The 57671-nt window shown below is 44.0% G+C and carries 45 protein-coding genes and 3 pseudogenes (1 of these 48 running past the window's edge); 24 read left to right on the forward strand and 24 right to left on the reverse strand.

The features are described from left to right. Positions 1-251: pseudogene (locus F6K53_RS00005) on the reverse strand (hypothetical protein); the annotation flags it as partial. Positions 252-640: 389 nt separating this feature from the next. Here F6K53_RS00005 and F6K53_RS00010 point away from each other — a divergent pair. The 3 genes from F6K53_RS00010 (at position 641) to F6K53_RS00020 (ending at position 4174) form a co-directional block, all read left to right on the forward strand. Then, entirely contained in the window at positions 641-1987 is a 1347-nt protein-coding gene (locus F6K53_RS00010; RefSeq protein WP_293071622.1) for an ABC transporter substrate-binding protein, read from the forward strand. Positions 1988-2867: 880 nt separating this feature from the next. Continuing rightward, positions 2868-3113, forward strand: coding sequence for a hypothetical protein (locus tag F6K53_RS00015; protein ID WP_293071621.1), 246 nt, complete (start codon positions 2868-2870; stop codon positions 3111-3113). Between the two features lie 38 nt (positions 3114-3151). Then, positions 3152-4174 carry a sugar ABC transporter permease gene (locus tag F6K53_RS00020; protein WP_293071620.1) on the forward strand — a complete coding sequence of 341 codons (1023 nt, stop codon included), beginning with the start codon at positions 3152-3154 and terminating at the stop codon, positions 4172-4174. Positions 4175-4472: 298 nt separating this feature from the next. Here F6K53_RS00020 and F6K53_RS00025 read toward each other — a convergent pair whose 3' ends face one another. Then, the gene (locus F6K53_RS00025; protein WP_293024322.1) at positions 4473-4622 is read right to left on the reverse strand and encodes a hypothetical protein; all 150 of its coding nucleotides are present in this window, start codon (positions 4620-4622) and stop codon (positions 4473-4475) included. A 56-nt stretch (positions 4623-4678) separates the two neighbouring features. Between F6K53_RS00025 and F6K53_RS00030 the strand changes: the two genes are divergently transcribed. Then, positions 4679-5566 (forward strand): carbohydrate ABC transporter permease, encoded by an 888-nt coding sequence (locus F6K53_RS00030; RefSeq protein ID WP_293071619.1) that lies wholly within the window; start codon positions 4679-4681, stop codon positions 5564-5566. Between the two features lie 109 nt (positions 5567-5675). Here F6K53_RS00030 and F6K53_RS00035 read toward each other — a convergent pair whose 3' ends face one another. Continuing rightward, the gene (locus tag F6K53_RS00035) at positions 5676-6383 is read right to left on the reverse strand and encodes a hypothetical protein (RefSeq protein WP_293039589.1); all 708 of its coding nucleotides are present in this window, start codon (positions 6381-6383) and stop codon (positions 5676-5678) included. A gap of 124 nt (positions 6384-6507) precedes the next feature. On the opposite strand from F6K53_RS00035, the gene F6K53_RS00040 reads away from it, so the two are divergent. Next, on the forward strand, positions 6508-6606 hold the full coding sequence (locus tag F6K53_RS00040; protein ID WP_293024328.1) for a cytochrome b6-f complex subunit PetL: 99 nt from the start codon (positions 6508-6510) through the stop codon (positions 6604-6606). A 141-nt stretch (positions 6607-6747) separates the two neighbouring features. Here F6K53_RS00040 and F6K53_RS00045 read toward each other — a convergent pair. Both F6K53_RS00045 and F6K53_RS00050 read right to left on the reverse strand, forming a co-directional pair. Next, positions 6748-7674: pseudogene (locus F6K53_RS00045) on the reverse strand (histone deacetylase). A 76-nt stretch (positions 7675-7750) separates the two neighbouring features. After that, positions 7751-7891: a hypothetical protein gene (locus tag F6K53_RS00050; protein WP_293024330.1), complete on the reverse strand. Its 141-nt coding sequence runs from the start codon at positions 7889-7891 to the stop codon at positions 7751-7753. A gap of 341 nt (positions 7892-8232) precedes the next feature. On the opposite strand from F6K53_RS00050, the gene gyrA reads away from it, so the two are divergent. Next, complete coding sequence (gene gyrA / locus F6K53_RS00055) at positions 8233-10848, forward strand: DNA gyrase subunit A (protein WP_293079529.1); 2616 nt, start codon at positions 8233-8235, stop codon at positions 10846-10848. Between the two features lie 109 nt (positions 10849-10957). Beyond that, entirely contained in the window at positions 10958-11524 is a 567-nt protein-coding gene (locus F6K53_RS00060; RefSeq protein ID WP_293071617.1) for a Uma2 family endonuclease, read from the forward strand. Between the two features lie 129 nt (positions 11525-11653). Here F6K53_RS00060 and era read toward each other — a convergent pair whose 3' ends face one another. Further along, positions 11654-12682, reverse strand: a complete 1029-nt coding sequence (gene era / locus F6K53_RS00065; protein WP_293071616.1) for a GTPase Era — start codon at positions 12680-12682, stop codon at positions 11654-11656. Positions 12683-12886: 204 nt separating this feature from the next. Here era and F6K53_RS00070 point away from each other — a divergent pair, with 204 nt between their 5' ends. Together F6K53_RS00070 and F6K53_RS00075 are read left to right on the forward strand one after the other, a co-directional pair. Continuing rightward, positions 12887-14764 (forward strand): DUF3370 family protein, encoded by a 1878-nt coding sequence (locus F6K53_RS00070; protein WP_293024338.1) that lies wholly within the window; start codon positions 12887-12889, stop codon positions 14762-14764. A gap of 471 nt (positions 14765-15235) precedes the next feature. After that, positions 15236-16582: a hypothetical protein gene (locus F6K53_RS00075; protein ID WP_293071615.1), complete on the forward strand. Its 1347-nt coding sequence runs from the start codon at positions 15236-15238 to the stop codon at positions 16580-16582. A 20-nt stretch (positions 16583-16602) separates the two neighbouring features. Here F6K53_RS00075 and F6K53_RS00080 read toward each other — a convergent pair whose 3' ends face one another. Then, complete coding sequence (locus tag F6K53_RS00080; protein WP_293079532.1) at positions 16603-16740, reverse strand: hypothetical protein; 138 nt, start codon at positions 16738-16740, stop codon at positions 16603-16605. Positions 16741-16846: 106 nt separating this feature from the next. Then, positions 16847-17863: a type I glyceraldehyde-3-phosphate dehydrogenase gene (gene gap / locus F6K53_RS00085; RefSeq protein WP_293079535.1), complete on the reverse strand. Its 1017-nt coding sequence runs from the start codon at positions 17861-17863 to the stop codon at positions 16847-16849. A 532-nt stretch (positions 17864-18395) separates the two neighbouring features. Here gap and F6K53_RS00090 point away from each other — a divergent pair. Further along, positions 18396-19397 carry a 2-hydroxyacid dehydrogenase gene (locus F6K53_RS00090; RefSeq protein WP_075903476.1) on the forward strand — a complete coding sequence of 334 codons (1002 nt, stop codon included), beginning with the start codon at positions 18396-18398 and terminating at the stop codon, positions 19395-19397. Positions 19398-19528: 131 nt separating this feature from the next. Here the strand turns inward: F6K53_RS00090 and F6K53_RS00095 are convergent, their stop codons facing one another. The 6 genes from F6K53_RS00095 to F6K53_RS00120 all read right to left on the reverse strand — a co-directional run bounded on the left by F6K53_RS00095 (position 19529) and on the right by F6K53_RS00120 (position 27230). Continuing rightward, positions 19529-20593, reverse strand: a complete 1065-nt coding sequence (locus F6K53_RS00095; protein WP_293024347.1) for a calcium-binding protein — start codon at positions 20591-20593, stop codon at positions 19529-19531. A gap of 180 nt (positions 20594-20773) precedes the next feature. Further along, positions 20774-21436, reverse strand: coding sequence for a YggS family pyridoxal phosphate-dependent enzyme (locus F6K53_RS00100; protein ID WP_293024349.1), 663 nt, complete (start codon positions 21434-21436; stop codon positions 20774-20776). A 581-nt stretch (positions 21437-22017) separates the two neighbouring features. Then, positions 22018-24414: a CHASE2 domain-containing serine/threonine-protein kinase gene (locus tag F6K53_RS00105; protein WP_293024351.1), complete on the reverse strand. Its 2397-nt coding sequence runs from the start codon at positions 24412-24414 to the stop codon at positions 22018-22020. A gap of 852 nt (positions 24415-25266) precedes the next feature. Further along, positions 25267-25404: a photosystem II reaction center protein K gene (locus tag F6K53_RS00110; protein WP_008177837.1), complete on the reverse strand. Its 138-nt coding sequence runs from the start codon at positions 25402-25404 to the stop codon at positions 25267-25269. A 47-nt stretch (positions 25405-25451) separates the two neighbouring features. Continuing rightward, complete coding sequence (tgt, locus tag F6K53_RS00115; RefSeq protein WP_293079538.1) at positions 25452-26576, reverse strand: tRNA guanosine(34) transglycosylase Tgt; 1125 nt, start codon at positions 26574-26576, stop codon at positions 25452-25454. 201 nt (positions 26577-26777) lie between these two features. Further along, on the reverse strand, positions 26778-27230 hold the full coding sequence (locus F6K53_RS00120; protein WP_293024356.1) for a hypothetical protein: 453 nt from the start codon (positions 27228-27230) through the stop codon (positions 26778-26780). A 605-nt stretch (positions 27231-27835) separates the two neighbouring features. Between F6K53_RS00120 and cobS the strand changes: the two genes are divergently transcribed. Then, on the forward strand, positions 27836-28630 hold the full coding sequence (cobS, locus tag F6K53_RS00125) for an adenosylcobinamide-GDP ribazoletransferase (protein WP_293024358.1): 795 nt from the start codon (positions 27836-27838) through the stop codon (positions 28628-28630). A gap of 73 nt (positions 28631-28703) precedes the next feature. On the opposite strand, the gene F6K53_RS00130 is transcribed toward cobS, so the two are convergent. Further along, the gene (locus F6K53_RS00130) at positions 28704-29153 is read right to left on the reverse strand and encodes a PPC domain-containing protein (protein WP_293024360.1); all 450 of its coding nucleotides are present in this window, start codon (positions 29151-29153) and stop codon (positions 28704-28706) included. Positions 29154-29599: 446 nt separating this feature from the next. Between F6K53_RS00130 and F6K53_RS00135 the strand changes: the two genes are divergently transcribed. Further along, entirely contained in the window at positions 29600-30052 is a 453-nt protein-coding gene (locus F6K53_RS00135) for a helix-turn-helix domain-containing protein (protein ID WP_293024362.1), read from the forward strand. On the opposite strand, the gene F6K53_RS00140 is transcribed toward F6K53_RS00135, so the two are convergent. The 3 genes from F6K53_RS00140 to F6K53_RS00150 form a co-directional block, all read right to left on the reverse strand. Next, a complete protein-coding gene (locus F6K53_RS00140) occupies positions 29990-32833 on the reverse strand; it encodes a family 10 glycosylhydrolase (protein WP_293024364.1) in 2844 nt (947 codons plus the stop codon). The genes F6K53_RS00135 and F6K53_RS00140 overlap by 63 nt on opposite strands. A 232-nt stretch (positions 32834-33065) precedes the next feature. Then, positions 33066-33326 carry a BrnA antitoxin family protein gene (locus F6K53_RS00145; protein ID WP_293024366.1) on the reverse strand — a complete coding sequence of 87 codons (261 nt, stop codon included), beginning with the start codon at positions 33324-33326 and terminating at the stop codon, positions 33066-33068. Further along, positions 33301-33585, reverse strand: a complete 285-nt coding sequence (locus F6K53_RS00150) for a BrnT family toxin (RefSeq protein WP_071106423.1) — start codon at positions 33583-33585, stop codon at positions 33301-33303. The genes F6K53_RS00145 and F6K53_RS00150 overlap by 26 nt, the downstream gene beginning before the upstream one ends. A 434-nt stretch (positions 33586-34019) precedes the next feature. On the opposite strand from F6K53_RS00150, the gene F6K53_RS00155 reads away from it, so the two are divergent. The 5 genes from F6K53_RS00155 (at position 34020) to F6K53_RS00175 (ending at position 41217) form a co-directional block, all read left to right on the forward strand. Continuing rightward, a complete protein-coding gene (locus F6K53_RS00155; RefSeq protein ID WP_293071576.1) occupies positions 34020-36074 on the forward strand; it encodes an AAA-like domain-containing protein in 2055 nt (684 codons plus the stop codon). 98 nt (positions 36075-36172) lie between these two features. Further along, positions 36173-36394 (forward strand): hypothetical protein, encoded by a 222-nt coding sequence (locus F6K53_RS00160; protein WP_293071577.1) that lies wholly within the window; start codon positions 36173-36175, stop codon positions 36392-36394. Next, entirely contained in the window at positions 36348-40646 is a 4299-nt protein-coding gene (locus F6K53_RS00165) for an AAA-like domain-containing protein (protein WP_293079541.1), read from the forward strand. The genes F6K53_RS00160 and F6K53_RS00165 overlap by 47 nt, the downstream gene beginning before the upstream one ends. A gap of 104 nt (positions 40647-40750) precedes the next feature. Continuing rightward, entirely contained in the window at positions 40751-40897 is a 147-nt protein-coding gene (locus tag F6K53_RS00170; RefSeq protein ID WP_293071579.1) for a hypothetical protein, read from the forward strand. Between the two features lie 125 nt (positions 40898-41022). Beyond that, positions 41023-41217, forward strand: coding sequence for a hypothetical protein (locus F6K53_RS00175; RefSeq protein WP_293071581.1), 195 nt, complete (start codon positions 41023-41025; stop codon positions 41215-41217). Between the two features lie 169 nt (positions 41218-41386). Here the strand turns inward: F6K53_RS00175 and F6K53_RS00180 are convergent, their stop codons facing one another. Together F6K53_RS00180 and F6K53_RS00185 are read right to left on the reverse strand one after the other, a co-directional pair. Continuing rightward, a complete protein-coding gene (locus F6K53_RS00180) occupies positions 41387-44134 on the reverse strand; it encodes a DEAD/DEAH box helicase (protein WP_293071580.1) in 2748 nt (915 codons plus the stop codon). Positions 44135-44391: 257 nt separating this feature from the next. Further along, entirely contained in the window at positions 44392-44727 is a 336-nt protein-coding gene (locus tag F6K53_RS00185) for a hypothetical protein (RefSeq protein ID WP_293029039.1), read from the reverse strand. Between the two features lie 1826 nt (positions 44728-46553). Between F6K53_RS00185 and F6K53_RS00190 the strand changes: the two genes are divergently transcribed. The 4 genes from F6K53_RS00190 to F6K53_RS00200 all read left to right on the forward strand — a co-directional run bounded on the left by F6K53_RS00190 (position 46554) and on the right by F6K53_RS00200 (position 49767). Further along, positions 46554-46793, forward strand: coding sequence for a hypothetical protein (locus tag F6K53_RS00190; protein ID WP_293067711.1), 240 nt, complete (start codon positions 46554-46556; stop codon positions 46791-46793). A gap of 43 nt (positions 46794-46836) precedes the next feature. Continuing rightward, positions 46837-47076, forward strand: a complete 240-nt coding sequence (locus F6K53_RS45630; RefSeq protein ID WP_364302461.1) for a hypothetical protein — start codon at positions 46837-46839, stop codon at positions 47074-47076. An 8-nt stretch (positions 47077-47084) separates the two neighbouring features. After that, complete coding sequence (locus F6K53_RS45635; protein WP_364302408.1) at positions 47085-47642, forward strand: ISAs1 family transposase; 558 nt, start codon at positions 47085-47087, stop codon at positions 47640-47642. A 388-nt stretch (positions 47643-48030) separates the two neighbouring features. Next, entirely contained in the window at positions 48031-49767 is a 1737-nt protein-coding gene (locus F6K53_RS00200) for an EAL domain-containing response regulator (RefSeq protein ID WP_293067616.1), read from the forward strand. Positions 49768-50120: 353 nt separating this feature from the next. On the opposite strand, the gene F6K53_RS00205 is transcribed toward F6K53_RS00200, so the two are convergent. Continuing rightward, on the reverse strand, positions 50121-50351 hold the full coding sequence (locus F6K53_RS00205; protein ID WP_075903514.1) for a NifU family protein: 231 nt from the start codon (positions 50349-50351) through the stop codon (positions 50121-50123). 144 nt (positions 50352-50495) lie between these two features. Between F6K53_RS00205 and F6K53_RS00210 the strand changes: the two genes are divergently transcribed. Next, positions 50496-52205, forward strand: a complete 1710-nt coding sequence (locus F6K53_RS00210) for a glycoside hydrolase (RefSeq protein WP_364302412.1) — start codon at positions 50496-50498, stop codon at positions 52203-52205. Between the two features lie 151 nt (positions 52206-52356). Next, positions 52357-53103: a 2-phosphosulfolactate phosphatase family protein gene (locus tag F6K53_RS00215; RefSeq protein ID WP_293067700.1), complete on the forward strand. Its 747-nt coding sequence runs from the start codon at positions 52357-52359 to the stop codon at positions 53101-53103. 238 nt (positions 53104-53341) lie between these two features. Here F6K53_RS00215 and F6K53_RS00220 read toward each other — a convergent pair. Continuing rightward, positions 53342-54557, reverse strand: a pseudogene (locus tag F6K53_RS00220) (transposase). Positions 54558-54833: 276 nt separating this feature from the next. Next, positions 54834-55835, reverse strand: coding sequence for a phenylalanine--tRNA ligase subunit alpha (gene pheS / locus F6K53_RS00225; protein ID WP_364302415.1), 1002 nt, complete (start codon positions 55833-55835; stop codon positions 54834-54836). A 171-nt stretch (positions 55836-56006) separates the two neighbouring features. Here pheS and surE point away from each other — a divergent pair, with 171 nt between their 5' ends. Continuing rightward, positions 56007-56819, forward strand: a complete 813-nt coding sequence (surE, locus tag F6K53_RS00230; protein ID WP_293067619.1) for a 5'/3'-nucleotidase SurE — start codon at positions 56007-56009, stop codon at positions 56817-56819. A gap of 437 nt (positions 56820-57256) precedes the next feature. On the opposite strand, the gene F6K53_RS00235 is transcribed toward surE, so the two are convergent. Continuing rightward, positions 57257-57671, reverse strand: partial view of an HD domain-containing phosphohydrolase gene (locus F6K53_RS00235; protein WP_293067622.1) — the 3' portion only. Its footprint extends 191 nt past the window's final position; 415 of the gene's 606 nt are visible here — the last part of the coding sequence; the start codon falls outside the window, past its right edge — the gene reads right to left on this strand; its stop codon occupies positions 57257-57259.

A 57671-nucleotide genomic window follows, 5' to 3' on the forward strand; every position in this document is an offset into this window, starting at 1 on the left:
GTCAAGGAAAAGAAGTAGCAATGATAAGTGAGTTCTTTTGGAATTGGTTGCGCCGTGTACTTGGAGACTTGTTCGCACGGTGCTTTGGGGACGAAGCGGGAGCAATCCCGCTGACTTACCCGATTTACCCTTAATAAAAATTTCCCCCATCTCCCCATATTCCCCTCCTGGGAGGGGTTAGGGGTGGGTTCCCATCTCCCCATCTCCCCATCTTCCCATCTCCCCATCTCCCCATCTCCCCATCTCCCCATCTCCCCACACTTCCCACCCTCCCCGCGCCCGGGCCCCTTAATTATGGGTATTCAACCAGACTTGATATTAGGGGCGGGCTTGCCCTCATCTTCAACCTCGAGCGCCAGTGTTGCGACAGCCCGCCCCGTAACGCACCACCAAAAGGCTCGCCCTCATTTTATCGGTAGCTAGTGTTGGGACAGTCGGTCCCGTAACACACCACCTAGTAGGCTGAAGGGTTACGTTGATCAAGCCTGCCTTTCAAACATAGAGTCTTTCATCTGTGTATTCTGATTTCTCAAGCTTCCCCTCCCTAAGTTGTTGCTCAAGTCATTGAGTGGGGTTATCTTAGAACGGAATTGTACTCACAGTATGAGTGTCATTATTTGCTAAGGCTCATAATTGAAAGATGTTCAGACCCAAATTATGGATCAAGATAGGTTTTATCGAGCATATAGGAGAATTTTTTGCGAAATTTAGAACTAAACCGGCTCCTAACACGGTATTTCCTACTGTATTTCTAGGTTTATCTTTAGTTTTAGTCGCCTGTGCCCCCAAGGGTGGAGACCCTAAAAGCAATACGGTTACTATCCTGGGAGTAATGACAGGGGAAGGGGAGCAAATCATGGAACAGATACTAGAACCCTTCACTAAAGAAACGGGTATCAAGGTGGTGTATGAAGCCAGTAGTGATTTCGCCACCCTCCTACCTGTGTTGGTGGAATCTGGAAATGCTCCCGATCTTGCCATGTTCCCTCAACCGGGTTTGATGGCTGACTTTGCTAGGGAAGGTGAACTGGTACCTGTAGATACCTTCATGGACAAATCTCAGTTATCTGCTGCTTATTCTCAAAACTGGCTAGATTTGGCAACTGTCGATAGTAAAGTATACGGGGTGTGGATTAGGGCGGCGGTCAAAAGCTTAGTTTGGTACAATCGAGCTGCGTTTAAGGCAGCTGGTTACAAAATCCCTACCACCTGGAATGAAATGATGGCACTGTCCGATCAGATTGTGGCAGATGGCGGTGTCCCTTGGTGCATCGGAATAGAAAGCGGTGCGGCTACAGGATGGGTTGGTACCGACTGGATTGAGGATATTATGTTGCGCACGGTTGGTGGGGAAGTGTATGACCAGTGGGTTGCTCACAAGATTCCCTTTAATCACCCAGCGGTTAAGAATGCTTTTGAGCAGTTTGGCAACATTGCCCTTAATCCTAAGTATGTGTTTGGTGGCACTGTTGGTATTATTAGCACTCCCTTTGGTGACGCAACTGCACCGTTATTTGATAACCCCCCAGGTTGCTATCTGCATCGCCAAGCTAGCTTTATCACTAGCTTCTTACCTAAAGATGTAGCGCTAGATAAGGATGTGAGTATCTTTCTGTTACCGGGTATTAAACAGGAATTGGGAGTGCCAGTGTTAGTGTCTGGTATTGTGACTGCTATGTTTAAGGATACTCCAGAAGCACGGAAGTTGATGGAGTATTTATCAACTGCCCAAGCCCATACTATCTGGGCAAGTCAGGGAGATTATGTCTCACCCCATAAACAGGTTAGTTTGGATGCTTACCCCAATGACATTGTTAAACGTCAAGCGGAAATCTTAGCCAATGCGGATATGGTGCGCTTCGATGGTTCGGATATGATGCCAGGAGCCGTGGGTACCGGGACATTCTGGAGTGGCATTGTTGATTATATTGGTGGGACAGATGTGGATACAGTTCTGAAAACTATTGAGGACAGTTGGCCAGATTAAGTATGAGGAATTAGGGATTAGTCATTGTAAAAAAAAATATTTATTTAAAATCGCCTTCTAATGTTACTTTAGCACAATTGCCAAATCGGTAACTATAATATCAAGTCTGGTTGAATACCCATAATTAAGGGGTCCGGGCGCGGGAAGTGTGGCCAGATGGGGGATATTTTTATTAAGGGTAATTATCCTGACATGATATAAGATACTGAAATCAAATTAAGTCAGTTATTCGCCACCATTTAGCGAAAGGGACAATAGTGCCGTTTAGGCATTAATTACGATTAAATATCTGAGTACAATATCAGCACTTGCGCTTCGCTCCGCTGTAACGGCAATCCCTTGGGGTGTAAGCAGGCAGGATATAGTAGGATGTCAGTGACTACTATAAATTTGGCTTTGCTGAATAGGATTTGGGTACTCAAGTATAGTTGGATCAGTTACCGATTACCTTTGGATCTTCCATAATTGAGCAACACCGTAAGTTTAGGATTCCCCCTTTAGGCCAAACTCAAGTTTAAATAAGAAATAAGCTATGGATACTAGTCAGATTGATAAATTTGTTTCCTATTGCCAAGGTTAACAGCCACAAAGTGAAGAAGATATGAGACGTTTTTTTATAGGGGTTATTGGTTTTACCTATGATCAGGAACTGCTATTACAGGCATATCTATTTTTCAATATCAACTCATTATTTCCAACCTGTAGTCAGCTCATCCTGTTTGAAAAGGCCCTAATCCAAGACTATACAAATTTAGGTAAAGTAGATTTTGTTTATCTTAGTAAAAACAAAAAAATATTTTTAATTTAAACTAAATATATTGATACTGAAGCGACAGGAAAGCACGAAAGAACTAGAAGAAATAAGCATAGAAATAAGGTAGTGGAACAAGTCATTGATTGGAAATACAAATTGAGACATTATTGGAATATATCAACTAACCAAATTCATTGTGGAGTATTTACAACCGATCCACAAGTAGGTGATCGTGCAAGGAGCACTGACATTATCGCTAAATCAATATCTATCTATGAACTGGAACTGTGGCAAAAAAATTATAAATTTTATAATTTAGAGCATGGCAATAAACGGGATTCGGTGAGAGATTTATATGAGGTGATCAAGTGATAAGGTGATCAGGTGATGAAGTGATGAGGCAATGAAGGATGGTATTGCTCAAAATAGTTACTTTCATTCTCGCCGTTGTCATAGGCTGTGGTGGGGTGATAGCTTTATTATATGGCATGAATGGCTTGGTAAATCAGCTACCCAATAAAACGCGATTGACCTTGGCCAAAAGGCCAAGCTACGCGAACGGTCACGCTACGCGAACGCATTTTGTGGCTTGGGTATACTTAGCCCCTGCTTTAGCATTACTAACCGCTTACCTGATTCTGCCGACCCTCAATACTATCTATATCAGCTTCTTGGATAAGCGATCGCAAAATTTTGTGGGACTGGACAATTACATCTTTGCCTTTACCAACCCTACTATGCTAATCGCTTTTCGTAACAATGTCCTTTGGTTGGTATTGGTAACAGGGTTTAGTGTAGCATTGGGTTTAATTATTGCGGTGCTGGTGGATCGGGTACGCTATGAACCCGTAGCCAAGTCTATAATCTTTATGCCAATGGCAATTTCCTTTGTGGGGGCTAGCGTGATTTGGCGATTTATCTATGCTTTTCGTCCAGCTGGCTCAGAACAAATTGGCTTACTCAATGGCATTATTACCAGTTTACGATTTGAGCCTGTAGGTTGGTTAGTGGAGCGCTCGATTAATAATTATGCTCTGATTGTGATTATGATTTGGTTGCAGACAGGGTTTTGCTTGATTTTGCTCTCTGCTGCCATCAAAGGTATCCCCAAAGATATTATCGAAGCTGCACGGATAGATGGAGCTAGTGAGTGGCAAATCTTCTGGACAATTACTATTCCGATGATACGAGGGACTATTGCTGTGGTTGTGACTACTGTAGTAATAGCGGTGCTGAAAGTCTTTGATATTGTCTGGGTGATGACCGGTGGTAATCAAAATACGGAAGTGATTGCGTCTCGTATGATTAAGGAAATGTTCAATTATCGGAACTTTGGACGAGGTAGTGCGATCGCAGTTATTTTATTACTAGTTATTATTCCGGTTATGATTAGCAATATCCGTCGGTTTCGAGAGCAGGAGAACAGCCGTTAATAGTAATATATAATTATTATTTGAATTGTGAACATACTCCCGCTTGGGAAAGGCAAGAGGGAAGAGGCAAGAGGCAAGAGTTAATCAAGTAGCGATGCAGCAAGGGAACAGGTGAGCCAGTGAGGCCAAAGGGGATTTCCCCCATTCGCGACTGCATCAAGACATAGAAGGATTTTGGTTAAGGTCAAAAACGGTAATTATTATTTATTATTTCTAATTGATTTAGAAATGTTATAGTATTCAGATTAAAGTTAAAATTTGATTCTGATGGCGTCACCGAGTTAAGCAACTGTTCTAGCTATGGTTGAAATTCTATAAGGCTTGGGGTGATGCGATGCTCCTTTGGAGCCGCTTCGCGAACGCATCTTGCCCAGTTGTTTTGCCCAGTTGTTTTGCCCAGTTGTTTTGCCCACTTGTTTAACGACTGCTGTTGTGGGATTGGTTGCACAAAGCGCTTATCTTGGCAAAAAATAGACTAATTCCAGACATGACTTTAACCCAGCTATGGCACCAAAACCGTTCTTTGTAGCAAAATCCCAACACCTACAGCAATTCTTCTGGAAAATCCCGATTCATCTGACCCTGATTATCATCTCTTTGATCTGGACTCTACCCACTGTTGGCTTGTTCATTAGTTCCCTACGCTACCGAGATGATGTGCTCAAAACCGGTTGGTGGTCAGTCTTCCAACACCCCTTCAATTTCACCCAATACCACCTGGGTAACTATATTGATGTGATTACCTCCGAAGGGATGGGACAGGCATTTTTCAATAGTCTGGCTATCTCGATTCCCGCTACAGTTATTCCGATTGCGATCGCTACTGTTGCTGCCTATGGGTTTGCTTGGATGAAATTTCCTGGTCGCCAAGTCCTGTTTATGGTAGTAGTTGGCTTGCTGGTAGTCCCGTTACAGATGACTCTGATTCCGGTATTGCGAGTCTACGGATATCTAGGACTTTCCGGTACATTATTAGGTATTTGGTTAGCCCACACAGGCTATGGTTTGCCCTTAGGAATTTATTTATTGCGTAATTATATTGCTAGTTTGCCTCAGGAGTTAATCGAAGCAGCAGCAGTGGATGGTGCGTCTCATCTAACCATAGTTACCCAGCTGATTGTGCCTCTATCCATGCCTGCGATCGCATCATTTGCCGTGTTTCAATTTCTCTGGGTCTGGAATGACTTGCTAGTTGCTTTAGTCTATCTCGGAGTTACACCAGACGTTGCCCCGTTAACGATCCGATTAACAAATATAGTAGGTTATCGTGGGCAGCAGTGGCATCTTCTTACCTCTGGTGCATTTATCACAATGATTGTACCACTGATTGTGTTTTTTGTTCTACAGCGGTACTTTGTGCGGGGGATTTTAGCCGGTTCGGTTAAGGGTTGAAACTCTTATCTATAGCAGTTTTTAATTACCAGAAGTACTTTCGTCCTGGGTTGCGCGGGAGTAGGGAGTAGGGAGTAGGGAGTAGGATTCAGTTTATCGAGGGTGAGATTCAGGGCTGACCTACTTTAGGTAATTCTGTTTCATTGGAGAGAGCGAAATTATCTAAAGAAACCTTTGCTGAATAGGCAATACCATCCCGCTGGTACAAAATTAATAGGCTATTTGCGTGTTTGACCTTGTAACCCAAAAATCTATCTACTCCACTTACTACTTCCTGATATTCATTACCATTGGGATGTGTAAATGCTATTGTTATACTATCATTGTTTGTTAATCTTCCATCACCATTGGTATCTTGTTTAATAAGGTTGTATAAAACGGCTATAACTGGTTTAGATTCAACCCTGTTATTAGCTCTATCATTAGTTTCTGAAATGAAGCTATCGCTAGCAATTAAATAGTCATTCTTAGCAAATAGCCATTTGCTTTTACCTGTTTCACTATCCAAAAACAAATAGTTTCTAGTTGAGCGTGTCGATTTGCTATAATAGGATTGGGTATAAGATTGGTCTGAGTAAAGCGGCACCATTAGATAGGTTGTGCCATCAACTTCCCTGAGATTACCCAGCTCCCACTCTTGAGACCTTGAGCTATCGTCATCGACATTAACAATGTTAATCCGCTGCCGCTCTCTCGTAGTGCTTTTGACTATCTCGATAGCAGCAAAAGCCAAAACCGCTATTGCTAGCAATCCAGTAGCCATAATAACAATAGCATTAAAGCGCCACACAAAACGAAAAAATTTCTTGTCGTCCATGATTGTTCACCGTTGACAGCTGACGGTTGACTATTGACGGTTGACTATTGCTCTGAGGAATAAGACTCAATATGAGGTAAAATTATGTAATATTATTACACTAGTCAATTTTTGGGAGAATAATATGATATCTGCAGCAATCGCTTACTTTGGAATTCTAGCTGCTGCCACTGTTGTGGCTCTGACTCTATTTTTTGGACTTAGAGCAGTTAAGTTGATCTAACTACTGTTGTTTCCAAAACAATTAAGGCAGTATGGCGGATTTAAACATTTAATTGTTTTGAGTATAGCCGCCTACTGTAGCGCTATAGTTAACCAGCTATAATTAACCAGCTATACTTATAGCTATCTATACTTAGCCAGATCAACTCTCCTTGGCCAAACAAGGTTTAATTGTTGCTACCACCGACTGAGCTAGAGCACTGAGTTCGTACCCCCCCTCTAAACCAAAAACAATCCGACGAGTTAGTTGCAGACAATACTTGGTAAATAGCCCATAATCATCTGGCTGCAAGGCAATATTTGCCAAGGGATCGGCGGCATTAGCATCATAACCAGCACTGACAATCAATAAATCTGGCTGAAATTTGGTTAAAAAGGGCATCACTTTCTGTTCAAACATCGGCTGGTAATCTGCTAACGTGCTGCCTGGTGCCATGGGAAGATTAAGGACATTATTGTGAAACCCCTGTTCACTGGCTTGGCCTGTACCAGGATAGCAAGGGGATTGATGAAGGGAGATGTAGGCAATGCGAGCATCTCGTTCCACAACATCTTGAGTACCATTGCCGTGATGGACATCCCAGTCTAGGATGGCAACCCGTTCGACTCCCGATTGCTCTAAGGCGTAGTAAGCTGCGATCGCAGCATTGGAAAATAAGCAAAACCCCATCCCTCTCTGACGTTCAGCATGATGACCAGGGGGACGGGCTAGAACAAAGGCTGAATTATTGGTAGTGAGGACTTGATCTACCGCATCTAGCCAAGCACTAACGGCGAGTAGGGCAACATCGTAACTGCGGGGGGATATCCCTGTGTCCGCATCTAACCTGCCACCATTACTCCTAGCGATTTCTTAAACTGTCTCAATGTAGCGCTGGCTATGAATTTGTTGTACTAGAGGCATCACTCGACGAGTTTCTACCGCTGTCGGTAACTGCCACTTAATTTGGTCAGCCCAAGGTGCAGCTTTGATAGCATCAACAATCGCAGTTAAACGTTCTGGTCGTTCTGGGTGAAACCGACCGTTATCGTGTTCAAGAAACTCATCGGAGTAAATGACAGGAAACATATTATAGCACGATTCAGCCAAAATGATGGAAAAACGCTTTAGATCAAGGTACTTGTGAATAGATTAACCTTACCGATTACTTCATCAGGTGATCCCTAAACAGACCAAACACGACACCAAAGGCGATCAGAGCTAGAGCGAGGCTGATAGGGATTAAATCTGGTCTCAAAACGATGGCAAAAATAGCTAAGCCGATCAAAACATAGGATAGTTTCATCAAAAACTCCTTAGTTGTTGGGAACCTCTGAGGTTTAGTCAGGGGAGGAAAACAACCTGGTGGCATAAACCGCCAGTCAACATGAGCAAGAAGAGGTGAAATTCCTAAGCTGCCCTAGGAAATTTTCTGTCTTTTTCCCATAATTTTTGCACAAGAAGCGCGAATCTGCTCATTGTCTAAGCCTTGCCCGTGGTTCTGTTACCGGCTATAGTCGAGATTTTGTGTTAAAATTTAAAAATAACCAGCCAAATTTGGAAAAAAAAGGTGTTAAAAGCCTCTTTTGAGAGATTTTAACCGATTTATTTAGCAAAATCCTCGATAATAAGGGAGTTTGTCCAACTATGAGTACATCCCAAGAACGCATTGTCCCGACAAATTTGCGGAACGAAATGTCCCGGTCTTATTTAGAATACGCCATGAGCGTTATTGTAGGTCGGGCATTACCAGATGCCAGGGATGGGCTCAAGCCAGTACACCGACGGATTCTCTATGCGATGCATGAGCTGGGCTTAAGCCCAGACCGTCCGTTCCGCAAATGCGCTCGTGTGGTAGGGGAAGTGTTGGGTAAGTATCATCCCCATGGGGATACTGCTGTTTATGACGCTTTGGTGCGCATGGCTCAGGATTTCTCCATGCGATCGCCTCTGATTAATGGTCATGGAAATTTTGGCTCAGTAGACAACGACCCCCCAGCGGCAATGCGTTACACAGAGTGCCGCTTGCAAGCGATCGCTACCAATGCCCTACTTCGGGACATTGAGTCAGAAACTGTAGACTTTGTTGATAACTTTGACGGTTCCCAGCAAGAACCGACTGTCTTACCAGCACGGATTCCCCAATTACTGCTCAACGGCTCATCGGGGATTGCTGTGGGTATGGCAACCAATATCCCCCCTCATAACCTGGGAGAGTTGGTGGATGGCTTAGTCGGCCTGATCCATAATCCCGAAATCACTGATAAGGAGTTAAGGCGGTATATCCCTGGTCCAGATTTCCCCACTGGGGCACAGATTTTAGGAACATCGGGTATTAAAGATGCTTACACCAGTGGTAGGGGTTCTATCACCATGCGAGGTGTGGCAGAAATTGAAACGATTGGGCAACGAGGTCGTCCAGACAAGGAAGCCATTATTATTACTGAGCTACCTTACCAAACCAATAAGGCAAGTTTAATCGAAAAGATTGCTGAATTGGTTAATGATAAGCGTATTGATGGCATTTCCGATATTCGGGATGAAAGCGATCGCAATGGCATGCGCATCGTAATCGAACTAAAGCGCGATGCTTATCCCAAAGTTGTCCTGAATAATCTCTACAAGCAAACCCCCCTCCAAACCAATTTTGGAGCAAATATGCTAGCCCTGGTGGGCAATGAACCCCAGTTGCTGACCATAAAGCAGTTCTTAAACGTTTTCCTGGATTTCCGCATTGAAACCATTACCCGACGGACTCAATATCAATTGCGCAAAGCTGAGGAACGGGATCATTTACTGCAAGGGTTACTAATTGCCCTAGATAGCTTAGATGCTGTGATTGCGGTGATTCGGGGGGCGGCGGATACGACTACAGCACGAGGACAATTAGTGACAGAATTTAGTCTATCTGAAGCCCAAGCCGATGCTATTTTGCAAATGCAGCTGCGCCGTTTGACTGCTTTGGAAGCCCAAAAGATTCAAGCTGAGCATGAGGAATTACAAGTTCGGATTGCGGATTTACGGGATATCCTAGCTCGCCGAAGTCGCATCCTGGAGATTATTGAAACTGAAGCCCAGCAACTGAAACAGAGCTTTGCCACACCACGCCGCACACAAATTCAACAGGTTGAAGGGGAACTAGATGATACTGACCTGATTGCTAATGAAAAAGCTGTGATTCTGCTGACTGAGCAAGGGTATATCAAACGCATGCCTGTGGATGAGTTTAGAGCTCAAGCTCGGGCAACTCGTGGGAAAGCTGCTGCCAGAATTAAAGATGATGATGAGGTAGAGCATTTCTTCACTTGCTGCGACCACGATAGCATTTTATTTTTTAGCGATCGCGGTGTAGTGTACTCTCTCCGTGCCTACCAAATCCCGGCTGCATCTCGCACCGCCAGGGGGGTACCGATTGTGCAGATGTTACCCATTCCCCACGAAGAAAAAATTACTTCTATTGTACCGGTATCTGAATTTACAGATGATGAATATCTAGTCATGCTAACCCATAAGGGTTACATCAAGAAAACTGCTCTAGATGCTTTCAGCAAAATTCGGGCAAATGGATTAATTGCTATTTCCCTCGGGGAAGGAGACCAGTTGCGGTGGGTACTTCGTGCTAGGCAAGAAGACAGCATCATAATTGGGTCTCGTCATGGCATGGCAATTCACTTCAAGTGTGACAATGATCAACTCCGCCCCCTCGGTCGTGCGACCAGAGGAGTTAAGGCTATGAAACTCAAGGGTGATGATGAATTAATCGGTATGGATATTTTGTCCGGTCAAATCATCGCTAGTCTAGCTGCTACTGAGGATTCAGAGGAAGAGACAGAAGACCTTAGTGATTCTGAGATGGTGGAAACAGCGGCTCAGGGTCCTTGGGTATTAATTGTCACTATGGGAGGCTATGGTAAGCGGGTACCCGTATCCCAATTCCGGCTACAAAACCGTGCTGGTATGGGAGTTCGCTCAACCAAATTCCGTTTACCGAAAGACCAACTGGCAGCCCTACAGGTAGTTAATGAAGGGGATGAATTGATGATAGTCACTAGTCGAGGGATTATCATTCGTCAAGCTGTTGATGCTATTTCTCCCCAATCTCGCATGGCAACTGGGGTCAGAGTGCAAAAGTTAGATGATGAAGATGCGATCGCAGCGGTTGCTTTAGTACCTATCTCTGATCAAGAGCAGGAAATCGAAGAGCCGGAAATCGAAGAGCCAGAAACCGAAGAGCAGCAAGAGTCAGTAGATCAATATAAATAGGCCACTAGAAATAAACCTACAATAGGTTTTTGTAGACGGTTAACCGTCAACCGTCTACAAAACCCACCTTAACTACACTAATAAACCGGTTTTCTAGGAGGCAACTCAAATGATTCAAACTGCCAAAAAGTTTTACACATTTGAAGACTATATTTCCTACCATGATGACACTGACTACAAGTATGAGCTTGTTAATGGAGAGCTTGTTGCTATGCCACCTGCTAGTGGACTACATGCCCTGATTATGCTTTTTCTATTCAAGGAATTTGATAGAGAAATTGACAGGGTTAGTTTAGATTGGGTTGTTATGCCTGGTAATCTTGGGGTTCGCACAGCTGAGAATAAATCTAGAATTCCTGATTTAGTCATTATCTCAGAAAATCAGCGGCAAGCTATCCGTTCCATGTCATCAGCGGTGCTGGAATCAGCACCACTACTAGCAGTAGAAATTGTCAGTGCAGGTAATCCTCAAGATGATTACCGCTACAAGCGTTCTGAATACGCAGTGCGGGAAGTGCCTGAGTATTGGATTGTTGATCCAATTAAGTCTAAGGTTTCGGTTTTGCGTTTAGTTGATGGGTTTTATGATCTGACAGAATTTACAGGAAATCAAAAAATTGAATCACAAACATTTACCGAGTTAGCTTTGACAGTTGAACAAGTATTTGCCGTTTAGAATAATTGTTAAGGATGAAGTAGTAATGGTTAATTGGTATTTAAAAATATCCTGTTACCTGTCCTCTTTTTATATTAATCCTAGGTTTACATATCAAATAAAAATGCTATAGATATAGCGTACTTACTATTACTTCTCCACCCGATATCCCAACTCTAATAACCGTAAGCGAGATTGTCGCCATTTCGGTTTTACTTTCACAAACAATTCCAGGTAAACTTGACCAGCAACTAACTTTTGAAGTTGTTGACGAGCAGCAGTACCAATTTGTTTGAGCATAGTACCCTTTTTCCCAATCAAAATACCTTTTTGGGAGTCTCTCTCTACATTGATCGTAGCAAAAATACGGGTGATTTTTGGTTGTTCCTCCACTAAATCAATAGTAATAGCAACCGAGTGGGGGACTTCCTCACGAGTTAGGAGTAAGATTTGCTCTCGAATCAATTCCCCCATGATAAACCGTTCTGGCTGGTCGGTTACGAAGTCAGGGGGATAATAATATGGTCCTGGTTCTAAGCGCTCAATTAATTTCTGCTGCAATAGGTCTAAGCGATCAGCTGTCAGGGCAGAAAATTTGACGACTTCCCAGCCTTGAGCAGTAGCTAGTTTAGCATAACTAGCATCGATTGATGCTCCCCTACTCTGGCGAGGTTGTATATCTGATTTGTTCACACCCAAAATTACTGGTGTCTTGGTATGGCTCAGTAGATCAACAATAAAGCGATCGCCTCCTCCCGCCTCCACCGTACTATCCACCACCAACAGCACCACATCCACTAACTCAATCGCTATTTGGGCATTTTTCACCAATACCTTACCCAGCTGATGATGAGGTTTGTGAATCCCTGGCGTATCCACAAAAATCAATTGAGCTTCCGGTGTGGTCAAGATACCTCGCAGCCGATTTCGGGTGGTTTGAGCCACTGGCGAAGTGATGGCAATTTTTTGCCCTACCAGTTTATTCATCAGTGTGGATTTCCCCACATTCGGGCGTCCCACAATCGCCACAAAGCCAGACTTAAAGCCCTCTGGAGCAACCGGAATAGTTTCTAGAACTGATGGCTTGATAACTTTTTCCTCTAGGTTATCTTGGGAAGAGTCTACCGTCGGCTCCTCTTCCGAGTTTTGTTCGTCTTGGATTTTAGAATTGTCAGTCATTGAACCAATCGTAGTTTTTATTGTTTTATTATGAAATTTATGTTAGCAACATACATAGGGACTATGTTGAGTATGTTGTTAAAGGGGATAACACCCCGGTTAATTGACCAACATTATCATAAATAGAACTGATCGTGGGCTTGAAGTAAAAAATTTCAAGTTAGTTGCCCAGACTCAAGCAGTTTAGACTAAATACTACTACTGATGACCAATACCGCTACTTTCCCTGACCTAGAAAATCATTGGGCGAGAGATTGTATCAACCAACTGCGGGAGCGTAAGTTGGTCAGTGGTTACCCGGATGGTAAATTTCGTCCTAATTTTAGAATTACCCGCGCTGAGTTTGCCGTCTTAATGCTGAATGCCTTTCCCTCAGCACCGATTCAGCGGGGTGGTATTCGTTTTAAGGACGTACCTAGTAATCATTGGGCCAAAAATGTGATTCAAGATGCCTACAAGCGAAGATTTTTTTCGGGCTATCCTGGCAGACGATTTAAACCGAATGAGTCCATTTCTCGAGTGCAAGCGATCGCAGTTTTAGCAGGAGCCAAGAATTATCCTATCCCGTCAGAACCCGATGGAACTCTCAGACGGTATTTTACTGATGCTACCCAGATTCCCCAGTATGCTAAAAATGCGATCGCATCCGCAGCAATTAATACTATTGTGGTTAACTATCCCAATATCAAACAGGTCAAACCAAATCAGAGTGCTACCCGTGGTGAAGTAGCGGCTTTGCTGTGTCGGGCGTTAAACATCTATGCTGTTCCACCTCAGTATATTGCTGGAGTGGAAGTCTCTTCTGATGATGTTCGTAGTTTACCAGGGCAATTGGATCAGGTGCCTGTATTTAATAGCAATAGTCCAGAACTAGTCAGAAGTGAGGGGATTTTGCTGTCTACGTTTTCACCGGAAGGGAAACAAGTTCCTTCAGCCCACCTTGATTATGGCTTTAATGGACGGTTTGATATCTTTACCCACCATATTGCTAGAGCAGAGACTCAGGCGGAAACCCATCCCCTTTATCAAGGATTGATAGTTTATAATCCCAATGAAACACCTGTTACAGTGGAGGTCTTGCAAGGGGCGAGTTATCTGTCTACCCCAGATGCACCGTTTATCTCGTTGCCGGATATGGTGGATAATCCCAATGGTACAGTCTATGCTGGTCCTGGCAGTCGGACAATGAATGATGTACTCAGGGGAATTCTCCAAGAACTATTTCCCGCCAAACTGGTGCTGAAGGCAAAACAAAGCCAAATGTTAATGAATCAGCCAATTCCAGTTAAACGATCACCAGCTTCTAATGGTCGTTCTACCATGATGCGGTTACGGAGTGATGGGATGGTCTATGTGGCTAACTTAGCCATGAAAGCCCCTCGTGATGGCAATGGAATCTATCGGGAACCTACGGTAGCAGAATGGCAAGACTTACTGGATACGGGCGGCTTAGCTCAACCCCGTGGACCAATACCCACTCCTCTCGAACCACCTCAAGAACCGACGGTGTTTGGTCGGGTGGCTGGTGTTTCCCAAGGTTCTCAATGGCAAGTGCTGATTCAAGATAATCCAAATGTTAACTATTTGAGTATTCCTCAGCTAGGGCAGGCATTTTCTTATGTGGTGGGGACTCTACATCTGATTACTCTGAGTACAGGGCAAATTCAAAGTGCACCGATGTTAAGGCGCTATGCCGATACGGCCTACTTTGCCCACAGTAATTATGGGGTAGAATACAATATAACTTTACCATTGAAGAATACTACTAATCAACCCCAAACGCTGACGGTATCGCTGCAAACGCCATTGAAGGATGAGGGGGGTACTGATCGACTGCTGTTTTTGAACCCACGGGTTGAAAACGTGTTCTTTCGGGGTACACTCAGAATAAATTATGATGATGATGATCGAAAGGCTCAGACGCGCTATGTGCATTTAGTGCAGCGACGAGGACAGCCAGGGCATCCATTGGTGACGTTGAATTTAGCCCCTGAAGAAGTTAGGCAGCTACAGGTGGATTTTCTCTATCCCCCGGATTCGACACCACCCCAGGTGCTTACAGTTCGGACTTTGGAGGGTTAGGAGAGTTGGAAATCGGCTCACAAATACAAGGTCGCAATTGTGCGATCGCACAATCAAATATTAATCTCGATTCTAGTAGTATCACGGATTTAGCCTGAATCTGCTATTGTGTAACGTTAGCAGCATACTAAACTTTATCAAAAATAGCTGATGCCAGCAAAAGCGATCAGTATTAACTATTTAGGAGTTTAGTTATTGCTGACGAAGTTTTGCCTAAGATCATCAAACCAGCAGAAATGCTTACTCTAGATGATAGAGATGATCTAGTTACGGCAGCTACTGCCTAGGGATATACCTAGAATTGCTGTCGGCACCAGAACAACTATATCACACTCAGGTTGCTTGATAACTTTTGCTAGATAACTATTGATATCTTGACCACTTATGCCTTCTCAAACCTTTATCGTGCGTGCTCACACTCGTACGATCCATACCCGTCCAGTTACCTTTTTTTGCCCCAAATGCAATCATATGACTACTCGTGAGTGCTATCCTGGTAAGCCTCCTAAATACTGTCTCGAATGTAGTCCGAGACGAAAACGTCAGCAAGATGAGCTGTATATACCCGAAAAGGGGATGTTCAAGCCAACACACAACTTGGTGAATCTTACCAGTGGGCAGAAGACACCAGTATGTCTGGAGAAGTCCCCCCAAGCTGGGTGGCTTTTCGTGAGGACAGCCCTAGATTGGTTTAGCGGGGAAAGCATCATCAAGTATCACACAACTAAAGGGGTTTACAGCCAGGAGGTGCCGTTGGCAGATTATATCGTCGAAGCTCTACCAGCTGGCGATATCACCACAGCATTTCCATCAGCTACCTCTGCTAAAAAGAAGATTACTCCTGCTAAATCTTCATCAGAGCTACTTTTAGTAGAACCCTACAGTGTGAAGAAGATGTGCGATCGCTTCCGTTGCGGGGACAGGTTACTCAAGAGGATGCGCACTGAGCCAAACTTCAGCCAGTGGAGTCGCTCTCGGGATCCCGAGGGCATAACTTGGGAGTATCGGCAAGGAAAATATTTTCCTTTAGTTGATCAGGTTAATCAGGAATCATCAGCCACCTCTGAACCTGAAATAGAGGAGACTACCCCCACGACTAATGGGTCATCCCAGGGGATTTCAGTAGAACCCTACAGTGTGAAGAAGATGTGCGATCGCTTCCGTTGCGGGGACAGGTTACTCAAGAGGATGCGCACTGAGCCAAACTTCAGCCAGTGGAGTCGCTCTCGGGATCCCGAGGGCATCACTTGGGAGTATCGGCAAGGAAAATATTTTCCTTTAGTTGATCAGGTTAATCAGGTTGATCAAGAATCATCAAACACCTTTGAACCTGAAATAGAGGAGACTACCCCCACGACTAATGGGTCATCCCAGGGTTTTTCAGTAGAACCCTACAGTGTCAAACAGATGTGCGATCGCTTCCGTTGCGGGGACAGGTTACTCAAGAGGATGCGCACTGAGCCAAACTTCAGCCAGTGGAGTCGCTCTCGGGATCCCGAGGGCATCACTTGGGAGTATCGGCAAGGAAAATATTTTCCTTTAGTTGATCAGGTTAATCAGGTTGATCAAGAATCATCAAACACCTTTGAACCTGAAATAGAGGAGACTACTGCCACCACTAATGGGTCATCCCAGGGTTTTTCACTAGAACCCTACAGTGTCAAAAAGCTCTGCGATCGCTTCCGTTGTGGGGACAGGTTACTCAAGAGGATGCGCACTGACCCAAACTTCAGCCAGTGGAGTCGCTCTCGGGATCCCGAGGGCATCACTTGGGAGTATCGGCAAGGAAAATACTTTCCTTTACTTAATCACCAATAATTTATTAATCTCAAACCGAGTCAGCAGATGCGAACGCTACGCGATTGACCGTAGGTCAATCGCGTAGCGTCGGCTGTGGCCGTAGGCCACGCTGCGCGAACGCCGAATCGCATCTGCTTTACTATTTCTGGGATACGAGAAAGTTTGGTCTTTCCCAACTTGGGGTATCTTCGAGTCTGTTCTGCCTCTTCCCCTTCTCCAGTTTCTAGTCAGGGAAAGTAGTTACTGACTTTTCCTTTCCCTGTGCTAGCTGCTACGGGCGACCTAACCTTTAGCTGCCATAGATAAGATTAGGTCAATCATGCGGTTAGAGTAACCCCACTCATTGTCGTACCAACAGACAACTTTAAAGAAATTAGAATTAAGTTCCATTCCCGCTCCAGCATCGAAAATGCTGGAATGAGGGTCGCCTTGAAAATCGGTGGACACCACTGGCTCCTCTGTATAGCCCAAAATTCCTTTCATCGCCCCAACTGAGGCTGCTTTCATTGCTGCACAAATCTCTGGGTAGCTGGTTGCCTTTTGAGTCCTGAAGGTCAAATCTACCACTGATACATCCGGTGTTGGTACCCGTAATGCCATGCCGGTAAGTTTACCTTTCAGTTCCGGTAACACTAGCGTTACAGCTTTGGCCGCACCCGTAGAAGCGGGGATAATGTTCTGAGCAGCACTTCGCCCGCCCCGAAAGTCTTTCTTACTTGGACCATCTACCGTTGGCTGGGTAGCAGTCATGGCATGGACCGTAGTCATTAACCCTTCCGCTAGCCCAAAATTGTCATTAATCACTTTAGCAATGGGAGCAAGACAGTTAGTTGTGCAACTGGCATTGGAAACGATAGTATCAATACCCGGGTCATAGGTATCGTGATTGACACCCATCAACAGGGTGGGAACCAAATCAGGGTTTTTAGTAGGAGCAGAGATTACCACCCGCTTCGCTCCCGCTTCTAAATGCTTAGATGCCCCATCATAGGTGGTAAATAGACCAGTAGATTCTACTACATATTCCACACCGAGTTTCGTCCAAGGCAGCTCCTCTGGGTTTTTAATTGAGACACAGGGGATTTTCTTGCCATTGACCACAATTCCATCAGCTTCAGCTTCTACGGTACCCTTGAAACGACCATGGGTTGAGTCGTATTTGAGTAAATAGGCGATAGTCTGTGGTGGAACTAGGTCATTAATGCCCAGCACTTCGATTTCTGGGTAGTTGAGGGCAGCACGGAATACGAGTCGTCCGATACGACCAAATCCATTGATACCCACTTTGACAGTTGCCATGGACAAATCTCCTTTAAGAGGTTTACAAATTTACGTTTGTGGATAATTAAGAATCCTCATCCAGCGATGCAGAGGTGCGACCCGTGGCGAATTTAATTCGCCTACGGAAAACGCACCATTACGGTCTTGAGTAAAACCCCCACTCCCGCTCTGCATCAAGACAATGTCATCCAATCGGGAAGATTAATTCTTCCTTTATTGTTGACAGCTGGGAGCATCAAAACTATCATGAACGGATTGCAAAGCAACCAGATGTGACTCAAGGATTTTTGCTAGGCATCCAAGCTATTGTTTATAGCTCACTCTACTCATTATTTGTTAATCCTTTAACTTAATTTAAGACTGTGGTAATTGGTGTCAATCTCTACCACTGCTCTGTGTTAAACTCCAAAGAAAGAAAAGAGCAGGTAAGCATTTAGATGACCGCTGATAGCTGACTGTTAAATGCTTGCCATAAAATTAACCTTTTCTTTAAACCTACTCTTTAAATTTTTATCTACAATTTAATTAAGCTGGTTTTGGCATTACCTCTATGAAAGTCGCTGTCTTTAGTACCAAAGTCTACGACCGACAGTTTCTGGAAGCTGTTAATTCCCAATACGGTCATGAATTAACTTTTTTTGAACCGCACCTCGATACTCAAACGACTATTTTGGCATCAGGATGTCCAGCAGTATGCGTTTTTGTCAATGATTCCCTCAACGGACAAGTGTTGGAAAAGCTGGCGCAACAGGGAACTCGTCTGATTGCTCTACGCTGTGCTGGTTTTAATAATGTGGATGTCACAAAAGCGACAGAATTGGACATGACAGTAGTGCGTGTTCCCGCTTACTCCCCCTATGCGATCGCTGAACATACGATTGGCTTAATGCTAGCCCTGAATCGCAAGATACATCGTGCTTATTCTCGAGTACGAGAAGGAAATTTTTCCCTAGATGGACTCTTGGGATTCGATATGCATGGTCGAACTGTAGGCATCGTGGGAACTGGTAAAATTGGTGTTATCGTAGCCCAAATTCTCACTGGTATGGGGTGTCAATTAGTGGCATATGATCCTTATCCAAACCCGGAGTGTCAAGCTTTGGGGGTCAAGTATGTAGAGCTAGCTGAACTCTTTGCTATCTCTGATATTATCACGCTACACTGTCCCTTAACTCCTGAAAACTATCATCTGATTAATTCCGAAGCTCTAGAGCAGATGAAACCAGGTGTGATGCTAATTAATACTAGCCGAGGGGGATTGATTGATACCAAAGCCATTATTGGTGCGCTCAAGTCTAAGAAAATTGGCTATCTCGCTCTGGATGTCTATGAGCAAGAATCTGCCTTGTTTTTTGAGGATTTGTCTAATGAAGTCATTCAAGATGATATTTTTGAACGTTTACTCACGTTTCCTAATGTAATTATTACTGCTCATCAAGCTTTCTTCACTGAAAATGCCCTCGATAACATTGCTGAAACTACACTATCTAATATTACTAACTTTGAGAAAGGTGTTCCTTGTCCGAATAAAATTATTATTAATAGGGAATAGGGAATAATATCAAGTCAGGTTGAATACCAAATCTTCTCAAGGGGTGACCTCGGCAAAATTTAATTAAGATTTTAGTAATTGGTAATTCTAATCTAATTACTAAAATCTTAATTACCAATTACTAAATTGGCCTAAAACGCACTAGGAGGAGGGGGAACAAAGGAACGAGGAGGGAAGACTTGTAAATCAATATGCTGCTCTGGACTGAAATTAAGACCTGCTTGTAGTTGAGCAAATTGTTGCTCTTCAAAAGACAGAGCACCTGTAGTTTTATTGTAGGAGATTTTATCAATATCAAGTTCTCCAAAACTATCAATTTCAATCCTATCTCCCTCTTGGACATTGAAATCTGTAATCCTGTCAATTCCGCTTTCAGGTCGTGGCACTTCCGAGTCAGAGTTACTCGATAATAGAAAACTATCAGTTATGTTGATTCCCGTTGAAGGTTGTAGCGGTTGTGATGGAGGCATTGAAGGCGGGAAGATCGGTAATGGACGATTTGTAAATGTGAATTTAAAGATATCAGCTCCGTGACCACCAGTAAGGGTATCCCTTCCTTCCCCACCTACTAGAGAATCATCACCATTGCCACCAATTAGATAATCATTCCCGCCACCAAAGACATTTTGCTCATCACCATCACCAATCAGGGTATCATGGCCAGTTCCACCAATGAGAGTATCACTGCTACCACCACCTTCGAGGATGTCATTGCCGTCTCCACCATCAAGGATGTCACTACCTGGATTATAGTTTATGGGAATTCCAGTCAAACGCCTACGAACATCACCTAAAAGGGAATCATCACCAGCTCCGCCTTTTAGGGTATCATTACCATCTGCTCCGTTGAGCGTGTCATTTCCTGTGCCACCGTCGAGGAAATCATGATCAGATGTCTGTTTAACCTCAAACAAACTCAAGCCAAAGCTAGGACCAGGTCCACCAGTAAGGACATCATTCCCTGAGCCACCAATCAGGGTATCATTGCCCTCTCCACCGTTGAGAACATCTGAATCCTCCTCCCCTTCAAGACGGTCATTACCCCCTCGACCATTGAGAATATCATCCCCAGCTCTACCTTTGAGGGTATCATCCTGTGAGCCACCGTTGAGAGTATCGTTGCCACTGCCACCTATGAGAATTACACTAGTATTTGTAGTATTTGTTTCCAACCCCACGAAATTCAAGTTAAACATTTATTCGATCACCTATTCCTATCCAACTCCGACCTCCTTTATTGTCTGGTCTTAGGTATGGTAAAGCTAGCCAAATTGGCAGTATTTGGCCAATTTGACCGGTTTCTTGCTGCGCGTTCACGCTTGTCGGAAAACCCGAGCGGCGTCGCACCGTAAAATACCGTAAAAAATGCTCAAGAACTATTGACGTTTTCCGAAAATTTTGCTTCCTAGGCGAATCATCGTTGCTCCTGCTTTAATAGCCTGCAAATAATCTCCCGACATTCCCATTGATACTTCTTTTAAGTTTAACTGAGTTGTTTGATTAAGCTGTTCCTTGAATTTAGCAACTTCTACAAATGCATCAAAAATTTCATATTCCGATAACCCCAAGGGAAGAATCGTCATTAACCCTTGAATATCTAAGGAATCGCAAGCTTCTAATTCTGGTAACGTTTCTAATAACTGCTCAACAGACCAACCATATTTATTAGGATCGGGCAAAATCTTAATTTGTAAACAAACCTTAGGTCGTTTATTTAACTCATTCGCCCGCCGATTTAAACTCTGGGCTAACTTTAAATCATCAACGGAATGGATCCAGTCCATTGTTTGAACAGCAAGTTTGGCTTTATTCTTTTGTAAGTGACCGATAAAATGCCAGGAAATACCCTCTAAATCTTGTAACTGTTCCTGCTTAGCACAAGCCTCTTGCAAGCGATTTTCTCCAAAATCCCGAATTCCAGCACCATAGGCTTCCCGCATTTTGTCTACAGATACGGTTTTGCTAACTGCAATTAAACGGACATTAGGCTTTAACTGTTGACGAATCTGCTGGATATTATCAGTAATAGGTGTAGTCATAGTTAAAGGTATTTTTTCCATAGTCTTCCCTCTTGGCTTTTTCCTCCATGGCTTTAACAAAAATCGGCGAAATTCCCCATCCAACTTTGAAGGTGGGGATGGATAGCCGAACGATTGATTATATGCTATTATGAAAATAACTCGCTTAGGTTTACATGGTCAGGCATGGGCTGATAATAGTTGAGCTAGGTGGATAAGAGATGTAGTCAAAGCGCGTGAACGAACTCGACCACCGTTCGCCACAGCGTTTCGGGTTTCGCCGACGCTAAGCGAACCGAAAAGGCAAGCGCAAGATGTCATGAGACATAATCGACTGGAACACCAGTTATAAACCGCGAAAACCAAGCGGCAAAAAAAGAATTACTGCCTGGGTCAGACGGGCAGCTGCCTGTGGACGCTGAGTAAGACCATCACCAGATTCAGTTCTGGACTTTCTGTGTACGCGGAAGTACCCAACGTGGCATCGGCGGATGAAACGGGAAATCCTGTTCGCGAAGCGTCGGCTTTGCCGAAAGACGAATAAGACCGTCCTTGTGACGCCAGTTGGAAGCCCCAACTTCAGCGGATCTTGTTGGGATACTTCACCCACCAATCACTTTGGAGAAATCTTGCAGGATTACCTCAGCTGACTGGTATCTGTCAGCGAAATGATAGCTTACCATCTTTTCTATAATTTGGGCAAATTCTTCAGGTACATCTGCCAGGTTGCGCCAGATCACTTCACCAGTTTCTGGGGAAATGGGCAAATGATAGGGACGAATTCCAGTTAATCCTTGAATCCCAATCATACCTAAAGCATAAATATCACTATTGAAACTGGGGTGTCCCGCTAATTGCTCTGGTGGGGCATAACCACGAGAGCCAATGGCAACCGTATCATTTTTTTCCTCACTTTGCTCTGGGCTTTTAATCTGTTTAACTGCTCCGAAGTCAATTAGTACCAGTTGACCATCAGTTTGACGACGGATAATATTGCCAGGTTTGATATCCCGGTGGATGACGCCGTATTTGTGGATAAAGACGAGAATTTCTAAAATATCTTTCAGTATATCTGCGACTTCCTTCACTCCAAGCCGTTTATCTACTGGTAATTCGTCACTAAGGGACTGACCGGGAATATATTCTTCCACTAAGTAAAATACTTGATCTTCTTCAAAATAAGCTAGTAGTCGAGGAATCTTTAAATGATTACCCAAAATTTCTAATATGTCTGCTTCAGTGCTGAATAGGCGTCTGGCAATTTTCAAGAATTGCGGATCGCTACGAGCCGGTTTCAATTGCTTGACCACACACTGGGGTGAACCAGGTCGCTGAGTATCTTCTGCTAGATGGACTAGACCAAACCCACCCGAACCGAGAACACGCTTGGTTTGGTAGCGTCCAGCTAGGAGGTTATTTTGGGGTCGGTACTCTACCGATGTGCCATCAGAGTCTGCACCTGCTGTTGGGTTCCAAATTGCTGTGGCATCTTCTTGAGATAAATCGGTTTGTGGTATCGGTATAGTTTTGGTGTTAGCGCTGGAGGTGGTTTCGTTTTTTTCCTTCAACAACGCCTGTAACAGGGCTAAGTTCTGTTCCTGTTCTTGAGCTTTTGCTTCAATTTTGCGGCGCTCTTGCTCTGCTTTTATGCTCTCCTGTTTAGCTTTGTAACCGGTGTAAGTCATTACACCAGTACCCGAAAGGATTAATGCCAACGCAGGTGCCACGACAGGTATCCATCCTGAGTTGAGAAATAGCAGGTAGGATGTTCCTACCAAAATACCTAAAGCAATACTCTCAGACAGTACTAACTGTCGAGTGTTGCGGCTTACCCCAACTAACACGCCCCCTATTAGTGTCCAACCCCAAAGCCACAAGCCTTCTGTCCACTCAGACCAAAACCAAAACTGTCCTCTTCTCTCTCCAAGTGCGCCATTGAGCAGTTGACTCACGATTTGACCATGTATCATGACTCCTTGCATATGCTTGCTTTCTTTTTGAGCAAAACTGTAGGGTGTTAAGAAGTCATCATCTTTGATACTAGGAGCATTCATACCGATTAGGACAATCCGGTCTTTGACCAAGTCTGGTTCAATCTCCTCATTCAGAACCTTAGTTAAGGTAACGGTATCGGCAAGGTGATCAGCAGAGCGGTAATTCAATAAAATTTGGTAGCCTCCCGTATCCCCCTTTTGGTAACCTCCAGCAGTAGGAGATATCTTTTTATAGACTGTTTTTCCTAGCTTGATCTGTTTTCGGGAGATGTTTTCGGGCTTGATTCCCCGCTGTTCCAAATAGCTTCGGGCTAACTGAAAGCCGAATGATAATCTGGTGGTGCAACCCACGATGCTGGTATTATCACTGGTATTGTCAAAAAATAATGGAGCCCGCCGGACGATTCCATCGGGATCTTCAAGTAGATTAACAAAGCCTACACGATGCTGAGAAATTTTTGGGGGGGCTGCAACACTGGATGCTTCTGATTGACCCCGATAGCAAATTGGAATTATGCGATCGCTACTTTGCAGTAGTTCAGAAAATTCGCCATGACCCGGTTCTACTGGACTGTCTCGAAAGATATCGACACCAATGACAGCGGGTTGATGTTGCTCCAGCTTCTGTAATACCTCATACATTACAGCATCTTTGATTGAAGACCCTCCTGGAGCTGTTGTGCCTTTTAAATCTGGCTCAGTCACCTCTACTACTAAGAGGCGGTCATCCGGTGGTAAAGCTGGTCGCAGCTCTATCATCCGGTCGAAAGCCTTTAACTCAAAAAACTGCAACATTCCTAGGTGCTTAGACCCTAGCATTAAACCAGTTACGGCCAAACTCCCTATCAATGCTGGATTTATCCCAACATATTCCCCCAAGCGTTTCAGCCGCGACCAAGCTTTCGTCGGTTTTGGGGGCGGGGGGGAGGGATTTTCCGCCTGGGGGCTAAGTTTTGAGTTGTTTGGTGACTCTTCTGTGGCCACTTTTACCAGCTGAGCACTCATATATAATCATTATCACTAGAAATAATCACCCTTGATGTTCACCCTTGATGATTCTATTAATCATACGATTAACAGTTTAATCACCCTGTAGAGTAGTGACTCATTCCTTGATTCTTAGCCCTGATCTAAGTCCGAAAGGTTGCTCTGATTATTTTCCCGATCGATTTAATCGATTGAGCAGAAGCAATGGAAGCGAAGTTGCTTACACTACCATTTTGCTTTTTTTTCCTTAGGAAGCAAGTCGTGATTATTCTGTCAAGCTATCAATCGGAGCATATTAAATTTGTCTTCAAGTTCGCCGTGGTCAACCACCCTTATCCCAATTGTTGATGCCCACCTGACTAATATCTTGGGTAATTCCACATTGACAGTTTTGACGGCAAAAATTTGCACTTAGCCTATACAAACAGCTTCCTGTATTTTATATCAACCATCAGTGGATAGTATTTATCCCAGATATCGGCAAGCTTTACTACTCACAGGATACCCTACTACGAACGTTCCTGTTTTTGATTGCTTTATCCACACTATTCGGTTCAATCCCTGGTTGATATTTCCTACAGGCGCACTACTAATCTACACCATCATCAACCCTGCCAACTGATCATCCCACCATGACCTAAGTGGTTCATAGGTAGGATGAATCGTAGGGCTTATTGATTACGTAGTCTTTATCAGAGACAAACGTTGGTCAGGTATTGAGGTTACTCACCCCCGGATTCATCCGTTGGGTTTGTACTACTCCCTTCTGACACAACTAGCGAGATTTTTGGGAGATATGTCTAAATTTGTCAATATTTATCCATAAAACCAACCCCTAGAGCCAAACAGGTTTTCTAGCGGGGCAGAAGTTTACCGGAAACCCACGGCGGCTTGCCAGACAAAGGCTAGCAGCAAGAAGAACACAGGGATGACTGGTAGAACGTCCACCACTGGACCAAAAATAGAGTAAGCTTCGGGTAATGTTCCTAACAGGAGTGCAGCTTCCATATCTTAAATCTTCCTTTCCAACACAGATTTAATAATTGACATGTATCTTAACATGAAGTGAACAGCCAATGAGCAAATTGTGTAGTGAATTGATCACTTAAGATGGCTGCCCTGATCGCTTGAGTAAACCGAATTAGCTCAGTCACATTGTGGTGAGAGAGTAACATATAGCCTAGAGATTCACGCGATCGCACTAAATGGTTCAGATAAGCACGACTGAAATTCTGACAGCAATAGCAAGGACAACTGGCATCTAAGGGGGAAAAATCTTCCCGAAACCGGGCATTTTTCAAGTTCCAGCGTTCCCCCTGCACTAAGGCAGTACCATGACGTCCCAGGCGAGTGGGAATAACGCAGTCAAACAAGTCTATGCCAGATGCGATCGCTAAAACCATTTCCCTGTAGGTACCGACCCCCATCAGATAACGAGGCTTATGCCATGGCAGTAATGGAGCGGTTGTCTCGACAATTTGGTGAATCAATTCAGCTGGTTCCCCCACACTGACACCACCAATGGCATAACCTGGTAAATCCAACTCGACCAAGGATTCGGCAGCCAAGACACGCAAATCTAGATACACCCCACCCTGAACTATACCAAACAAAGCTTGTTCATTGGGGCGATTGTGGGCAACAATACAGCGTTTGAGCCAGCGATAGGTTCGTTGAGTTGCTAATTCCACCTCAGTTCGCTCAGCTGGATAGGGGGGACACTCATCAAATGCCATGATCACATCTGCTCCCAAGGCATGCTGAATTTCCATACACCGTTCTGGGGTTATATCAATCATCCGCCCATCCCGAGGAGATCGAAAGGTCACACCCTCTTCGGTAATAGTACGGAGCTGACTCAAGCTAAACACCTGAAAGCCACCAGAATCAGTCAAGATTGGTCCGTGCCAACCCATAAATCGATGCAGCCCACCCGCTTGTTTAATGATGGCTTCTCCTGGTTGCAGATGGAGATGATAGGTATTAGCCAAAACCATTTGGGCCCCAGCTACCTCTAACTGGGCTGGTGTTAGAGTTTTTACCGTTGCTAGGGTGCCTACTGGCATAAACCTGGGAGTTTCCACCACACCATGGGGGGTCACAAACACCCCAGCTCTTGCTTTAGTGTGGCTACAGGAAGCCTGACATTGAAATGAAAAATTAATTTTCTGTTGATTCAAGTTGATCTAGGTCTTGAAATATCGTTAACTAGACGATAGCGTCTAATTCAGTTAACCCAGGTGAAACTCTTGCGTCTTTGATATTGTGTATTCGATGCATCCAACTTGAAGCAAGCCAATACTTATACCCTTGAATTTCATTTATCAACCTGTAACCTGTAACCTATAACCTATAACCTTCTAACCTTCTAACCTTCTAACCTAAAAAGGACAATCTCCATCATCATCAATTTGCACATCCCATTTCGCGCTTAGAACCTGTGTGACCATAGCTTCAAGGGCTTCTGCCTGAAGTTGCTCAACACACTCTTGTTGTAAGGGATTCAACAGGGGAATTAGCCGCAACTGACGATTTTCGCTAATTAGGTCAAAGTAAGCTTCTTGCTCTGGAGACTGACTCAGTTGTAAATAGTCAAAACTATGGACATTGATGTAAAGTGTCCGATTGGCAATCAGGGTGGAGCAATGGGGATCAGCAAATACTTCCTGAACTAACCCTTCCCCCTGGTTCTTTAGCTGACCATCGAGAGTGTGGATGTAACGGACGCAACCTAAATCACCAAGCAAGCGTTTCATATCTCGCTTGTTGATGATAATGCCAGTTTCAATGATGCAAGGAGCTGGGAGTTGGTGTCTAGATTGGTGGTGACTCATGGATAAAAGCCTATAATGCTTTTCAGGGCTGATATTGACATGCAACTGGTTAATTTAATTGATTGGCGAGGCAACCCTAAAGGTTAAACCAATTGATGAGAACACAGCTACGGCAACGGGTTAAAACCAACAATAAAGGTTAATGGTGTTAGGTTTTGGGTTAATGGTTATCGGACTTTATACCTAATCTAAGCATGCTTAATTGTTAATACAAGGGTATAAGCATGTAAGCGTGCGGCGTTGCGCAGCAACAGATAATTCCAATAGATGCAGGGAATAATCGCGTGTTAGGTGTTTATCTTTAAATAGTTCACAGTCAACTAGTCAAATCTAGACAACTAGATTACTCCTTATTGAGTAAACACCAACAGCTTATACCCCAAATGGGATAAACCCATTGCCAACTACTTTTCGACCAAGGAATGTTGATTGAGCCGTTTTGGTCGGCACGAACTAACTAGATTAGCAGCCCGTTGCTGTTGAGACCTAAGCCATAGGGTGAGGTAACTTGCTGCTTATAACAACAGCTTATGACACAATACTATCTCAATCTTTCGATGGTGCTCAAAGGAAAATTCAATAAATTTCAGTAACACCAGTTACCCATGAAGTATTTCACTGGACAACAATTTAGGCAATGGGGACGTCAACTTTTCCGTTCATTGAGTAGTGCTGTAACTTTTTATACTATTATCCCCCTACCAGCTAGCTGGGGAATGGAGTTTCGGGGCATTGCCCGTTGGGCACCGATCATCGGATTGCTGATTGGGGGAATACTGATAATATTAGACATCTTATTGCAACAGTTGGGGATGCCAGCACTTACTCGCTCTGTTGCAGTTGTGGTCAGCTGGCTTGCCCTGACTGGAGGATTACACTTAGATGGGGTGATAGACACAGCTGATGGTTTAGCAGTTCCAGATCCCCAGCGCCGTTTAGATGTAATGGCAGATAGTGCTACAGGAGCCTTTGGGGCAATGGCAGCCTGTACTCTATTACTGATCAAAACCGCTGCCCTAACTGATATCGGGGCTTATCGGTGGGCAGCTTTGATGGGAGCAGCTGCTTGGGGACGCTGGGGACAAGTAGTAGCGATCGCATTTTATCCCTATCTCAAACCCACCGGTAAAGGGGCATTTCACAAACCATGGATACGTATTCCCCAAGATATTCTCTTGGGATTATTCGTTGTCTTAAGTTTATCTCTAGTGCCAGTGTTGCTAGATCCCACAAATACTTGGTTATCCTTAACCATGGCCATCGGAGGATGTGCGATCGCTCTACTGACTGGCGGCTGGTTTCACCGCCAGCTGGGGGGACATACTGGAGACACTTACGGAGCAGTGGTGGAATGGACAGAAGCCCTGTTTCTGTGCTTACTGACCCTGATCCTTAACTAATTACTTTTACTAATTCTTTGTCAAAGACGACCTGTTAGTTTATCGAGTACTTACCGACTCGACCACTAACCCCCTAAATTGGTTTAAGTCTGGTTATCTTTAATCTGAACTTGCCACCGCCGGTTGAGCCAAAGGCACGCACCCTGATAATGTACTCATCTGTCTCAGTGATGCGAGCAAATAACAAGGAGTTAGTACTGCCATCGGGTCCATCATCATTTTCCGCTACCATAGAACCGTCAGAAGCGATCACAGAGATCATCGTGTCAAAGTTGTCTGAGATCAGGTCAATGGCAACTTGGTCTCCCGCATCAAGAGTTACTACATAGTCTCGGGCAAAGCCACCATCCCCGATCGGAATATCTTTCTGAGTCAGGGTGTCAACAATTTCTTTGCTATGAGAAATCGGCTGCGGATTGTACAGGTTTTGTGCTCTGACTACCGGTGCAGTTACGCTCGTTGCCAACAACGTTGCTGCCACAGGCATAACCCAGCTAAACCAAGCAGCAAAAGCTTTACTCATTTAAATATATCTTTTAGTTGGTAACATTTATAACACTGTACCCTAACCCCCTTAAAAAAGGAGGGTGGTGTTGAGTATGGGCTTGAAGCAGACCCAGGCTATCCCCTGACGATACAACTAGCTTACTTTACTACTGACAGGATGTCTCACTGCCAAATTTTTAATATTTTTTCTGCTTTACTCTAGTCATTCTAGCACCACCAAAAAGCATAAATTTAACGCGATCGCTATTGCCACCTCACTTCGACATCACCAACTTTATCCAAGAATTAAAACCTTCGAGTCAGGTCTCCTCTCTCCTCAAAAAAACCGCCAATTTCTGACATCAAACTGAGGGTATTTAACTCAATAGTTACTTCGGAAGAGATTTTTTTAACTAGACCTTGTCAATGATTAATTTATCCTATATAATAGTGATATAGGAAGAGTTAAAACAAAAGAGAAAAATGAACAAGTGTGTTTGTACTACCGAAGCAGCATCTCTCTTAGGTATTTCTTCTCGGCGATTGCGCCAACTTCTAGAGAAGGGTCGGGTTCGGGGTGCCTATAAAAGCGGGAAATTCTGGATTATTCCCTTGTTTAACAATCTCCCGCAAATCACCAAGGGCACTAGAGGACCAAAAGGGAAATGGCGCACTAATCGTGCTCCGGCTATAGCTAAGATCAATGTCAACCGCAATAACATTGGCTCGAATATCCACAAAAGCCCCGAAGAACGGAAGCCAGTGATTTCCGTAAAACGCAGCGGCAACAATATATACGGCAACCAAGTAGAAATCCTTGGTCCGTGTCGGATTGTCTATAATCCCGATAACCCACTATCTTGTGGAGCTCGTCTATGGATCGAGACTTTCAGTGATGTCCACTTCATTGGTGGCAGTTTCCCGGCCACTAGCTAATGGTGGATTTTGGAGCGTCCGCTCACCATAGCGCAATAATCGTTGGATCGTTTCCAGACGGTTGTCCCATACCTGAACTTGATACGGTTGCTCAACCGATTGTCCAAACATCCACGTTTGAAAGCGAGTACGGAAGGATGACATGGACAATTGTGCTGATAGCAAGCTCATCATGGATGGCTTGTCGGCTAGTCGATTCAGCAACAGGGAGAGGGTATCGGCTTGTTGTCCCCAGTCTGAAAGGTCTGGTTCCCCAATTACTATTTGATTATTTGCTAACATAAAACTCCATTCCTGTTGCAGAGCCTGATAACGTTCTGCTGCAGCTAGGAACGGTTGACGGTAAGGTACTTGTACTTCAGTGGTAGGCTCTTGTTGTCCTTGAGTGCGAGTCAAGATGCCCCTGAGATTATCATTGAGATTTTCTACTGCAAATAGGGCATAGCCAGGAGCTGGTAAATCTCGCAGCAGTTGAATTTGGTCAACAGCTACAATATCGGGCAAATTCAATAGGCGAATTCCTGGCAAAACTAAGGCTGAGCTTAGGGAGGATTTAGTTAGCCATGGCTGGGCTAATTTTTGTAACTCTTCCGTTTCCAACGCATAAGTCATCGGTACCATCAGGTCAATCTCACCCCGAGACGCCCAATCTTCCCAGTTTTGTTGGATTTTTTGCAATCGGTCTTCCCTAGGCATGGGAAATACAGCAGCAGAGATAATCAACTCGGGACGTTTCTGCCGCAGCATTTGTGACACTGACTTGACTAAAGTGTCGATTTGCTCTATACGAAAATCTGTCCACTGTCGCCATAAGTTCTGATTCTTTGGGTCAATCTCAATGGGGTCAACACCGGTCAATTCCTGGAACTGTTCACGGGCGGCCTTACCATAGCCAAAGGTATGACCAGCTTTGGGGTCTTGAAACGGGTAGCGAATATAGTCGAGCTGAATCCCATCCACTTCATAGTTGCTGGCTATCTCTTCCAATAGCTTGGTTAGATAATCCCGCACTTCCGGATTAGCGGGGTCAAGAAAAGCCTTTCTAGTTCTCTTGTGAAACACACGTTTTTCGTTATCCAAGATTGCCCAGTCTGGATTCTTGGATAGCACTGGTCCGAGATAGTCTGCTGGTTGATCCAAAACCGCATTGTGCCGCTGGTTAGCTGCAGCAAACATCCAAACCCAAGCGTGCAATTCCATCCCTCGCTCATGGGCTAACTTCACTGCTGCTTTTAGGGGATCCCATCCCTCAACCAGGGGATTTTGCTCTGGTGCGATCGCACTCGGGTAAATCGTATAACTAGCGTTAACCGTTTCAAAAAAGATGGTGTGAAAACCAGCTGTAGCCAATTTGTCAAAAATCTTAGCTAAATCTTTTTCAGACTTGGCTTTAACAATAGTACCCCGGTCTAGCCAAATGGCTCGAATCTCTGACTGGGCTAGTTTACGATCAGTTGGGTAGTTTTCCCATAGGGTATTTCGTGCTGTCATCCACAGCTGACTTGCCTTTTGATACTCTCTGCGAGCCACTGCTCGACGGAAGTTTTCCAAACCCACTCTGGCCTGATTCAATGCCTCAATAGCTGAGTCAGTAGCTGAGTTAGTTTCATTCGTTTTACCCTCAGAGGTTTCCTCGGAAGTTTCCGACACTTGCTTAGCACCAGCAGTGACAAATTGTTCGATAGCAGCACCTGTAGATAAATTCAGATTACTGTTAGCTGCATCGGCTCTTAGCAAAGCACTTTCAAACCGACCAATCAGATTTTCTAACTCCATCTCCATTGCAGTAGCTTGCTTTAGGGTTCGAATTCGTCTTCTATATCGCGGTGGTGGGGCTTTTGCTGGCTTGGGTGACGGAGCTAATCGGGAATTAGTAGGCTTGGCTGAAGCATCTGTGTTATTGCCAGACTCTGCATCTTCTGTTTCCACCTGTTTCTGGGCAATAGTGGTGTCGATATCCCGACAATGTTGTGGAGAGTGATCAGAGGATTCAGACGATGTAGATGAATTAGTGATGAGTTGGACATCAGTGAGATTGACATCAGTGACTTGGACATCATAGCGACCAAGAGCCGCTCGTAACCAAGCACTATCGACCTCCGCCGGAGCTACCCGATCGATACCCCAGCGCCAACCAAAAAACGTAGCATTATTAGAGGTTACTACAGCAGGGGGCTTGTCAACCTGACTCCAGACTGCAACAGTAGTGGAATTAAGATCAGCAGGAATAAGAGTGCCCCCCTGGATGATACCTGTAATTCCAGTATCCTGCACCCATGTTTGGTTACTGTCTGGGGAAGGATGGAGGATAGAGGGTTGGGTCATCGCAAACCCCCAATAGGCACCCAAAAGCTCACGCAATTGTTTGCGGATGTCAGGTTTGGAAAGTAACCCAGTAGGACCGCTAACAATAACTTTTCCTCCTTGTGCGATCCATTCCTGTAACGCTTGGAATTGTTTGGGGTGGAGGAACTCGACATTGGGCAAAAATAGCAAGTTAGTGTTCTCGAAGTCAGAGGCTTTCTTAACGTCAGTCAAGTCAACAATACAGTAGTTAACTCCAATTGAATGTAAGCGTTCGGTAATTCCAGACCAATGCCCTTGATTATCCAGACTCTTAACTACTCCCAGTTGCACCGTTTCAGCTCTAGCAGCTGGTAACCATGGTAGAGAATTGAGCAAAAGCCCAATCAAGGTACTAACTACAATAGTCTTGGGCTCGATAGGATTAGATTTGACTCTGGTTAAATCTCCGATCAAGGGGGTTAGCTGCTTGGACAAAGAGCACTGCCAATTGGAACTACTATCGCTACTCCTGAACACCGTTCACTCCTTAAAATTAGTTATCAAAATCTTAACCTCTGTTGGTAATTAACAAGGTTAGCGAGAAGTGCGGATTTAGATCACACAGATGGTGGCAGGTATTGGTTCAATTGTAGTTTATGACTGGTATAACCCATACGGGATATCATCTCAGCTAATTCTAGCCGAGATGAAGGGAATAGTTTTACCATCAATGATTACTTTTCTTTAGTTGATGATTCACATAACTACGAAGAACGTTATTAATTGATGATTGATAGCCTTTTCCTTGACTTTTAAACCAGTCTATGATGTCACTATCTAAGCGAATAGAAATCGCTTTTTTAGTAATTGGTTTAACCATTTTGGCATTTTCCCAAAAATGATCGTCTAACTCAGGTATATCTGAAGTATCAATTTCAGAGTCAGGAATATTTTTGATTTCTTCAAGTCGTTTGGGCGAGATACTCATAATACTTTCTCTTTTCCTTAGGGGTAGCTTTTCGAGCAGAAATTAATCGAATTTTACTGTTTCTTTCGGTGTGGGCTACGGTGACAATGACAACGCCTTGTATGGCACCGATGCTGATTTCTCTGATTTCATCATAATCGTATCGTTCATCAATTGAAGTAAAAACGATTCCAAAGAATATTTCCTGTGCTTCTTCAAAGCTGATGCCATGTTTTCGCTGATTTTGTCGGTTTTTGTTTTCGTCCCATTCAAATTCCATTAAATTGTATATACGTTTTGTATATACAATAACTTTAACATAAAATTTAGTTTTTTTCTATCCTACTTTCCGGGAAATGGTATATGGACGCGATCGCATTCTAGGGTAAGCGCAAGAAAACATTGCCCATAGTCTGCATTGGCTAGATATGCTGATTGCTGATTGCTGATTGCTTACCTAGGGAGTAGGAGTATGAAGTAAGGTGAAGAAAATTGGATGGCTCTGATAATTATTAAAAACGCTATAATTACTGATAAGGAAATATATAGCGTTTGTGTTTGAGATGTAAATCTTTATGGTTTTTTTTCTTGGAAAATAAAACTCCGAATCTCTTTCCCCTTTTGCCTCTTTCAGCAATTCCTGTGTTTACAACCCAGATCCAAACGCTATAAACCCTACCGAAATTAATATCCTGGATAGGTTGGGTATCTCCCATGAAAACTAATAAGCATCGGTCAGTGTGTGGGAAATTAAAGCAGCAGTTAAATAACAGAGTTAAACGCTGGTTTAATTCCCCTAAAAATGGTCATAGCAGCACCACACAACCAATAGCTGTTAATGTGGCAGAGCCTTATGCTCCCTACAAACCTCCCTCAACTACTCAGCCACCTAACCACAGCAACGGCGTAGGTAATAATACCTGGCTCCCTGGTTATCGGCTACAAAACGGTAAGTACACTATCGAAAAAAAACTAGGAGAAGGTGGGCTGGGTATTACCTATTTAGCCCGAAATAATAAAACAGGCGATCGCATTGTTATCAAAACTATCGGTAATGATGCACTCCGCCAAAATAATTTATTAGAATATTGGAAAATTTTCGCCAACGAAGCGGTAAAGTTAGCCCAATGTAGCTGTGGGAATCCTCATCTAGTTAGCTTATGTGAAGAAATCATCCGAGAAGGTGAATTGCCTTGCCTAATCATGGAATACATCGAGGGGGAAACCTTGTCGGCTCTGGTGAAACGGCAGGGTGTGCTTTCGGAAGAGAAAGCCTTGCTTTACATCCAGCAAATTGGTAGCGCCCTGTGGGACATTCATCAGCAAGGGTTGCTCCATCGGGATGTTAAACCCAATAACATCATGGTTCGGAACGATGGTTCTGGTGCGGTGTTGATTGATTTGGGTATTGCTACTAAGTTTGTCCCTGGGGTTACCCAAACTCATCTGTGTGGGCGGACTCCAGGCTATGCTCCTCTGGAACAATATGAGTGGCGGTCGCAACAGGGTCCCTACACTGATGTTTATGCTTTGGCCGCTACCTTGTATGTGCTCTTAACTGGAAAGAAACCAGTATCAGCTGATGACCGGATTGAGGGAGCTGTATTACCACCACCAAAGGATTTGAATCCCAAGATTAGCGATCGCATAAATCAAGCCATTCTCCATGGTATGAATTTGGTGGCTAGGGATCGGCCTCAGTCTATACCAGAATTTTTAAACTTACTGGATATTGAATTACCAAATAATAATAGCACAAATAGCACCAATAATCAACCACAGACAATAGCTCAAGTTGGAGACTTTTATATAGAACGTCCCCAAGATGCTGAGTGTTATCAAAAGATTTCACAACCAGGAGCGCTAATTCGGATTAAAGCACCGAAGCTGATGGGTAAAACCTTACTCAGTCATCGGATTCTTGATTATGCTAAGTCTAGGTATTATCGCACGGTTTATTTGAATCTTAATGAGTTACCTTGCCATGATTTGGATATATTTTTACAGTCTTTTTGTGTGCGGGTTGCTCAAAAATTGAAATTGCCCAATCAGTTGCAAAATTATTGGGAAGATAATTTTTTCACCAGTGAAGTAAAGTGTAGCACCTACTTTGAAGAGTATTTGTTGGTTTCTTCAGAGAGTCCTTTGGTTTTATGTCTCGATAACCTAGAGCGAGTTTTTCCTCATCAACACGTTGCTGAAGGGTTTCTTACGTTGCTGCGGAGTTGGCATGAAAATGGCCAGTTTTATGATATTTGGAAAAGACTACGGTTGATAGTGGTTTATGCTACGGAAGTTTATATTGACTTGGCTATCAATAAATCGCCTTTTAATGTAGGATATCCTATAGATTTAACTGATTTTACTTTGAATCAGGTTCAGGATTTGGCGAAATTTTATGGCTTAAATTTATCAGTTAATTTACTACATGAATTAATGAGTATGGTAGGAGGACATCCTTATTTATTACAGTTAGCTTTCTCTACTCTTAGCAAAAATCCCAACATCACCATCGAGCATCTTTTAGAAACAGCCCCGACAGAATCAGGGATTTATCGCCATCATTTGCGAGAGCTTTTAAATAATCTCATGCTCCATCCCAATTTACTAAACGCTTTCAAAAAATTACTGACAACTACTCAAGCAGTGCGCCTGGATTATAAGGTAACCTATCTGTTAGAAAGTCTGGGATTAGTCAGAGCAATCGGTAATGATTGTATTCCGAGATATAATTTGTATCGTGAGTATTTTAGTAACAGACTTTTGTAGTTAGGGAGCAGGGAGCAGGGAGCAGGGAGCAGGTAAGAGGAACCCACCCCTAACCCCTCCCAGGAGGGGAAGGCAAGAGGCAATAGGTAAAAAATCCTGTGTACCTCATAGCTATAATAAACGCTATAAAACCAAATACTACTCGAATATCTTCACTACTGTTCCCGATTCCCGATTCCCGATTCCCGATTCCCGATTCCCGATTCCCGATTCCCGATTCCCGATTCCCTACTCCCTACTCCCTACTCCCTACTCCCTACTCCCTTTCCTACCATGACCAACCAACCAACAATCTATCAAGTTGGGGGAAGTTTACCTAACGATGCTGCTACTTATGCAGTCAGAAAAGCTGATACGGAAATTTTTGATGCTTTGATGGCTGGGGAATTTTGTTATGTGCTCAACTCGCGACAGATGGGTAAGTCTAGTTTGCGGGTAAAAACGATGCAAAGACTAATAGATGTGGGAGTAGCTTGTGCTTCTGTTGATGTTACCCAAATTGGCAATTACGTAACGTCAGAGCAATGGTATGCCAGCTTAATTAAGAGTTTGGTAAATAGTTTTAAGCTCTCAGATAAATTCCAGGTTTTACCTTGGTTACGAGAGCGTCAGCAACTCTCGCCAGTCATGTGGTTGGGTGAGTTTATTGAAGAGGTGCTGTTGTCAGAGATTCCAGACAATATTGTTATCTTTCTGGATGAAATTGATAGTATTATTAAGGTAGAGTTTAAAGATGATTTCTTTGCCTTTATTCGCAGTTGTTATAACCAAAGAGCCGAAAAACCAGTCTACAATCGGCTGAGTTTTTGTTTGCTGGGAGTAGCAACTCCAGCGGATTTGATTCAGGATAAACAGCGCACTCCCTTTAATATTGGTCGGGATATTGAACTGACTGGCTTTACCTTTGAAGAAGCGAAAACACCACTGCTCCCTGGTTTGGTAGGTAAAGTGGATAATCCGGAACAGGTGTTAGCTGAGATATTGCACTGGACGGGGGGACAACCGTTTCTGACCCAGAAGTTGTGTAAGTTAATGGTGGAGCATTCTCAAGCTTCCCCCTTATTAAGGGGGACGGGAGGGGGATCTATCGATAACACTCCGGAATTGGGATCCCCCCTAACCCCCCTTAACAAGGGGGGAACTGGAGTTGAGGGGACTGGAGTTGAGGGCACTTCTGGAGGCGAATCGAACCATGCTCTGGCTTCCCCCTTATTAAGGGGGACGGGAGGGGGATCTATCCATAGCACTCCGGGATTGGGATCCCCCCTAACCCCCCTTAACAAGGGGGGAACTGGAGTTGAGGGGACTGGAGTTGAGGGCACTTCTGGAGGCGAATCGAACCATGCTCTGGCTTCCCCCTTATTAAGGGGGACGGGAGGGGGATCTATCGATAGCACTTCGGGATTGGGATCCCCCCTAACCCCCCTTAACAAGGGGGGAACTGGAGTTGGAGAAACTTCTGGAGGGGAATCGAACCTTAGCAAGGGGGGAACTGGAGTTGCACAGGTCGCCCGTACCCAGATTATTGATAATTGGGTATCTCAGGATAAACCAGAGCACTTGAAGACCATACGCGATCGCATTCTCAGAAATGAGCAACGGGCGAGTAGGCTATTGGGATTGTATCAGCACGTATTATATCAGGGTTATATTGCCGCTGATGGCAGTGAAGAAAAGACGGAATTAAGGCTATCGGGGTTGGTAGTGGAGCGGGATGGCTGTTTGAGGGTTAACAACCGGATTTATGGCAGTGTTTTTGATGGCGATTGGGTTAAGCAAGAATTGGCTAGACTGCGTCCCTATTCTGAAGCGTTTACCGCTTGGGTTGAGTCTGGGTGTCAGGAGGAATCGCATTTGTTGCGGGGGGTGGCGTTAGAGAATGCTCAAGCTTGGGCTAGGGGTAAAAGTTTGAGCGATTTGGATTATCAGTTTTTAGTAGCTGGTCAGGAATTAGACCGCCGGGTATTGGCAGAAGAAAGGCGCATCTTAACTGAAGCCCAAGAGAAAGCGAAGTGGATCATCAGCATAGGTGGTATTGTACTGGGTTTATCCTTAATTGTTGCTGTGGTGACTGGTATCGAAGTTAGAAAACAAAGAGAAGCCACGGGACTAGAAAAACAAGCGCTTAGTGTTTTACGACGGTTACCAGGGGATAATGGTTACTATGGCGAGCGAAAGCTTTTATACTCAGCCATGGAGACTGGGCAACAGCTATTTAATATCGTGAAAGATGGTCGCCCTTTGGATAACTATCCTGCCATCAGTCCTATCTATGCTCTACGGCAGAGTCTTAGTAAATTCAAAGAAAAGAGAAGATTTCGAGGACATCAAGACTCGGTATCGAGTGTAAGTTTTAGTCCCGATGGTAAAACCCTCGCTACGGCATCATATGACAAAACGGTCAGACTCTGGGATTTACAGGGCAATCAATTAGCACTCTTTTCAGGACATCAATCCTCGGTATTGAGTGTCAGTTTTAGTCCCGATGGTAAAACCCTCGCTACGGCATCAGATGACAATACTGTCAGACTCTGGGATTTACAGGGCAATCAATTAGCACTCTTTTCAGGACATCAATCCTGGGTATCGAGTGTAAGTTTTAGTCCCGATGGTAAAACCCTCGCTACGGTATCAAAGGACAAAACGGTCAGAGTTTGGGATTTACAGGGCAATCAATTAGCACTCTTTTCAGGAGATCAAGACTGGGTAAATAGTGTAAGTTTTAGTCCCGATGGTAAAACCCTCGCTACCGCATCAGATGACAATACTGTCAGAGTTTGGGATTTACAGGGCAATCAATTAGCACTCTTTTCAGGACATCAACACTGGGTATTGAGTGTAAGTTTTAGTCCCGATGGTAAAACCCTCGCTACGGCATCAGGTGACAAAACGGTCAGAGTTTGGGATTTACAGGGCAATCAATTAGCACTCTTTTCAGGACATCAATCCTGGGTATCGAGTGTAAGTTTTAGTCCCGATGGTAAAACCCTCGCTACGGCATCATATGACAATACGGTCAGAGTTTGGGATTTACAGGGCAATCAATTAGCACTCTTTTCAGGACATCAATCCTGGGTATCGAGTGTAAGTTTTAGTCCCGATGGTAAAACCCTCGCTACGGCATCAGGTGACAAAACGGTCAGACTCTCGGATTTACAGGGCAATCAATTAGCACTCTTTTCAGGACATCAAGACTCGGTATCGAGTGTAAGGTTTAGTCCCGATGGTAAAACCCTCGCTACGGCATCATATGACAAAACGGTCAGAGTTTGGGATTTACAGGGCAATCAATTAGCACTCTTTTCAGGACATCAATCCTCGGTAAATAGTTTAAGTTTTAGCCCAGATGGTAAAACCCTCGCTACCGCATCATCCGACAAAACTGTTAGACTCTGGGATTTACAAGGCAAGCAATTAGCACTCTTTTCAGGACATCAAGACTCGGTAAATAGTGTAAGGTTTAGTCCCGATGGTAAAACCCTCGCTACGGCATCAGATGACAATACTGTCAGACTCTCGGATTTACAGGGCAATCAATTAGCACTCTTTTCAGGACATCAATCCTGGGTATTGAGTGTAAGTTTTAGTCCCGATGGTAAAACCCTCGCTACGGCATCAGATGACAATACTGTCAGACTCTGGGATTTACAGGGCAATCAATTAGCACTCTTTTCAGGACATCAATCCAGGGTATTGAGTGTAAGTTTTAGTCCCGATGGTAAAACCCTCGCTACCGCATCATATGACAAAACGGTCAGAGTTTGGGATTTACAGGGCAATCAATTAGCACTCTTTTCAGGACATCAATCCAGGGTATTTAGTGTAAGTTTTAGTCCCGATGGTAAAACCCTGGCTACGGCATCAGAGGACAAAACGGTCAGACTCTGGCCAGTGGAAGATTTAGGTGAGATGCTGGCTCGGGGCTGTAAGTTGCTCGAAGGTTACTTTGTGGACCATCCTGAAGATTTAGAAAGCTTAGAGAAATGCCAAGATTCAGATGGCAAAATAGCTGCAGCTTCTGGTTTTGTTAAACAAGGTGAAGAGTTGGCAAAACAAGAGGATGTTGAGGGTGCTATTGCTAAGTTTAAAAAAGCCAAAGCATGGAATTCGGAGCTAGAATTACAGCCAGAGATAAAAGCCAAACAGCTAGCAGCTGCTGCTGCTAAAGTTGAACAAGGTGAGCAGTTAGCTAAAGAGGGTAAATTCACCAAAGCCCTATCTCTCTATAAACAAGCGCAACAACTAGATCCAAACCTAGAAATTGATGCTAATTCTTGGAATGAACTGTGTTGGCTTGGTAGCCTCTATGGATATGCTGCTGACGTGATAGATGCCTGTGAAAAAGCAGTAGCCAAAGCACCTAAACATAAAGGATATCAATTTGCTCGTGGTCTGGCTAGGGCTCTAACTGGGGATACCCCAGGAGCGATATCAGATTTTCAGGCATATGTAGACTGGACCGACAATGATAAGTGGAAAGCAGAACGGCAAAAATGGATAGATGAGCTGCGGGCTGGTAAGAATCCTTTTACGGAAGAGGTGTTGAAGGGTTTACTGGAGGAGTCATGGTAGGGAAGGCAATAGGCAATAGGCAATAGGCAATAGCCAAGCATTCAGCGGTCAGCGGTCAGCGGTCAGCGGTCAGCGGTCAGCGCCTGGAAACTGTAACAGGCAAGATGCCTGTTCCACCAAGATGCCTATTCTACCAAGATGCCCCAAACAGGCAAGATGCCTGTTCTACAACATTCCCGACTCCCGACTCCCGACTCCCGATTCCCGACTCCCGACCCCTTTGTAACAAAATTTTTCAAAATATGTTATAATAAAAGATTTTTGTGCTATAGTATAACAGTGGGCGCTGAGACGCCCAGAGTCAAGAGCTAGCCCGTTGATGTTGGAGCGTCCCCGGGCTATCTCTGGCTCCCCTAAAAAAGGAGATAGTTTGATTATGAGTTATTCGGAACGGCTTCATCCATGGGTGGTCATTAGGCTATTACCCCAAATGCAGCGAGTTGTTGTTGCTCGCTTCCGCAATCGATCGGATGCGGAGGGACATTTGTGGGCCCTGAAACGATTAATGCCTGATGCGGAATTTATAATTATTTTTGATGTGGGGAATAATCAAATTGATCAGGAATCGTAAGTTATAAATAGTAGGGAATAGGGAACAGGGAACAGGGAACAGGGGTCAAGAGATAGATTATCTAGGAAAATGTTGCTATGTTTTTTGATAACTGATTGTAGTGTTTCTCCTGACTCCTGACTCCTGACTCCTGACTCCTACCCTTACCAAAGGACTTTTTCAGCAAGCCCTACTTAACTCTTTCATTCACCGGAAAGCGGTCAAGTAACTGAGCAGCACGAATCGCATTAGCTTTTAAAGACTCTGATAGAGGCAACACATGGGGAATTTGGGATAATATATCTAAGGTTCGACGTAATATTCGCACTACGTCCCCTTCATCTAAGCTGGTATTACCGCATATCTCCCGCCAGGATTTGCCTAATGACCACTGTTCTATTAGACCAATTAACCTATCCTCTGACCAAACCGGTAAGGCGACATGATATCGACGCTGTAGCTGAAATACTTGACGCCGAATCCTCCTGAGGTTTGTCAATGCTTCTAGCACTTCCTCACTTGGTTGATAGTTTGTCCAACTATCCGGTCTAGGAGTTTCCGTAACTAAAGCAGAGCAAGCTGCTGCCAGTTGGTGGGGGTCTAAATCATCTAATTCTCCCGACAGCATGGCTAAGGCTAGCCACAACTCATTTTCTCCCCGAAGCGAAGCAGCCGCTTGCCCCAGAACAGTGGGAGTTAAGTCCTCCAAAGAACCAGATGCTTTTAAAATTTCAATCAGGTTCAGAAATTCGTGCCAATGCTGAGCCTGGTATTCTCGGAATTTAGCTTGACGTTGGTTAATTTGCTCCTGCAAAAACAACCGTTTTTTGTGGCGTTTGATCAGTTGAGAAGGATTACCCCACTGACGAAGAGCATGGGTTTCCATTTGACCCTCTAGATCAGCAACAACACCTTCTTGCTCCCTGACTTCTGGAGCAACCCAGAGTTGAGCAATGGTGGGAACTTGGTTAGCCAAGGCTTCAGTATCTTCATTTCCGCTTTTGACTTGACCTGGTTTAATCTCAAGCCCCTCTAAAGGCTGGAGAGTTCCAATATCAAGGCATCGAAGATTAATAATGTGAGAAGAGTCACCTTGAGTTGAGCCGGTTGAGTAATCTTCCGTAGAGCCATTGGATACTTGGTCATCGGCCACTTCAGGAAAGCCATCTAACCCCATCACATCAGCAGTTGTTGCCACATACCATCGGTTAGCAGCACTTAAGCACACCAGATAGGGGAATTGACCGGAACCCTTTTGTTTAGACACCAAAACAGCTGGAACAGGAGAAGACACTGGCACATTCTTGCCCTTCAAATAAAGAATGACTCCCGGTTGCACCTGTTGTAGTAATTGGGATACGGCTTTAGAAACAGATACCTCTGCTTGGTGTTGCAGGTCTTTAAGGATGCGGCGCTCTACTTTCAGGTGTTCCTTCAGTTTTTGATAGCCTTCCATTACTGCCACATCTACCGGTGCCAGTTGAAAATCAATTCTCGTCAGTTCCGCAGTCAGTTCAGTAATTGCCTGTTGTTGAGGTTTGAGGTACAAAGTAGCTAGATACTGAGCAAAGCTGCGTTCAACTAACTCCTTAGCTTGAGGCAGAGAGTGAGTTTGCAACAAATTCAGTACCATACCATAGGTAGGGGTAAACTGACTAACTAGGGGATCAGCACCAGCAGTTGCTAGATAAGCCGCCTCCTTAGCCCCTTCAAAGGGGGTTTGCACCGTCACCACATAGCCATTGGTATCCATCCCTCGCCTTCCTGCTCGTCCAGCCATCTGCAAAAATTCCGAGGCAGTCAGTAGCCGGTGTCCTCGGTCAGTACGCTTAGATAGACTGGAAATAACAGTGGTACGAGCAGGCATATTAATTCCTGCTGCTAGAGTTTCTGTAGCAAATACCACCTTCACTAGTCCTTGTTGGAATAGTTCTTCCACTAGACCTTTCCAAGCAGGTAAAATTCCAGCATGATGGGCAGCTATACCTCGGTAGAGGGGGTCAATTTGTTTCGTACGAGCTGCTTCTGGATTTTTACTGATAAATTCATCAATCCGTTTCTTGAGTTGAGCTGCTTCTTGTTCATTGACCAGGGATAGTGGACCCATCTCATCTACTGCCTTATCACAGCCTCGGCGGCTAAAGATGAAGTAGATAGCTGGTAACATCTCCCGTTTTTTTAGTTTGCTCACCACAGTGCTAATGCTGGGGCCTTCCGGACGTCCATGTTTGTCCTTGCTTTTAGGACGTCTGGTTTTGAGGGAGTTGTTAATCTTGGTGTGGTCGTCATTCAGCAGGGAGACAATTCCCTTGGGATGGGCAAAGTAAAACTCTAGAGGAACAGGTCGGAAGTCAGAGTAAATCAGCTGAGTGGAGCCATGAACTTGATTCAGCCAGTCGGTCAGCTGGTCAGAATTGGCAACGGTGGCGGAGAGGGCAACAATTTGAATATCTGGCGGACAATAGATAATTGATTCTTCCCAAACCGTGCCTCGTTGTCGGTCATTCATATAGTGACATTCGTCTAGGATCACCGCCTCAACCCCTAGCATAGAGGCTCCCACTTGACCAATTGGGGTACCATAGAGCATATTACGGAAGATTTCCGTAGTCATCACTAACACGGAAGCTTCCCGGTTGACCGAGGAATCACCGGTAACTAGACCGACTTTGTCTGCGCCAAATTTTGCCCGAAAATCCCTTAGTTTCTGGTTGGAGAGCGCTTTGAGGGGGGTTGTGTAGAAAACACGTCCTCCTTGAGACAAAGCACGATAAATGGTATATTCACCAATTAGGGTTTTCCCAGAACCAGTCGGAGCACAGACAACTACTGATTGACTATGATTGAGAGCCTCAATTGCCTGTTTTTGGAACTCGTCGAGTTCAAAGGGAAATAGGTTGTTCGGGTCAAGGTCTACTGATGAAGTAGCAATATTCACACAAGGTTTTTCCAATAAGGTATATGATCGTTAGGTGTTGCTTGTAATTACGTAGTCCTTTGGTTGTATATATTGTATGTTAGTTAATTAATTGAGAGGGTGTACACCATTTTACTCAAGATACCCCTGGTGTATTTATAGGGATTTGTTTCCTCTAACAAAGGGCGAGACAAACTTGAGGTGCTTTAGGGTAGGGTGTTTGAGGCTATTTCCAAAAACTATTCCGAAAGGGGTTCAGGTATTTGCGGGGAGTCTGGTCATAGGGGAACCCTGCCGACTGGACTGCTGGTACACTGGGGCTTTGCTGTGTTCGGTAGAGTTGTTGCTGACCATGTCTCGATACTATTCCCTTGATCATCAAGAGAACGCACCACCACAGTCACAGCTGGTTCCGAGGTACCGTAGTCTGGGTGAGTTGCGATCGCACTCAGGTAATCTCCAGGCTCGACATTACTAAGACTAATCCCAAACTTCCCGTCTTGATCTGCTTCGGCTGTAGCAATCTTCTTACTCAAGGGACCTATCCCATGGGTTTTTGGGGAAACCTGGTCTACAACATAGATATCTACCTCAGAACCAGGGTCAGGTGACATACTCCCACACTGACCTGACCATCCCGTTGGAAAAACTCTACCGCTAACCACCGAGGTGTATTTACAGAATTATTCCCAGTGTCTCGCCTACGGTTGGGAGAGTCTCGCTTAGGGTTTGGTCCATCACCTACTTGATAATGCCTTGCTCCGGTATGGTTTCTAGTGACTAGGTCAATGCTCAGCCGTCGAAGTATTCGTCCTTTAAGACTGGTTGGAGATAAAGGTTACACAGGTCGTAGAATCCGTAATTACCTCCGTCGTCGTGGTATCCGTCTTACCATACCACGACTTTCCAGCCGAACCACGTCGCGGTCGATAAAACCTTTGAAATCTATCGTCAACGCCACCTTGTAGAGCGTGCTATCAATCGAATCAAGCAATTTCGCTCCCTTCGCTACCCGATACGATTTGCTTGCTGAAAATTATACAGCCATGTTGACGATCGCATTAATTTTATTGTGGTTATAGTTTGAAAACACGCCCTAGAGTAGTCACTTTGAAGTGCATATGTAAAAATACTTAATAGGTCGTAAACTATCAGCCATAAGTACTAAATATTTCCTGTAGTTGCTTTTTTTTTCTAGTAGCAGGTTATAGTACTGGAGTCATTGCTATAACTAGCTAATCAAAGGGGGTTACAGCAGCAGATAGGTATGACTTCAGGGTCAAGGTCGGTGATGTTAGCTATATCGAAGGGCGTAAGTAAACTAACTATAACGTATCTAAGCTAAATTAAGTGATTATGCCCATACTTATTTAGTCATACCCTTGATGCGCTAATCCCCCACTTAGGGGACAATAGATTAATTAATAATTCATAAAGTGGTTTAGGTGTGATGAAAATTATAATGATTAACTCTATGAGTTATTGGGATAAAAATTACTTATTAAATAATTATATGGTAATAATAAATATGTTGTGAACGCTCAGGCGGACAAGATGCCCGCACTACAAATTTTTTTTGTCTGGATTTTTACAACTCGTTTATAAACGCGCTTAGTAAGTTGTTAACCATCTAATTGGCACAGGAAAAGTTACAGGTTGCGGTGGGACAAAGCGCGAGTTTTCCAACTCCTAGGTCGCCGCTCGGCGAACGCCAAGGGAACGCTCACCAAGAGATAATTTTGAGGGTTGACGGTTGAGGTTTGAAGGTTTACGGCCCCCCTAGCTTCGGGTGCGGAGCAATAAGGGTGGATCCCTGCTGACTGTTAAAGCCTATTAATCAGCCTCTACACCCAAAGCTATCAATTTAAATGTGCCATTTCAATGACTGTCATCTTAGTTATCTACCAAATTCAGCAAAATTACGCTGAATTACAGTCAAATTATCCCAAAAATAGGTTTTAGTAAAAATACCGCATGGATAGCTCATAAATCTTGACTGCTGATTAATCATAATCGAATTTAATTAAAATACCTACAAGTGCTTTAACACATTATCGCTTTCGTGTTTATTGACACAAGGTAGTGAGAATGTTCACTTTTTTAAAAGGGTGAAATCAACGCCATGCTACGGATAATTATTAATTATTGATATTTAAAAAAAACAATGTGAAGTTTTTGTGAACACAATGAAAAATGTTAAATATTATACAATTTTACCGCTATATTCCCCATTATTAATCAAAATTAAGCATGTTTTTTTTATTTGAATAAAGAAAATTTTCTAGTAAATTAATATCCCAATACAGTTAATATTTGCAAATAACTGAAGTATCTGCTTACCTCATTACTGATACCAAGTCTAGGTAACATACCAGGGTAAGCGCAAGAAAAATGAATTCATAATATGCTAGTGAAACCGATGTCACAATAAAGGTGTCCCATGGTGATTGGCTTCGATAAACCCACTAACTCAACTTACACCAGTAGTCCATCCTTACCACTACAACCAGCCCTTGATGTTCAACAGGTTCAGCAGCAAATGCTCGAGCATTTTGAACATCTATCAGATCCGCTCCGGAAACAAGGAGTGCTCCATCCATTTGTAAGTATAGTGATGATTGCACTGGAGCGCCACCATGGTCGGGGCAAGGGGCAACGGATGAGAAACTTATGGGATTAGCCACCAGCATTGGTTATCGACCTTTTTAGCATTACCAAATGGGATTCCCATTGCAGATACATATCGGCCAGTGTTTGAGCAGATATCCCCGAGAGCCTTTGAGAATAGTTTCGAGAGCTGGTTAATAATTTTTGTGATAGATAATGGAGCCGAGGTGATTCCTATTGATGGCAAACAAATCAAGGGTTCCTATGATCGCAACCAGGGAAAATCGGCTTTACATGTGGTTAGTGCCATAGCGAGTGAGCATCGGTTGTTTCGTAGGTCTTGTGAAAGTAGATGATAAAAGCAATGAAATTACAGCCATCAAGCGCCCTACTAGAATTACTCAACATCTCTGGATGCATCATTACCATTGATGCCATGGGGACTCAGCATCAAATAGCCGATGGTATTCGTGCTCTTGGTGCTGATTATGTTTTGGCGCTCAAAGGAAATCATCCTACTTTGTTCGAGCAGGTTAAGCAATGGTTTGAAACTGCTGTTGCTAATAAGTTTGAGGGTATCGAGTATAGCTATGATCTGCGGGTAGAATCAGGACATCATCGTACTGAAAAGCGTCAGGTTTGGGCAGTAACTCTTGCTGAAATAGACTTCGATTTGTACAAACAGTCGCAGTGGTCTAGATTACAGACCATTGTAATGGTTATTCGCACCCGCCATCATAGGAACAAGACTACCCGTGAGGTGATGTTTTACCTTACTTCTTTACCACCCCTCAACACGTCGGGCTTAGCAATCCGACAACACTGGTCCATTGAAAACCAACTGCACGCTCGTATTAGATTTCACCTTTGGGGAGGATGCGACGCGGATTCGTACAGGACATGCACCACAAAATATGGCTAATCTCAAGCGCGCTTAGTCTCAATCTACTAAATCTGGAAACGAGTTATAAACGCAGTACTCGTCAAAAAGTCAAACGATCCATTATGGTAGCAAGGTATATGCTTAAGGTTTTAAAAGCTTCGATTCCCCTACAGTCTAACTTATCTGAGCCATAATTTTTCGCCGCTGTACCCTGGGTAACATACCTCCCAATACTACTGAGTTAGTAGCGGACACCCGTAGATCGCGCAGCTACACCAACGAAACCTGCTTTCCCTACTTTGCTCCAACTGTGGCCGATCCCTTGCAGTATTGAAATAGGTGGTTATATCTTTACGCTGTTCCTTAGCAAAACCTTGTTCAAGATCACCTTCTATGTCCACTACACTTGATTTAAGTCCAAAGAACTATGAATAAGATTCTAGTAATCGAAGACGAGCCAATAATTCGGAAGAACCTACTCACCCTGCTCAGAGCAGAAGGGTTCGAGACGATTAGTAGTGACAACGGTAACAGTGGGGTCAAGCTTGCTCAAGAGGAGCAGCCTGATTTAATTATTTGTGATATAATAATCCCTCAGCTAGATGGTTATGGTGTTTTAAAGACTCTGCAGCAACATCCCGTAACTGCTGCGATTCCCTTTATTTTCCTCAGCTCCAAAGCTGACTGGTCAGATTGGCGTATGGGGATGAGGTTAGGGGCTGATGATTATCTGATCAAGCCTGTTAAGCGCGAGGAATTGCTAGATGCGATCGCGACTCGACTACAAAAACGACTTTATCAAACCAAGTGCCATCATCTTGAACTGAAAAAAGTTCAAGCTCAACTGGACTATCTACTCCGTTATGACCAGCTTACTAACTTACCGAACCGACTCTTGCTAGAAGAGCGATTTAATCAACTACTGATACAACGACAGGGACGTTATCGTCGTCTGCCAGTGCTGTCTTTAAGTTTTGACCAACTTAATCAGATCAACAATATCCTAGGCCCTGTTAGTGGTGATTTGTTACTTCAGGCAGTGGCCAAACGACTTCTTGGTAGGGTTGGACCTTTGGATACAGTGGCTCAGTTAGGGATAGATCAATTTGTGATCTTGCTAGCTACTACAATTAACCAGACAGAGATAGGGCAAATGGCGGAAACACTGATCGATGCTTTATCCTTACCCTTTACTATAGAAGAATATGAGATTGTCCTGACCCCTAGAATCGGCATTGCCTGCTTTGGTAGGGATGGTCTTGATCTAAATACCCTGATCACCCATGCCAACGGAGCCAGAGAAAATGCTGGACACAAAGGACAGAAGGCTTACGAATTTTATATTGCCTCGATTGGTGACAAATCCCAACAAGCCCTATTGCTAGAATTACAATTGCGCCAAGCATTGCAACAGGATGAACTTCAACTTTACTATCAGCCCAAAGTAAATCTTAGAACTGGAGAAATCGAGGGAGCAGAAGCCTTAATCCGTTGGCATCATCCAGAATTGGGAGCAATCTCTCCAGCTAAATTCATTCCCCTAGCCGAGAAAACTGGTTTGATTGTGCCTGTAGGAGAGTGGGTACTCCGAAAAGCCTGTACCGAAGCAAAACTCTGGCAAACTCAAGGGTTGTCCCCAGTACAAATCGCTGTAAATTTATCGGGACATCAGTTTAATCAACCCAATCTCAGTGACTCCATCGTAGCAATTCTGGAAGAAACCGAACTGGAAGCGAGATATTTGCAATTGGAATTAACCGAAAGTACCCTGATGGAGAATCCAGACCATGCGATCGCTACCTTAAAAGAGTTAAAGTCCTTTGGTATTCAGATCTCGATTGATGATTTTGGAACCGGTTACTCTTCTCTGAGCTACCTGAGACTATTTCCCTTTGATGTGTTAAAAATTGACCGTTCTTTCGTTTGCCAACTTACAGAGGATGTAAAAAACGAAGCCATTACTACTGCGATTTTGCAAATGGCTCACAGTCTCAACTTGAAGGTGGTGGCAGAAGGGGTGGAGACAGCTAGCCAACTAGCGTTCCTGTGTGGTCATAAGTGTGATGAAATTCAGGGTTATTGCTTCAGTCCTCCATTATCGGCTCCAACCTTCACAGAATTGCTTAGTACTGGTAAAAGGCTTTCAATCTCTTCTATGGCTTAATTAATTTATTAGTTAATCCCGCCAGGCTGAATTAATTAATAAATTAATTTTTAATTATTGCTATAGGGTTTTAAAATGAATTTTCAAAAATAATTACAGTTATTTGAATTTACCCAAAATACCTATATAATATAATATATCTCATCTCTTTCCTTTTGCATGGAAGCTTTTCCCTCAGGGATTATGTTAACAAATAAAAGGTAAATGCTATAGCCATTATCAATGGTTTGAAAGACAGATATTTTGTAGGAACACGATCAGATCGTGCCCCTACTGTTTGCAATCGAGATCAGAGCAACTATAATAATCGGCTGAACACTCAGCACTCCCCACTCAGTAACTGAGTATTCAGCTTATATTACTTGCTCCACTTCAAGGATTTCAGGGATAAATTCCTTTAAGCGGCGCTCAATCCCCATTCTGAGGGTCATGGTAGAGCTAGGGCAAGACCCGCAGGCTCCCTGAAGTCTTAATTTAACAGTCGGACCATCTAACTCAACTAGCTCCACATTACCACCGTCAGCGATCAGGTAAGGACGCATCTCATCCAGGACTGTTTCAACATTTTCTGGAGTGAGTGCCATTGTTTCTGACATAATCAACCTCAGCTACATTGTAATTTTATGATAACTATGTTAATGGTAGCTTTCTGTGGGAAATGACCAATGACTAAAAACTGATGACCGATGATCGATATCATGGTTAAGGTTTAGGATAGCGATCGCACCATGTCTCATCCTCTATACGTTGCCTTTATCTGGCATCAGCACCAACCGATTTATAAATCCTACAACGGTGCCTCGGTGGCATCAGGCCAATATCATCTACCTTGGGTGCGCCTACATGGCACGAAAGATTACCTAGATTTGGTGCTGCTCCTAGAGAGCTACCCTAAGTTGCATCAAACGGTTAATCTAGTACCAACTCTAATTTTGCAACTGGAAGATTACATTGCTGGTACTGCTTTCGATCCTTATCTGACCCTAGCGCTAACCTCCACTGAACAACTGAATCAACACCAGAAGCAATTTATCATCGAACATTTCTTTGATGGCAATCACTACACCCTGATTGACCCCCATCCCCGTTATCGAGAACTGTATGAGAGCCGCCAGGATAAGGGTAAAGAGTGGTGCCTAAACAATTGGACACTAGAGGATTACAGCGACCTACTAGCATGGCATAACCTAGCGTGGATTGATCCGTTGTTTTGGGATGATCCCGATATTGCTAGATGGTTGGAGCAGGGGCGAAACTTCACTTTGTCAGACCGACAGCGCATTTACTCCAAGCAACGAGAAATCCTCAGCCGCATCATCCCCCAGCACCGGAAAATGCAAGATGCTGGTCAACTGGAAATAACTACAAGTCCCTATACTCACCCTATTCTACCGTTGTTAGTAGATACGAATTATGGTCATGTAGCTGTTCCTGAGATGAGTCTACCCCAACAGCGATTTCAGTGGGAGGAGGATATTCCCCGACACCTCCAGAAGGCTTGGCAGATGTATACAGAAAAATTTGGACGAGCTCCACGTGGGCTATGGCCTTCCGAACAGTCAGTCAGTCCTGAAATTTTACCTTACATTGCCGAAGCTGGGTTTAATTGGATTTGCTCTGATGAAATAGTATTGGGTTGCAGTATCAACCACTTTTTCCATCGGGATGAGAGAGGGAATGTTACCGAACCAGAGTTACTTTACCGCCCTTATCGTCTAGAAACAGATCACAAAGACCTAGCAATTGTGTTTCGAGACCACCACTTATCAGATTTGATTGGCTTTACCTATGGGTCAATGTCACCGACTAAGGCAACGGCTGATTTCCTGGGACATTTAGACGGGATTCGCGCTTCCCTTGCGATCGCAGAGTGTAACCCTGACACCTCGAAACCCCAGCAATCTGAGGCTTGCAGCGGTTTAGAACAGCCTTGGCTAGTCACGATTGCTTTAGATGGGGAGAATTGCTGGGAAAACTATTCCGAAGATGGTTTACCCTTCCTCCAATGCCTCTATCAAAGTCTGAGTGATCATCCTCATATCAAACTCGTAACGGTTTCTGAGTTTATCGAACCATTTTCCCCTACAGAAACTATTCCGATCAGTCAACTACATAGTGGTTCCTGGATAGATGGTAGCTTCACCACTTGGATTGGTGACCCAGTCAAGAATCAAGCTTGGGACTTACTAAGTGCAGCACGACAAACCTTAGCCAAGCATCCAGAAGCCACGGAAGAAAATAATCCAGAAGTTTGGGAAGCTTTGTATGCAGCAGAAGGTTCTGACTGGTTTTGGTGGTTTGGTGAGGGTCATTCGTCCAACCAAGATGCCGTCTTTGACCAGCTGTTCCGGGAACATTTGTCGGGGATTTACCGAGCACTGAATGAGCCAATGCCACCTAATCTCAAACACCCCTTAGTATCTCTTCAGGTACCTTGATTGAACCGGCTAACTAATATACTATTATTTGTGGCTGTCGTGCCCGATAAATTGGGCTGCCATTAGGCTGGCTGGTTTAATCGGCAAGATTAATCAGGCTAGTTATGTCAAGGAAAATTTCAGCAGTCCAGAAACCAACTATATCCAAGCCGTGAAGCTATCTATCTACCACACCCCGGAAGAAACTCCGAAAGACACCTTACCAGACTGTGCGATCGCAATTGATGTCCTGCGAGCCACGACGACCATGGCTACAGCTTTAAATGCTGGTGCTGAAGCGGTGCAAGTGTTCAGTGATATTGACCAGTTAATGGAAATCAGCGAACAATGGCCCACTGACAAACGGCTACGAGCTGGGGAAAGGGGTGGTAAAATGGTAGAGGGCTGTGATATGGGTAACTCGCCCTTAATTTGCACACCTGAGCGAGTAGATGGAAGGCGACTATTCATCAGTACCACCAACGGTACCCGTGCTTTACAGCGTGTCCAAAATTCCCCGGTAGTCCTAGCCGCCGCCTTAGTCAATCGTCTGGCAGCAGTGGAGTATTTACTGACCCACAAACCAGATACTATTTGGCTAGTGGGGTCAGGTTGGGAAGGATCCTACTCCCTAGAAGACACGGTTTGTGCTGGGGCGATTAGTCAAAGGCTTATGGAAGAAACCGGAGACTCAGTGGATGACATTGCTGGTAATGATGAAGTAATTGGTGCGATCGCACTTTACTCCCAGTGGCAAGATAAATTACTAGAGATGTTCTATCACGCTAGTCACGGAAAACGCCTGCTGCGGCTCAATGGTCATGAAGATTTAAAGTATTGCGCTCAAACTGATGTATTAGACGCTTTACCGATTCAGAAAGAACCAGGGGTTTTGGTTAACAACCCAGTTAGCAGGTAACAGGCACGTAACTAAAGACAGCTTTTTAGCTGTTTTAGTTTACGTACGAAATTATTTTTTATTTTTTTAGCTTTCCTCTAATTTTTGGGAATGAACTCACCAGAATTTAATTCACTTAACCAACTTTTCGAAGGACTAAGTGAAGAAGAATTAGCTCAACGATTGGGAGTGGAACCAGCAACACTCCAAGAATTAAGAGACCAAGCTGATTTTAAGCAGTGGATTGACACTCCCCGTCCTATAAGGACAAGGATTCTTTCTTCAAAGGGATTCCTACGAATTTACCCTCAGAAAGCATCTTGACCGTATGCCCTACGGCTGCAAGTCCACGTAAGCGAACGACTTGAGCGGCTGCTACATCTCTATCAGTTGTATAGCCGCAATTTGGACAACTATGTACACGCTCAGCTAAAGTTTTTTTTCCAGTTTCTGTTAAACAATTGGGACAAATTTGGCTAGTCTTTTTAGAATCGACTTTTTGGAAATAGACACCACGCTTAAAACAGCACTGCTCTAATATTTGGAAAAACTGTCCCCATCCCGCATCTAAGCAGTGCTTTCCTAGCATTCCCTTCGCCAATCCTTTGAGATTTAGATCTTCAACAAAGATCATCCCAGCCCAATCACAAAGATTATGAGCTAATTCCCAATGGTAATTCTTCCTCAGGTTAGCGATTTGTTCGTGTAATTTACTAACTTTTGCCTGTGCTTTGCGACGGTTGCTACTTCCAATGCGCTTCTTGCTCACCCTCTTTTGCAGCAATTTAAGCTTGCGTTCGAGGCGCTTGAAAGGGCGTGGATTGGAAAATAGAGTACCGTTACTGACAGCAGCAAAATGTGAAATTCCTACATCAATTCCCAAAGCTTCTCCATGAGGCATAACTTGGGGCATATCTACATCCCAACTTAGCGTTAGCATTACATACCAGCCAGAAGATCTTTTGACCACTCTAGCTTGCTTAACTACAGCATCAGCAGGTATTTCCCGTGATTGCCTCATTTTTACCCAGCCAATTTTAGGTAGCTTAACTCTGCCAGGCCCGGTCGGGTTAACTCCTAATTGTGGAAAAACAAAAGACCGCATCTGCCCCTGCTTCTTGAACCGGGGAAAGCCATGACCTTGCTCCCACATACTCACAAAAGCTTTCTCCAATATGCATGAGGGTTTGCTGCAAAACATGAACTTGAACTGATCTTAATTGCTCAATAGCTTTCCTGGCAGCAGTTAAGCCACGACACTGACTGGCATAAGTAGGACGTTTAGCATCTGCTGGGATAATGTATTCACCACCGAGGGAGCAAGCGTTAATCTGACAGCTACGAGACCTATACCAATCTTTGCGCTCAGCTAGTCCATAATTGTAGACTTTGCGGCACTTTTCTAACCAGTTTTCAAACAAATCTCTTTGTTTAGCAGTAGGTTTGAGTTTGAACTCGTAGGTTAAATTAAACACTTTGCTCGCCTCCTTAACCCGAGAATATCACATCTTGAACTAAGGTGCAAACGTTTTATCAAAAATGTATCTATAATTAAAGCCGTCCTAGAATGACGGGGCTTGAAACCCATTATTATCGGTCAAAGTAAAGACCCAGAATCAGTTTCCTGGCGATATCAGAAGGATAAGCAACGCTATATAATTAACTTATCCTTTGGATGATTGTGGTTTACCTTGTGATTTTTTTTTGATGAATCAAAGTTTCGTTGAATTTACCAGTAACGCTAATCAAAACTAAAACTGCTTCAAAAAGCGCAAATCACTGTTATACAAGCGACGAATATCATCAATCTGGTGCAGCACCATGGCAAAACGTTCTACTCCAAAACCAGCAGCGAAACCTGTATAAATTTCAGGATCATAGCCTACAGCCTTGAGTACATTGGGGTCAACCATACCGCAACCCATCACTTCTAACCATTTCCCTTTCCACTGCACATCCACCTCTGCTGAAGGTTCAGTGAAAGGAAAATAACTGGCACGGAAACGCACTTCTAACTCTTCCCCAAACATTGCCTCCAAAAATTCCTTAAGGGTACCTTTGAGGTCGGTAAAGGTTATCCCTTCATCCACTGCCAAAAGTTCTATCTGATGGAACACTGCCGAGTGGGTAGCATCTACCGTATCCCGTCGATAAACTCGACCAGGTGCCACAATCCGAATCGGTGGCTCATGGTTTTCCATGTAGCGAATCTGTACCGAAGAGGTATGGGTACGCAGCAAATTACCATCGGGCAAGTAGAATGTATCTTGCATATCCCGAGCCGGATGGTCAGGGGGAGTATTCAGGGACTCAAAGTTATAGTAATCTGTCTCCATCTCTGGGCCAGTAGCAATGGTGTAGCCTAAACCAACAAAAATATCTAATGCCCGATCAATGGTGCTATTGAGGGGGTGAATTCGACCTTGGGGACGATATACCCCTGGCATAGTCACATCCAGGGTTTCTGAACGCAATTTTGCCTGAATTTCAGCTGCTTTCAGCTCTTGCAGCCTCTGCTCTAGGTTCTGCTGGAGGGTTTCTTTGACAACATTTGCGATCGCACCAATCTTAGGTCGGTCTGCTGGTGCTAACTTACCCATTCCCCGCAATATCTGAGACAGTTGCCCTTTCTTGCCTAGGTAATTAATGCGCAACTGTTCCAAGTTTTCCAAGGTATCAGCAGAAGCGATCGCAATGGTTGCTTCTTCTTTGAGTGTAGCTAGTTGGGTCTCAATCTCGTTGAGGCTTGTCATCAGTAATTTTAGGTTAGTAAGAGAAGAACCGGAAACCCCTGTCATTTATGCAGGACTGTTTCATTTTACTGAAAAAATTGTCAGCTGAGTGGGGTAAACGGTCTTAGAGTATATCAATTTCAGATTAAAATCGAACAGCGACTTTTATCTTTGGCTGCAGTATCCTATCTCATGAAATTGCTCATCAGCAACGATGATGGTATTTTTGCCCTTGGTGTACGTACCCTTGCCAACACCCTCGCTGAAGCGGGGCATAATGTTACCGTAGTATGTCCTGACCGAGAGCGCTCAGCAACTGGTCACGGTTTGACCCTCCATGACCCGATCCGTGCTGAAGTTATAGATCACATCTTTCATCCCAAGGTTACTGCTTGGTCTTGTTCTGGAACCCCTTCAGACTGTGTAAAGCTGGCTTTGTGGGCATTAATGGATAGCGCGCCAGATTTAGTGCTTTCTGGGATTAACCACGGCTCTAACCTGGGTACTGATGTCCTCTACTCTGGCACTGTTTCAGCCGCTATGGAAGGGGTAATCGGAGGGATTCCCAGCATTGCCTTCAGTCTAGCTACCTACACCTCAAAGGAGTTTCAAGTAGCGGCTTCATTTGCGAAAACTCTCCTAAATCAGCTGTCAGAGCAACCTTTAGCAAAAACAACATTACTCAATGTGAACGTGCCAGCTGTTAAGCTCTCAGAAATAGCTGGTATTGCCATCACCCGTCAAGGGATTCGTCGTTATATCGAGAATTTTGAGAAACGAGTTGATCCCCGAGGCAAAATCTATTACTGGTTAGCTGGTGAAGTTATTGAGGATGTGGAACAACCCGATCATATTCACTTACCTCAAGATATCCCTACTGATGTTCAGGCAATTCGCAACAACTACATTACCATCACCCCTTTACAATATAACCTCACTGATACTGCTAGGGTGTATCACTTGCAGCAGTTGAAACTGGGTCAAGATGAAGGATGTTCGCCCTAGGCTTTCCTTGTAGGGTATAATCAAGGATGAAAGATGAAGGATGAAGGATAAAGTTTTGGAAAATTTACCTGAATTTATATTGACAAATGAGCAGCTTTACTGCTTTTATACAGAAATACAAGTGACCGTTTAATCCTCAAAAATAATGTAAAAACCACCCATGCTGCGACAACTTTAGTCAGCGGATTTCTCTAACGATTAAAGCAGGTATTGATGAGATGCTTGGTAATTGTAAGACCCGTTGGCAATAGCTTAAAAAAGAAAAAGGTGAAACCAACTAGTCAACTATTTTTTTATTCAACTTTCAACTTTCAACTTTCAACCTTAAGCATTCAACCTTCAAACTTCAACCTTCAACTTTAAACTTTAAACCTTCAACTTTAAACTTTAAACCTTCAATTTTAAACCTTCAACCTTAAACCTTCAACTTTAAACCTTCAACCACCGCCTCGATAGTACAGTTCAAGAAAGCGGAAAAACTTTTCACAGAGTTCTGGATCTCTTGCACCAACGTTTATTTCTTTGGTAATTTCTGCTACCGCCTGTTTCCAGTAGGGGCGAATGCCTGGGGGATCACTACGGTTACGATATAGCCGCTTGCTGATGATAGCATCTGCCGCATTCACCAGCTGAAAGACCTGAACAATGTAAGGAATTTTATCACCACGCAACCCATCCGGATAACCAGTGCCATTCAGCCTCTCTTGGTGGGTACGCACTAAGAATGCAAACTCCTTCAGGAGCGGATGCTGGTTACAAATCAGTTCTGAAACTTCAGGATACTCCTTAACTTTTGTCCACTCCTTTTCTGTCAGCGGTCCTGTTTTGAACAGGATCTGATCGGGAATGCTA

This window comes from Moorena sp. SIO4A1 (genome assembly GCF_010672065.1).
GTDB lineage: Bacteria > Cyanobacteriota > Cyanobacteriia > Cyanobacteriales > Coleofasciculaceae > Moorena.

Bases quoted from the DNA above. Each gene is read 5' to 3' on its own strand.
- F6K53_RS00010 (WP_293071622.1), top strand. From the start codon at position 641: ATGTTCAGACCCAAATTATGGATCAAGATAGGTTTTATCGAGCATATA.
- F6K53_RS00020 (WP_293071620.1), top strand. From the start codon at position 3,152: ATGGTATTGCTCAAAATAGTTACTTTCATTCTCGCCGTTGTCATAGGC.
- F6K53_RS00030 (WP_293071619.1), top strand. From the start codon at position 4,679: ATGGCACCAAAACCGTTCTTTGTAGCAAAATCCCAACACCTACAGCAA.
- F6K53_RS00035 (WP_293039589.1), bottom strand. From the start codon at position 6,383: ATGGACGACAAGAAATTTTTTCGTTTTGTGTGGCGCTTTAATGCTATT.
- F6K53_RS00040 (WP_293024328.1), top strand. From the start codon at position 6,508: ATGATATCTGCAGCAATCGCTTACTTTGGAATTCTAGCTGCTGCCACT.
- F6K53_RS00050 (WP_293024330.1), bottom strand. From the start codon at position 7,891: ATGAAACTATCCTATGTTTTGATCGGCTTAGCTATTTTTGCCATCGTT.
- gyrA (WP_293079529.1), top strand. From the start codon at position 8,233: ATGAGTACATCCCAAGAACGCATTGTCCCGACAAATTTGCGGAACGAA.
- F6K53_RS00060 (WP_293071617.1), top strand. From the start codon at position 10,958: ATGATTCAAACTGCCAAAAAGTTTTACACATTTGAAGACTATATTTCC.
- era (WP_293071616.1), bottom strand. From the start codon at position 12,682: ATGACTGACAATTCTAAAATCCAAGACGAACAAAACTCGGAAGAGGAG.
- F6K53_RS00070 (WP_293024338.1), top strand. From the start codon at position 12,887: ATGACCAATACCGCTACTTTCCCTGACCTAGAAAATCATTGGGCGAGA.
- F6K53_RS00075 (WP_293071615.1), top strand. From the start codon at position 15,236: ATGACTACTCGTGAGTGCTATCCTGGTAAGCCTCCTAAATACTGTCTC.
- gap (WP_293079535.1), bottom strand. From the start codon at position 17,863: ATGGCAACTGTCAAAGTGGGTATCAATGGATTTGGTCGTATCGGACGA.
- F6K53_RS00090 (WP_075903476.1), top strand. From the start codon at position 18,396: ATGAAAGTCGCTGTCTTTAGTACCAAAGTCTACGACCGACAGTTTCTG.
- F6K53_RS00095 (WP_293024347.1), bottom strand. From the start codon at position 20,593: ATGTTTAACTTGAATTTCGTGGGGTTGGAAACAAATACTACAAATACT.
- F6K53_RS00100 (WP_293024349.1), bottom strand. From the start codon at position 21,436: ATGACTACACCTATTACTGATAATATCCAGCAGATTCGTCAACAGTTA.
- F6K53_RS00105 (WP_293024351.1), bottom strand. From the start codon at position 24,414: ATGAGTGCTCAGCTGGTAAAAGTGGCCACAGAAGAGTCACCAAACAAC.
- F6K53_RS00110 (WP_008177837.1), bottom strand. From the start codon at position 25,404: ATGGAAGCTGCACTCCTGTTAGGAACATTACCCGAAGCTTACTCTATT.
- F6K53_RS00120 (WP_293024356.1), bottom strand. From the start codon at position 27,230: ATGAGTCACCACCAATCTAGACACCAACTCCCAGCTCCTTGCATCATT.
- cobS (WP_293024358.1), top strand. From the start codon at position 27,836: ATGAAGTATTTCACTGGACAACAATTTAGGCAATGGGGACGTCAACTT.
- F6K53_RS00130 (WP_293024360.1), bottom strand. From the start codon at position 29,153: ATGAGTAAAGCTTTTGCTGCTTGGTTTAGCTGGGTTATGCCTGTGGCA.
- F6K53_RS00135 (WP_293024362.1), top strand. From the start codon at position 29,600: ATGAACAAGTGTGTTTGTACTACCGAAGCAGCATCTCTCTTAGGTATT.
- F6K53_RS00145 (WP_293024366.1), bottom strand. From the start codon at position 33,326: ATGAGTATCTCGCCCAAACGACTTGAAGAAATCAAAAATATTCCTGAC.
- F6K53_RS00150 (WP_071106423.1), bottom strand. From the start codon at position 33,585: ATGGAATTTGAATGGGACGAAAACAAAAACCGACAAAATCAGCGAAAA.
- F6K53_RS00155 (WP_293071576.1), top strand. From the start codon at position 34,020: ATGAAAACTAATAAGCATCGGTCAGTGTGTGGGAAATTAAAGCAGCAG.
- F6K53_RS00165 (WP_293079541.1), top strand. From the start codon at position 36,348: ATGACCAACCAACCAACAATCTATCAAGTTGGGGGAAGTTTACCTAAC.
- F6K53_RS00170 (WP_293071579.1), top strand. From the start codon at position 40,751: ATGCCTGTTCCACCAAGATGCCTATTCTACCAAGATGCCCCAAACAGG.
- F6K53_RS00175 (WP_293071581.1), top strand. From the start codon at position 41,023: ATGAGTTATTCGGAACGGCTTCATCCATGGGTGGTCATTAGGCTATTA.
- F6K53_RS00185 (WP_293029039.1), bottom strand. From the start codon at position 44,727: ATGTCACCTGACCCTGGTTCTGAGGTAGATATCTATGTTGTAGACCAG.
- F6K53_RS00190 (WP_293067711.1), top strand. From the start codon at position 46,554: ATGGTGATTGGCTTCGATAAACCCACTAACTCAACTTACACCAGTAGT.
- F6K53_RS45635 (WP_364302408.1), top strand. From the start codon at position 47,085: ATGAAATTACAGCCATCAAGCGCCCTACTAGAATTACTCAACATCTCT.
- F6K53_RS00200 (WP_293067616.1), top strand. From the start codon at position 48,031: ATGAATAAGATTCTAGTAATCGAAGACGAGCCAATAATTCGGAAGAAC.
- F6K53_RS00205 (WP_075903514.1), bottom strand. From the start codon at position 50,351: ATGGCACTCACTCCAGAAAATGTTGAAACAGTCCTGGATGAGATGCGT.
- F6K53_RS00210 (WP_364302412.1), top strand. From the start codon at position 50,496: ATGTCTCATCCTCTATACGTTGCCTTTATCTGGCATCAGCACCAACCG.
- pheS (WP_364302415.1), bottom strand. From the start codon at position 55,835: ATGACAAGCCTCAACGAGATTGAGACCCAACTAGCTACACTCAAAGAA.
- surE (WP_293067619.1), top strand. From the start codon at position 56,007: ATGAAATTGCTCATCAGCAACGATGATGGTATTTTTGCCCTTGGTGTA.